A 56,056-nucleotide genomic window follows, 5' to 3' on the forward strand; every position below is an offset into this window, starting at 1 on the left:
CCCTTTCGTGTCCGAGATCGTCGCCAAACGCTCGAACACAAGTAGAATCAACACCGTGCGCCATGTCCACCAAATTTAAACCGGACAGCAGTGCCTTCGAGCCGGGATCCAGCCACGGCGCGTCTGCGCCGTGAAAGAAGCCTTTCGCGATCAAGGACTTGATCGCACTGGATCCCGGCTCGGAGGCCGGGATGACGGGAATTTGGAGTTGCCCGCAGGGACAGCACCTTTGTCAGCAGCCTTGCCGTCAGTCCGTGAGTTTTTCCAGGCGTTCGAAGCACGCGTCCAGCGCCCGCTTCAGCTCTTCACGCACGACTTCCGTTTCTTCCAGGATCTGGCGCGCCTTGAGGAAATCCAGCACGCGATAACGGTTGACCGGCGGCCGCAGGAAGATGTCGGGTGCGCCAAGTTGCAGCTTCAGCGCAATGTTGGACTGCATCATTAGTTGTGACGCGCCGAACAGGCTGTCGATGCGCTTGGGGATCGCTCCCTCCTCGCCTTCCGGTGCGCCCACCACATCGACACCGATGATCACATCGGCGGAACCGCGCAGGGTTTCGTAGGGCACGGGGTTGAAGATGCCGCCATCCACCGTCAGGCGGCCGTTCAGCCGGACCGGCATGAAGAGCGCGGGGATGGCAGCCGAGGCTGCCAGCGCCTCGATCAGGTTGCCGCTGTCGCAGAGAATTTCCCGCTGGCCGAAATAGTCTGTTGCGAACACCTTCAGTGGGATCTGCAACTCGCCAAAATCATCGGGAATGCCATCCGGCAGGAAGGCCTTGAGGATGCGCTCCAGGTTGAACTGGCCCAAGCGAAATCCGCCGACGGAATCACGCATGCTGGTGGGGCCGAGCGCCCAGAGCCGGTTGGCTATGGTGACCCGCTTGCCGATCGTCTCCAGCGTATGCTCGCGGATCTCCCTACCGCTGAGGCCTGCCGCCATGCCGGCGCCCATGATCGCGCCGATTGACGAGCCTGATATGGCGACCGGCCGGATGCCGAGTTCGTCCAGGGTCTCGATGACATGGATATGGGCGAGGCCTCGCGCGCCGCCCGCGCCAAGCGCAAGCGCAACGGTCGGACCTTGGGTCACCGGAAGCCGCGAGGCGGCAGCGGCGGTCTCCAACTCGGCGGGCTCAGCCATCAATGCCTCCAGATATCCGTATCAGGGTTTGTATTCGAAGAAATGAATGCGGGTGTCGCCGAAGGTCCGGTCCTCGATGAAGCGGAAGCACGGATCGAGCGCCGGCGCCACATCCGCGCGTTCTTCGAGGATGATGAGCGCGCCCGGCACGATCCAGCCGCCCTCATGGGCGGAGACGAGGGCCTTTTCTCCCAGCCCCTTGCCATAGGGCGGATCGGCGAAGACGAGGTGGAACGGCTCGACATTGCCATGGCCGCCAAGCGACGTGGCATCGCGCCTGAGGATGCGGGCGCGGCCATGCAGGCCCAGGGCATCGATGTTTTCCCACAGCAGGCTGCGGCCTTCGACACTGTTTTCGACAAACAGCGCGGAGCGGCAGCCACGCGACAGCGCCTCCATGCCGACAGCGCCCGTGCCCGCGAAAAGATCGAGGACCCGGGTGCCATCCAGCACGTCGGGATGGGCATGGCTCAGGATATTGAACAGGCTTTCGCGCGTCCGGTCGATGGTCGGCCGGATCGCGTTGCTCTTGGGCGTGGCCAGAACGCGGCCACGAAACTCACCGCCGACGATCCGCACCGCGTGTCATGCCTCCCGGTCTGCCGGAACCACCGCGCGGGCCGTTCCCATCCGGTCTGTCGCCACGGGGCTTGCCGCCAGCGGGTTTTCCGCCGGAAGGCTTGCCGCCGAAGGATTTGCCGGCGGGCTTGTCGCCATAGGAGCGCTCGCCTGCCGATTTCGAGCCAAAGGATTTGCCGCCAGAGGGCTTTCCCCCATAGGGCTTTTCACCACGGGGCTTGTCACCGAACGGCTTTGGCCCACGGGGTTTGTCACCGAAGGAGCGCTCGCCGCGTGGCTTGTCGCCAAATGCACGATCCCCACGAGGCTTGTCGCCAAAGGCGCGTTCCGATCTCGGACCATCGGCACGCGCGGGCCTGTCACCGCGTGACGCTCCCTCGCCCCTTTGCGGACGATCACCGCGCGGCGCGCCCTCGCCCCTTGGCGGACGATCGCCGAAGCCGCGCTTGCCGCCGCGGTCATTGTCACGGGCGCTGCGGTCCGGACCCTCGGCGCGGATCCACTCGCCTTCCTCGTCGCGCATGCGGCTGACCATCACGCGCGGGCCGGCATCGGGCCGCTCGGCTCCGGGGCCGCCGCGGCGATCCTGGTCCAGCCTGCCCTTGGACTTCAAGGCAACACCGTCCTTGTCGCGGCCATAGCGCTTGGTCTGCGGCGCGCCTTCCGGACGCGGACGCGGCGTGCGCTTCTGTCCGCCCTCGGCATCCTTGGCGCCGGCCTGCTTCTCGGCAACCGGACGGGCACCCGGCGCCATCCAGACATTGGCCGTGCGAGACTGGCCTAAAGGGGCCTTGCGCTTCGGACGATCCTCTTCGGTCCGTTCGAACTTGTCGCCGCGCTTGAAAGCGGGTTTCGCCCCACGCTCGCCGCTGTCGCGACGCGTATCCAGGCGGCCCAGGGCGCGTTCGCGCTTGTCTTCCGGCTTGTCGCGCTTGCCCCAGGCCGGCTTTTCCGCCGCCTTGGGCGCGCTCGGCTTCTCAGCCTCGCCATCTTCCGTAACGGTTGCGCCATAGATCGGCGCATCGAAATTGGCCTTGGCTTCTTCGATCAGGCGCGGACCGAGCTGGTCGCGCAACATGCGGCCGCGCACCTCGACCACCTTGCCCTCGGGAAGATCGCCGAGCTGGAACGGACCATAGGAAATACGGATCAGGCGGTTGACCTCAAGGCCCAGCGCGCCGAGTACGTTCTTGATCTCGCGGTTCTTGCCTTCGCGCAAGCCCATGGTGATCCAGACATTGTGACCCTGGCTGCGGTCCAGCGTGGCGTCGATGGAGCCATAGAGCACGCCATCGACGGCGATGCCGTCCTTCAGCTTGTCCAATGCTGCCTGATCCACCTCGCCATGGGCGCGCACGCGGTAGCGTCGCAGCCAGCCGGTGGTCGGCAGTTCGAGAACGCGCGACAGGCCACCATCATTGGTCAGAAGCAGCAAGCCCTCGGTGTTGATGTCGAGGCGGCCGATCGACATGACGCGCGGCAGCTCTTCCGGCAGGTTGTCGAAGACGGTGGGACGGCCTTCCGGATCGGCATTGGTGGTCACCAGGCCGGCCGGCTTGTGATAGAGCCAGAGCCTGGTGCGCTCGATGCCGCGGATCGGCACGCCGTCCACCTCGATCTTGTCGGCGAGCGTGGCGTTCACGACCGGCGTGTCGAGCACCTTGCCGTTCAGGGCAACGCGGCCCTCAAGGATCATGCGCTCGATATCGCGGCGCGAGGCCACGCCGGCGCGGGCCATGATCTTGGAGATCCGCTCGGGCTTGGCGCCGTCTGTCGATTCGGCAGCCGTGATAGCGCGGCCCTTGGCCGGCTTGGGCGCCGCCGTGGCTGCTGGTTTAGCGAACTTGCGCGCGGGCTTACCATCGCGCTCGGGTGGCTTGCCGCCGGGACGCCGGGGCTTGTCTTTGGATGTCATTTGATATTTGCCTTGCTTTGCCGTGTCCTATCAGGTCGAGACGCCGGGGTTAAGAGGGAAAATTAGCGGATGGCGGAGACAAATCGCTTCATGGCGGCCGCATTGGCCGAGGCGCGCGACGCCGGGGCCCGTGGCGAGGTGCCAATCGGGGCGGTCGTGGTGCTGGATGGCGCAATTGTTGGACGCGGCGGCAACCGCACGCGGGAGAAGAACGACGTGACCGCCCATGCCGAAATCGAGGCGATCCGGGCTGCCGCCTCATCGCTCGGACAGGAGCGGCTTGTCGGCGCCGACCTCTATGTGACGCTGGAACCCTGCACCATGTGCGCCGCGGCCATTTCCTTCGCCCGCATCCGCCGGCTCTATTATGGCGCTGACGACCCCAAGGGCGGCGGGGTGGACCATGGCGCCCGCTTCTACAGCCAGCCGACTTGCCATCACCAGCCCGACGTCTATTCCGGTATTGCCGAGACCGAGGCCGCCGATCTGCTCAAGACCTTCTTTCAGCAGAAGCGCGAGGTCTAAAGGCTCTATTCGGAGCGGTATCGCAGGTCCGGTGCACCTTCCACGGCGATGCGATTGCGTCCGTCGTTCTTGGCGCGGTAGAGATTGGCATCGGCGATGCGAAACAGGTCCGTTGCATCGAAGGGGGAGCGGCGCAGGGCAATGCCGATGCTGACGCTGAGCGGCACGGCCAGCCCCTGATGGGTGAGGCCCGCCTCAAACACCGCCAGCCGCAATTTCTCCGCAATATCGAGGGCACTGACGCTATCGGCACCGGGCAGCACGATGGCGAATTCTTCTCCGCCGATGCGGCCCCAGATGCCGCGGTTGCCCAGGCAGACGGCCATGGCGCGGCCGATCAGCCGCAGGGCCTCGTCACCCACGAGATGGCCAAAGCGGTCGTTGACGCGCTTGAAGTGATCGGCATCGACCAGCAGCAGGGCACAGGTGCCGCTCTCCGCGTGGCTGTGCTGAGCCAGCACGCCAAGCAGGGCCTCGCGGTTCAGCCCGCCGGTCAACGCATCGGTGCGCGCCCTTTCGCTCAGCGCGGTGTGCAGGTCGGCCAGTTCCCGATGCGCCCGGTCGAGCGCCCTATGCGTGGAGGCCAGTTCATCGCGGGCACGGGCGATCTGCTCCTGCTGGTGAAACTGCCAGGTCGAGGCCGGACCGGCGATGACCAGGGGGCAGAGAACGCTCATCCAGAAACCGGGGCCATCGGGATGACCACCGAGGATGGGTACCAGCAGCAGCACGATCGAGACTGAAATGACGACTGATGCAACGGTGGCGATGAGTGACTTGATGGCGGTTTTTCGACTGATACTTGACATCATGGAACGCTATTTGAGCCGAAGGTATCGCGACCTGACGACAGCAAGGTCTACCGCGGCTCATTCGGAAAAAACTTAGGGGGGACAATAAGGGTCAGCCCGCGGCGAACGCCTTCAGGGCTTCGCCCGTCATGCGATACCGGATCCACTCGGTCTGGGGTTCGGCGCCGATGGCGTCATAGACCCGAATGGCCGGCTCGTTCCAATCGAGCACGCTCCATTCGAAACGGCCGCAGCCCTCTTCCACGGCAATGCGGGCGAGATGGCGCAGGAGCAGCTTTCCGGCTCCCGATCCGCGATGGGCGGGATCGACATAGAGGTCTTCGAGATATAGGCCCTTACGGCCCTGCCAGGTCGAATAATTGTAGAACCAGATAGCGAAGCCGGCGGCATCGCCGTCATGCTCCAGGATCACCGCGCGGGTCACGGAGCCTTCGCCAAAGATCGACCGGGTCAGGCTTTCAACCGTCGCCTCGACCTCATGGCCAGCCTTTTCAAAGATCGCGAGGTCGGTGATGAAACGGAGGATGGTGCCGGCATCATCGGGCCGGGCATCGCGAATGGTAAAGGTCATGGCATGCCTTGAGACGAGCAAATTATGCCGGAACCGATACCGCTTTCACGCGCTGGAGGGAAGTGGCTGCCATAGGCTTGACCGCCGTCTCCAAAGACAAAGGCCGCGCCTAGCGGCACGGCCCATATTGCTGACAAACCCGTCGCCGGGCCGGTTAGTACCTCCACAGCCGCAAAGTGAACCGTCATGCCGGCCCCCGAGCCGGCATCTAGCGCGATCAAGTCCTTGATCGCAAAAGACTATTCTCACGGCACAGACGCGCCGTGGCTGGATGCCGGATCAAGTCCGGCATGACGAGAGAATGCGGTGCTCGAGGTGAGTAAAACTTGGTCTGCAGAATTAGGCCGCGCCTTGCGGCACGGCCTTTGTTTGATCAGAATATCTTCCACCAGTCATTGCCCTGCTTGGCGGCGGCGGCTTCCTTCTTGCGCCGCTTTTCCTTCTGGGCTTCCGGCTCGCCGAGATCGTCCAGATTGCCTGTCGTGCTCTGGCGATATTCGCTCGGCGGATCGGTCAGGAAGCGGCGCTGGTCGAGATAGGCACCCTGCTGGATCTTGCGGGCCTCGCGGAAGGCTTCCCACTTCTGGCTTTCCGTCATCGTGCCCGAGGTGCCGTAACCGGCCAGCAGCGGCGAGCGATAGCCAGGATTGTTCTGGTTGGCCTCGGCTTCTGCCACGAGGCGCTGGCGCGTTTCCTCAGGCGATTCCAGCCACTGGCCGTTTTCCTTGCTCGCTACGGACTGCTGCGGCTGGACAAGGGTGTTGCGTGCCTGTTCGGGCGGCAGGACGAGCGCCGGGCGGGGATTGTATTTGGCGCCCTTGTTCTTGTTCGGATCCTGGCCAATGGCCACGGCCGAACCAAGGTCGTCTGCAAGCTGCTCCATGGCCGTCTTGTCGGTACCGTAAGTCGGTCCGCCAACGCAGCCACTGAGACCAAGGCATGCCAACAGCAAGCCCGAAACGCCAGCACCTACCCGAAACGCATCTGCCCGTCTCATGAAATCCCTTCCAGCCATACCGGCATACTCCCTGCCGCACGCTTATACATTTTGCCTGGAACAAAAATCCGGCCATTTTCAGGCACATTTACCGGATGACCCACGAAAGCGCAAATCATCCGGTAAGTTTTCGTTAAATGGTCACACCCAATTCTCGCAGGGCCTGAGCATCCCGGGCCGAAACCTCGGGATAGTCAGGATCCGAACCCACATCCCTAGTGATCTTCCAGGAGCGGGCGCACTTGGTACCTTCAGCCAATTTCGGCTCCACCGCGACCTTGGTGCCATCATCAAGGCGGAAGGCTTCTGCCGGACCATCACCCGACACGACCTGGATGTCCGAGGTGATGCAGATCTCGGCGAAATCCAGGCCATCAAGGGCGGCCATCAGCGCCGGGTCGGCGACATGCACGACCGGAGCGGCCTCCAGCGAGGAGCCGATCCGCTTCTCCTTGCGCTCGATTTCCAAGGCACCGGTGACGGCACGGCGGACCGTGCGGACCGCCTTCCACTTCTCGGCCACGGTCTCGTTTGACCATTCCGCCGGAACGTTCGGGAACTGCTCCAGGTGGACCGAGGTGGCCTTGGGGTCGCGTGACAGCCAGGCCTCTTCCGTGGTGAAGGGCATCATTGGCGCAAACCACAGGACCAGGCAGTCGAACAGCTTGCGGATGACGAACAGGGCCGAACGGCGCTTCTGGCTCGACGGAGCGTCGCAATAGAGCGTGTCCTTGCGGATGTCGAAATAGAAGGCCGACAGCTCGACATTGGCGAAATCCGACAAGGCGCGGACGATGCGCTTGAAGTCGAATTCGTCATAGGCCTTGCGGACCAGTTGGTCGAGTTCGGCCAGACGATGCAGCATCAGCTTTTCCAGCTCCGGCAGATCGGCATAGGCAATCTCGTCGCCATGGTCATGGGCGAGCGTGCCGAGCATCCAGCGGATGGTGTTGCGGATCTTGCGGTAGGCGTCGATATTGGTCTGGATGATCGTCTTACCGAGGCGCTGGTCCTCGGCATAGTCGGTCGACATGACCCAGAGGCGCAGGATATCGGCGCCCGATTCCTTCATCACATCCTGCGGCGTCACGGTGTTGCCGAGGGATTTCGACATCTTGCGGCCGTCTTCCGCCATGGTGAAACCATGGGTGATGACGGCGTTATAGGGCGCGCGGCCACGGGTGGCGCAGCTTTCGAGCAGCGACGAGTGGAACCAGCCGCGATGCTGGTCGGAACCCTCAAGATAGACATCGGCCGGCCACTTCAGGTCAGGGCGATCTTCCAGCGTGAAGGTGTGCGTGCTGCCCGAGTCGAACCAGACGTCGAGGATGTCGGTGACCATCTGCCACTTGTCGCCGTCATGCTCATTGCCGAGGAAACGCTCTTTGGCACCTTCGGCGAACCATGCATCCGCCCCTTCCTTTTCGAAGGCTTCGAGGATGCGGGCATTGACCTTCTCGTCCTTCAGCACATTGCCCTCGGCATCGGCAAAGACGCAGATCGGCACGCCCCAGGCGCGCTGGCGCGAGAGAACCCAATCCGGGCGCTGCTCGATCATGGCGCGCAGGCGGTTCTGGCCGCCAGCGGGGACGAAACGGGTCTGGTCGATGGCCGAGAGCGCGCGGCTACGCAGCGTGGTGCCGTCATCCAGGGTCTTGTCCATATAGACGAACCACTGCGGCGTGTTGCGGAAGATGACCGGCTTCTTGGAGCGCCAGGAATGCGGATATTCGTGCTTGATACGGCCGCGGGCGAAGAGGTTGTTGGCCTTGATCAGCGCGTCCATGACACGCTTGTTGGCATCGCCCTTCTTGCCGTTGTCGTCGAGCACACGCGCGGCACCACCCTCGGACGAGGGGCCGAAACCGGGGGCGTCTTCGGTGTAGAAGCCGGCATCATCAACCGGGAACGGGATTTTCGCCTCGATGCCGCGAGCTTCAAGCGTACGGACATTGGCCATCCAGGCCTCGAAGTCTTCGCGACCGTGGGACGGGGCGGTGTGGACGAAGCCAGTACCGGCATCGTCGGTGACGTGGTCGCCATCGAGCAGGGGGACATCGAAGGTGTAGCCGAGGTCGGCGAGTGGGTGGGCGCAGGTGATGGCTGCGAGTTCAGTGCCGGTCACGTCACGGACGAGCTTGAAGGTCACCTTGGCCTTGGTCGCGGCATCTTCGGCAAGGCGCTTGGCGAAGATAAGCTTTTCGCCTGGCTGCGGGCCGAAGTCGTTGACGGCTTCGGTGACTTCATAGAGACCGTACTCGATCTTCGACGAATAGGAGATCGCGCGGTTGCCCGGGATGGTCCAGGGCGTGGTGGTCCAGATGACGACGGAGGCGCGTTCTTTTGGTCCAAGAAGAGATGCAGCCAAACGCTCGGCAAACGCGACATCCGACAATCCCTCCGCCTCAGACTTACTCGGTCTCTCAACCTTCACAACCGGGAACTTCACCCAGATCGTGTCGCTCTCGACCTCGTGATATTCCACTTCGGCTTCCGCCAGCGCGGTGCGCTCCACCACGCTCCACATGATCGGCTTGGAGCCGCGATAGAGCTGGCCTGATATGGCGATCTTCAGCAGCTCGCCGGCGATGCGGGCTTCCGAATGATAGGCCATGGTGGTGTAAGGATTGTCGAAATCGCCTTCGATGCCGAGACGGCGGAACTCTTCCGACTGGATGTTGATCCAGCCCTGAGCGAAGTCGCGGCATTCGCGACGGAATTCGTTGACCGGGACCTCGTTCTTGTCCTTGCCCTTCTCGCGATATTTTTCCTCGATCTTCCACTCGATCGGCAGGCCGTGGCAGTCCCAGCCGGGCACATAATTGGAGTCATAGCCGCGCATCTGGAACGAGCGGGTGATGACGTCCTTCAGCACCTTGTTCAGCGCATGGCCGATATGGATGTTGCCGTTGGCATAGGGCGGGCCGTCATGCAGCACGAATTTTTCGCGGCCGGCGGCCGAGGCGCGGAGCTGCTTGTAGAGGCCCATCTGCTTCCACTTCGCCGCCATTTCCGGCTCCTTCTGCGGCAGGCCTGCGCGCATCGGGAATTCGGTCTCGGGAAGATAGAGGGTCTTGGAATAGTCGAACTTTTCAGGGGTATCGGTCATGGATCAGCCATCGGATGGGGCGACCGCAGCGGTCGCGGACTTATGTCTTGAAGTGGCGGCAGACGGGCGTGGATTTTAAAACCCAACGCCAAAAACCCGGACCTTCCCGCAGCTTCTCAAGCCACCGGGAGGGCCGGGCCAATAATTCGAATGATCCGAGCCGCCGAAAAATACGTCATAGCGCCGCGTTCTTTAGGGGTTTTTTGCTTGGAAAGGAAGGGGCAAGATGGGTGAGATGGACAGACACAGAGGAGATGCGTAAAATCCGTGCTCTTCAGGCAATCGGGCATAGAACGGACGTGGCATGACGCACAAGGCGCATATCCAGATAGACCTTGATGCCAAGCTGGCTGACGACTTCGCGGCAGCCGTCACCTCTGCGCAGACCTCGCAGACCGAGGTCCTGCAAGCGATGGTTCAGGATTATGTGGAGCGGCAGAAGGTCGATGCCGACTATCGCAGCTTCCTGGAGGCCAAGGTCTCGCGCGGCCGCAGCGATGCGGCGGCAGGCGACGTCGTCTCCATTGAAGATGCCGAGCAGATCTTTGCAGCCCGTCGGAAACAGGCCATCAAGGCCAGCGGGGCATGATCGTCCGATGGACGCGGCAGGCCATCAATGACCGTGCGTTGATCTTCGACTACCTGGCTCCAAAAAATCCATCCGCTGCCCTGGCAATCGATCGCAGCTTCGAGCACTCGGCCACCCAGCTTAAGCAGTTTCCGCATTCCGGCAGGATCGGCCTGGTCGCGGGCACGCGCGAACTCCTGCCGCATCCGAGCTATCGGCTGGTCTATGAGATAGAAGACGGACAGGTCACCATCCTCGCCATCGTCCACACATCGCGACTATGGCCGCCTGCTGAGGATGAGTAGCGTCAATCGCTATTAGCTTTGACGAAGGTCCGCAGCGCGTCGTTGATGCGGTCCTGCCAGCCGGGGCCGTCCTTCTGGAAATGCTCCAGCACCGTGCTATCGATCTTCAGCGACACCATCTCCTTGACCTCGGGCGGTGCGCGCCGCTCGACGGCGGGTGATGCCTGTTTCTTGGCAGGCTTAAACAGGGCTTCGGCGGCTTCCATGGGATTTACGGGGCGGCGCGGCGGGCTGGCCATGAGCGTGTTTTCCTGATGCGTTTCGGGTCAGTCGGCGTCAATCATGCGCCTCTCAAAAGGCGATCTTCTGGTCCAGGTCACCGATCGGCGACACGCCCTGCAACAGGGCACGCGCCTCCTCCTCGTCGCGCTTCATCTGCACGACAAGGGCGTCCAGCCCGTCGAACTTCAGTTCGTCGCGCAGGTGGCCGAAGAAGGAGACCGAGCAGATCTCGCCATAGAGATCGCCGGAGAAATCGAAGACGAATGTTTCCAGCAGGGCCGCGCCATTCTCGGTGACGGTCGGGCGGTAGCCGAAGCTTGCCACACCATCGCGCAGGCTGCCATCGGCGCGGCGCAGGCGCACGGCGTAGATGCCGGGCTTCAGCTCGGCTTCCGGCGCGAGCGCCATGTTGGCTGTGGGATAACCAAGCGTGCGGCCGAGTTGTTTGCCCTTGATCACCTCCGCCTCGACCGTGAAGCGATAGCCTAGCAGTCCGGCGGCTTCCACCACGGCGCCCTGCGAGAGCAGCCCGCGGATGCGGCTGGACGAGACCACTTCGGCGCCTTCATCTCGGAAGGCATCGACCAGGGTTACGCCGAAACCGCGCGCCTTTCCGGCCTGCATCAGGAAAGCCGGGCCGCCTTCCCTGCCCTTGCCGAAATGAAAGTCGAAACCGGTCACCACTTCGCTGGCACCCAGCCAGTCGATCAGGATCGACTCGATGAATTCCTGCGCCGAGCGACCGGCAAAATCGCGATCGAAGGGATATTCGATGACGGACTGAAAGCCCATGGCCTGCAGCAGCCGGGCGCGCATGGGCGCGGGCGTCAGGCGGAAGACGGGCTTTTGCGGATTGAACACGGTGCGCGGATGCGGCTCAAAGGTCAGCACCAGGGCCGGCACGCCACGCGCCTCGGCCAGCTCCAGCGCCCGGTTCAGCACCGACTGGTGACCGCGATGCACGCCGTCGAAATTGCCAATGGCGATGACGCCGCCCCGGAGATTGTCCGGCAGCGGATTCTTCTTTTCGTTGCGATGGAAAACGGTCATGCGGTGTCTCCACGGAACGAACTGGGAAGCGACAAGCGGCGCTGGGCGGCGTGGATACCCCCCTCTGGTCTGCCGACCATCTCCCCCTCAAGGGGGGAGATCGATATGCCGCGCTCTCCGACATTCACAAGAAAACTCAGAAGATCGCTACTGGCGCATGACGTCGATGGCTCAAGCCGATCTCCCCCCTTGAGGGGGAGATGGTCGGCAGACCAGAGGGGGGTATCCAGATCGCTGGACAGGCATTCTTTACGTGCCGAACCGACTTGCCGCATGTTCATCATCCAGCACCTCACCCCAACCGGGGCATCCAGAATTTCGGCGCGGCACCCTCGCGTTTCAGCCAGGCATGCAGGATCGCCTCGTCGGGCTTGCCGTTGACGGTGTATTCGCCGGCATGGATGCCGCCGGAGATGTAGAGCAGATCAAGGCCGGCATCGATAGCGCCGCGGACATCCGTCGGCATGCCGTCGCCGATGGCCAGCACGCGGGTCTTGTCGACCGGGCCGCCGCGCACTTCGGCTGCCGCGGCAAGGCCAGCGACATAGATTGGCGCATGGGGCTTACCGGCGATACGTGTCTCGCCGCCCAGTTGCTCATAATAGGCGGCGACGGCACCGGCACAGGGAATCATCCGGTGGCCGCGCTCGACGATCAGGTCCGGATTGGCGCAGATCAGCGGGACCGAACGCCTCTGGAACGCCACGAGCATGTCGTGGTAATCCTCCGGCATCTCCGTCTCGTCATCGAAAAACCCGGTGCAGACGATGGCATCCGCCTCGCCTGCCGCAACCGTCTGCACGTCGATACCATCCAGCAGCGACAGATCGCGGTCCGGGCCAAGGAAGAAGATCTTGCGCGGGCCTTCCGCGATCAGGGCGCGTGTGACATCGCCCGAGGTGACGATCCGGTCGTAGGAGCTGTCGGCTACGCCGATGGCGCGCAGCTGGACGATGACGCCCGGCGACGGACGGGGCGAATTGGTGATGAACACCACGGTTGAGCCTGCCGCACGGGCCGCCGTCAGCGCCTCCGATGCCTGCGGAAAGGCATCGATGCCGTTGTGCATCACCCCCCAGACGTCGCAAAGGATCACGTCATAGGACTTGCTGACATCGGTCAGATGGGCAATGCGTTCGGCCATGTGCTGTTCCTGCCTTGGGTCTGTCATCGGTGACATGGCAAAGGAACACCGCGAAGGCAAGGTGTTTCCATCGCAGGGCGGCATTTTGCGCCGCGCGGCTCACACCAGCCGCGCCATGAACAGCATCATGCCGGTTGCGGCGGAAAGCGCAAGCAGCTTCTCCACGCCGAGCCTGAAGCGGAACAGCAGGACGGCGGCGACAATGAAAATCGCGAGCGAGAGGAGGTCGATGCTGGCCCAATCAGGCCAGGAGATGTCAAGGCCGGGGAGCGGGCTTACCGTCTCCACGCGTTTGAAAAGCACATGCAGGCCAAACCAGAGCGTGAGGTTGAAGATGACTCCGACGACGGCGGCGGTGATGGCCGAGAGGGCGGCCGAGAGCCAGCGATTGCCCCGCAGCCGCTCGATATAGGGCGCACCGGCAAAGATCCAGATGAAGCTCGGAACGAAGGTTGCCCAGGCTGTCAGTAATCCCCCGAGGAGACCGGCGACAACCGGATCAAGCCCGCCGGCATCGCGGTAGGCTGCCATGAAACCGACAAAGGAAAGGACCAGCACCAGCGGCCCGGGCGTGGTTTCGGCCAGCGCCAGTCCGTCCAGCATCTCGCCCGGCTGCAGCCATTGATACTGCTCGACGACGACCTGGGCAACATAGGCCAGCACCGCATAGGCGCCGCCGAAGGTGACCAGCGCCATCTTGGAGAAGAAGGCAAAGGGAGCGGCCAAGCCTTCCGGGCTGCCCAATGCCATGAGGATGAGCAAGGGGGCCTGCCAGACCAGGATCCAAAACACCAGTGCTGCCACGGAGCGCAGAAGATTGACCCTCGGTGCTGGCGCATCGGTGTCCGCATTGGCCGTGGGCGCGTCGCCCTTAAGCCTGATCATGGCAAGCCCGGCAAGACCGGCGCTGAGCACCACGAGGGGAAACGGCAGCGACAGGAAGAAGAGGGCAACGAAGGCAAGCAGCGCGATGATGCGGTGGAAGCGGGTCTTGAGGGCGCGGCTGGCAAGCCTGATGACGGCCTGCACGACGATGGCCAAAACGCCGGCCTTCAAACCGAAAAACAGGCCGGTCAGCCAATCCGTCTGCTGAAACAGGGCATAGGCAGCCGAGAGGCCAAGGATGACTAGCAGACCCGGCAAGACAAAGAGCAGGCCGGCAATGATGCCGCCCCGCACGCCAAACATCAGCCAGCCTATATAGGTGGCGAGTTGCTGTGCCTCGGGACCGGGCAGCAGCATGCAATAGTTCAGCGCGTGCAGGAACCGGTCATCGCGGATCCAGCGCTTTTCATCGACGCAGATGCGGTGCATCAGCGAAATCTGCGCCGCCGGCCCGCCGAAGCTCAGAACACCGATGCGGGCAAAGGCGGAGAAGAACTCTCCGAAGCTCGGCTGTGGATGGGCGATTTCATGCGCTGGCGTCACCGGCTGCTCCCTGGCTGCGGTCGATAGGCAGATAGAAAGCCCGCGTCATAATCAAGGCAAAAGCCTTGCCCCGGCGCCTGATTTGCCCAGCTGATCCTCGGGATTGCGCAGGGGACAGCTGTCCAGCGACAGGCAACCGCAGCCGATGCAGCTGTCGAGCTGGTCGCGCAGCGCCTGCATCGAGGCAATGCGCGCGTCGAGATCCTCGCGCCAGGAGGCGGAAAGCCGGCGCCAATCGGCGCTGGTCGGCGGCCGGTCCGCCGGCAGGTTCGACAGAGCCTCGGCGATGCGGCCAAGCGGCAGGCCGAGCCGCTGGGCGGTCTTGATCAGCGCCACCCGCCGCAGCACGCCGCGCGGGTAGCGCCGTTGGTTTCCAGAACTGCGCCAGCTCTGGATCAGCCCTTCCCGCTCGTAGAAATGCAGCGCGGAGACCGCCACTCCGGCGCGCTCCGCAACTTCGCCGACGGTGAGCGACGGCGGCAGCTTTCGGCGATCGTCAGCCACGCAAAATCTCCTTGACCTCAAGTTTTGTTGAGGTTCTACCTTGGCCAGCGTCCATGGGCAATCAGCAAAAAGGAAGATGTCATGAGCGCGACAGTTCTAGAATTCGGCGGCAGCGCCTCCGATACATTGGCTAAAACCAAAGACAAAAGCGTAATCCGGGTAGACCTGTTCGATTGCCCTGCCGAGCACGCCCAGGCCTTCGAAGACCAGCTCTCGATCATCCATGGCTATTTCGACACGCTTGAGGGTTGCCTCTACAATCGCGTCGCGGCTCGGGCCGGCGAAAGTGAAGATATGGTTAAATTCGTCACGATGGTCGAATGGCGCGACCGCCAGGCGCTTGCGGAGGCTAAGACGGCTGTTAGCACCTTCTACGCGCAGACCGGATTCAACGCGTCGGAATTCATGGCGAGCCGCGGCATCAAAGGCGATTTCGGGACCTATCTACCTATGGGCGACTGAGAGCTTGCCAACGGTTCCAGCCACCCAGTTGAGCAGCAAGGCACCCTCGCCTGACACGTTCCCTGGTCGAACCGTCATATCGCTGCCGCAAAAGGCGGCGATATTTTTTAGGCTCGCGCTTGACTCCCCAGGCCACCACTCCTAAATCCAGGCCGCTAGCACTCCCGAAGAGCGAGTGCTAACAGTTTCCATGCGGAGCCTCTCCAGGTCCGCGAATGTCATTTGATCGAGGGATTAGACAATGGCAAGCACCAATTTCCGTCCGCTTCATGACCGCGTTGTAGTCAAGCGCGTTGAGTCCGAAGAAAAGACCAAGGGCGGCATCATCATTCCGGACACCGCGAAGGAAAAGCCTGCTGAAGGCGAAGTTATCGCTGTTGGCCCCGGCGCCCGTGACGAAAGCGGCAAGCAGGTTGCCCTCGACGTCAAGGTTGGCGACCGCGTTCTGTTCGGCAAGTGGTCGGGCACCGAAGTCAAGCTCGATGGCGTGGATCTCCTGATCATGAAGGAATCCGACATCATGGGCATCATCGGCTGATTGGCCGGTTCACCCTTTCCCACTCAACAATTCACCAATGGGCTAAGCCCCGGGAGTTTTGAAAATGGCAGCTAAAGAAGTCAAGTTCGGCCGTATCGCGCGCGAAAAGATGCTGCGCGGCGTCGACATCCTCGCTGACGCAGTGAAGGTCACCCTCGGCCCGAAGGGTCGTAACGTCGTTATCGACAAGTCCTTCGGCGCTCCGCGCATCACCAAGGACGGCGTTTCTGTCGCCAAGGAAATCGAACTGGAAGACAAGTTCGAGAACATGGGCGCCCAGATGGTCCGCGAAGTTGCTTCGAAGACCAACGATATCGCTGGTGACGGCACGACCACGGCAACCGTTCTCGCCCAGGCTATCGTTCGCGAAGGCCAGAAGGCTGTTGCGGCCGGCATGAACCCGATGGACCTGAAGCGCGGTATCGATCTGGCCGTCGCTGAAGTCGTCAAGGACCTCCAGGCCAAGGCCAAGAAGATCTCGACCTCGGAAGAAGTTGCTCAGGTCGGCACGATCTCCGCAAACGGCGACACGCAGGTTGGCAAGGACATTGCCGAAGCCATGCAGAAGGTCGGCAACGAAGGCGTCATCACGGTTGAAGAAGCCAAGACCGCCGAAACCGAACTCGAAGTCGTCGAAGGCATGCAGTTCGACCGCGGCTATCTCAGCCCCTACTTCGTCACCAACCCGGAAAAGATGGTTGCTGACCTCGAAGACGCCTTCATCCTGCTGCACGAAAAGAAGCTCTCGAACCTCCAGGCCATGCTGCCGGTTCTCGAAGCTGTCGTTCAGACCGGCAAGCCGCTCGTCATCATCGCTGAAGACGTCGAAGGCGAAGCTCTCGCAACGCTCGTCGTCAACAAGCTGCGTGGCGGCCTGAAGATTGCTGCCGTCAAGGCTCCGGGCTTCGGCGATCGCCGCAAGGCCATGCTGGAAGACATCGCCATCCTGACCGGTGGTACCGTCATCTCCGAAGACCTCGGCATCAAGCTCGAGAATGTTACCCTCGACATGCTCGGCCGTTCCAAGAAGGTTTCGATCTCCAAGGAAAACACCACGATCGTTGACGGTGCCGGCGCCAAGTCCGACATCGAAGGTCGCGTTGGCCAGATCAAGGCTCAGATCGAAGAAACCACCTCTGACTACGACCGCGAAAAGCTGCAGGAACGTCTTGCCAAGCTCGCTGGCGGCGTTGCCGTGATCCGCGTTGGCGGCTCGACGGAAATCGAAGTCAAGGAACGCAAGGACCGCATCGACGACGCTCTGAACGCGACGCGCGCTGCTGTTCAGGAAGGCATCGTTCCCGGTGGTGGTATCGCCCTGCTGCGTTCGTCGACCAAGATCACCGTCAAGGGCGCAAACGACGACCAGGAAGCTGGTATCAACATCGTTCGCAAGGCTCTGCAGTCGCTGGTTCGCCAGATCGCCGACAACGCCGGTGACGAAGCTTCGATCATCGTTGGCAAGGTTCTCGACAAGAACGACGACAACTACGGCTACAACGCCCAGACCGGCGAGTTTGGCGACATGATCGCCATGGGTATCGTCGACCCGGTCAAGGTTGTTCGCACCGCTCTGCAGAACGCTGCCTCGGTCGCGTCGCTGCTGATCACCACCGAAGCCATGATCGCCGAACTTCCGAAGAAGGACGGCCCTGCTATGCCTGACATGGGCGGCATGGGTGGCATGGGCGGCATGATGTAATCATCCGGTCATCAGACCAGTGAGTTTAAGGGCGGCCTTGTGCCGCCCTTTTTCGTATGCGCGAGACGCGCCGGCTTTGCCGAGGTGTACACGTCTGGCGCGCTGCACTGCACAATCATGATGACGTGGTTCGACGCGTTTGTAAATTAGCTATCCCTAACTTTATCGCGCTGAAACGCAACCATCGGTAACATCTATATATTCATGCATATTGTCTAATGCACTGCAGCCCGACACATATGTCGCGAAGAAGTACCGAACTATCGTGGTGCGATTTCCAAAATTATCTTCCCATCTCTTTAAACTTAAAATCAGTAGTCCATTATTTTAAACATAAACAACTTGGCTTCTTACTTCGGCTTTTTGAACCCTCAAAATTAATGTTTCTCTCTTTCACGAACTTCCGTGCATTTTGCATTGCAATGAGATCAGCTCACCAACAGCCCCTGATGCAGGGCCCGGAAAACATGAACCGTCCCAGAAAAATACATTGCCGAACCGGAAAAAAAATTTATAACGCCTGTCACGTGTCGCTTCGTTGCTGGGTGACTGGAGGCATAACGGCACGCAAAACACGTTTCCAAGTGACATTCAGGCCTTATTGAGGGCAACAAGATTGTAACCTATGCGCGAAATCTGGTGCATGCCTTTGCGCGCGGAGTTACCTAGGCCGCCTGAAATTGGTCCAATTGTATTGTCTAGCTGAGCGGGTAGCGCCGCGGAATTGAGATAGAGAGCGAAGGGCGGCAACACCTGAGATCCTGATCAATTGCGAGGCGGTATCACCAAACAATGATAAAGATAGAACAGAAATTCCGGCTGAAATTTACTGGCCTCGGGGAACACATTGTTTAAGATCGCCAGAGCGGATGCGTCCGCACCCTTTTATCTCGACCTAGGCGATGCCGAGGGTGTCGATATGCAGATGCTGTCGCAGCTCTGCATTTCGGAGAACTGGATCGGTGACCTGTCCAATGGCGTGATCCGCCTTGGAGAGCGGGCCGCCGCGCTGCATGGACTTGATAACAGCGAATGCGGCCTGCTCAGCATGATGCGCTGCTACGACCCGCATGATCGCGCCCAGATCCTTGAGCTGTTCGAGCAAGCGGCCACCTCGTCCTGCTCCTTCTGCTTTTCCACCACGATCGTCAGCCGGACTGCGCAACGCCAGCCGGTATTCTGCATTGGCGAGTCCAACGGACTTGAGCAGCGCCATTCGGGCAGCATGGTCGGTATATTCGTGTTTCCACGCTTCCAGTTGGCCACCGGCTCCCATCTCGGCGCGCAGAACTGACACGGCGCGCCAGCGGTCTTCCCCGTAAATCCTCAGCAGCAGGTGAGCGCATCGCATGCGACTTTCCCACTGTCTTCATTTTTCGAACGATTTGTAAAAGATCGTCTATCTATTCAGAACGACAGAAAAGAGGCATCTAGGCGGGGAGATTTCCACACAGGATCGCAAACGATCCCCACCCCATTCAGGAGCCTTCGATGTCCTCGACCAACAATGCCATTATTCTGGTGGCCCGCATTCTTCTCTCCTTCATGTTCATCATGTCCGGCTTTGACAAGCTGGTAAATCCGGCTGGCACGGCCGGCATGATCGCCGGCGCCGGCTTGCCGGCGGCCGATCTGCTGGCCTATGCGGCTGGCCTGTTTGAACTCGTCACCGGCCTTGCCGTCCTCGTCGGCTTCCAGACCAAGATCGCCGGCTGGCTGCTTGCCGTATTCTGTGTCTTCACCGGCATCGTGTTCCACGGCTCGGCCATCAATGTTCCGGACTTCCCGGCTGCTGCCAATGGCTGGCTGACCGTCCTGAACCAGATCATGATGATGAAGAACATCACGCTGGCCGGCGCCTATATCCTGCTCGCCACCTTTGGCCCCGGCGCCTACTCCCTGGACGCCCGCCGCGGCGCCTATGCAGCAGCCTAATCCAAGACCCGTCCCTGCCCCATCGGGGTAAAGAAAACCCGCCGCACCTTAAATCGGGCGCGGCGGGTTTTCCGTTTGAGATCAGCGATATCAGCGACGGCGCGCGAGCCAGACCGTTGCCCCGCCGCAATCCGGATCGTCGGCCAGATGGTCCACCAGGTCGAAACCGCTGGCTGCCAAAAGGTCTTGGTATTCCTGCGGATCGAGACTGGCGTGATAAAGCGGCTCGAACTCGAATTCTCCCACCACCACGCCGGCGGTCGGGCCTGAGGTGAACATCAACATGGCATCCTTGGCTGCGTGAGCTGCAAAGCGTGGAAACATATCCCGCTGGTCTTCAGGCGTCAGATGGAAAAAGCTGTGCCAGGCCAAGATGCCGTGAAAGCGTCGGCCAAAAGCCACTTCCCGCATGTCGCCGACGCGCCAGTCATAGCCAGGAAAGCGATCCCGGCACAAGGCGGTCAAGCTGGGGGCACTGTCGATCCCGGTCAGCCGATAACGACCGTCTATCAGGTAGGCGGCCATAGGCTCGCCAGCGCCGCAACCAAGATCGAGCACGGTCCCGTCCCGTGGCAGTCCTGCCGTGAACCGGTCAAGCCATGTTTTTTCGAACAATTGCCGACCGCGGATGCGGTCAAAGGCCGTGGCATGCCGCTCGTACAGCCCCCGGATCGCATCGGCCCCGCTCATATCGGTCACAAGGCCGAGCGGATGGCTTCAATAATCTTCTCGACCAGCGGATTGCCTTCATGCTCCGGCTTGCGGGCCCGCACGAGGCAGGCTTCGGAGCGCAGGATCACGCCATCGGACAGGATCTTCAGGTGGTTTGCCCTGAGCGTGGAACCGGTGGAGGTGATATCGACGATGATATCCGCCTGGCCAGCGGCCGGCGCGCCTTCCGTGGCGCCCAGGCTTTCGACGATGCGATAAAGCTGGATGCCGTGTTGGCGCGAGAAGAACTGCTGGGTCAGCCGCCAGTATTTGGTGGCGATGGCGAGGCGCCGGCCATGGCGGGCGCGGAAATCGGCAGCGACGTCGCCGAGGTCTTCCATGCTATCGACATCGAGCCAGATTTCCGGCACGGCGACGACGACATCCGCATGGCCGAAGCCGAGCCGCGCGCAGATCTCCACCCGCTTGTCAGCCTCCGCAAGCCCCTCACGGATCAGGTCTTCGCCCGTGACACCGAAATCGACATTGCCGATGCCGATCTCGCGGGAGATTTCCGAGGCCGACAAGAAAGCGATTTCAATGCCCTCCATCCCCTCGACGCGGCCACGATAGGACCGGTCGTTGCCGACGGCGACGATCTTCATGCCGGCCTTTTCGAAGATGGCCTGGCAATCGTCCTTCATCCGGCCCTTGGAGGGCAATCCGATGGTGATGGTCATGCGCCCTGCCCTCCGGATGGCTGCCGCGCCGCCTCGATGCGATCCAGCCACAGCGAGAAGCCGACCGCCGGGATATGGCTTTCGGCGCCGAGCAGCGTCAGCAGCCGGTCAAAGCGCCCACCGCCTGCTAGCACCGAGCGTGGCCCTACTTCCGAGATCTCGAAGACGAGCCCGGTGTAATAATCGAGTGGACGGCCGAAGGCGGCGCGATAGGTGATGCGGTCCAGATCGAGCCCGATATTGGCAAGGGCCGCAACCCGCTCGTCAAACCGCGACACGGCCGCGCCGAGCTTGAGGCCCGCCGCATCGGCGAAGCCCGCCAGCGCAGCAGATGCCTCCGACAGCGGCAGTTCCAGCGACAGGAACTCGCGTAGCAGCAGCAGTGCCGCGCCATCGAGCCGCGTCTCGGCCAGTGTCAGCTTTTCCTTCAGCCGGGTGGCGATCTCCACCGGCGAGCGGCTGGCATTGGTGGAATAGCCAGTCGCTTCCATGATGGCGTCGATGCGGGCAATCAGCGCCACCTCGGTGCCATGGGAGACGAGATCGACGATCTCGGGATCGAGGCCCGGTACAGGATTGGGGCTCGCCAAGCGTTTCAGCAGGTGCTCGATCTGCTCGCTGTTGCCGAAGGCCTGGATCAGCCGCTTCTGCCAGCCCGCCGGCAGGCCAAGCGCCTTCACAACGGCCTCGAACACGCCCTGGTCGCCAAGCGTGACGGTCAACATGCGGCCGGGCAACAGGCGCGTCAGCACGCCATGGGCATCACCGATGGCACGCGCGTCGGCCCCGGCAATGCCGGTATCACCGAGATCCTCGATGCCAGCCTGGTAAAACTCGTTGGCGCCCTCGCGGCGTTGCCGGAAGACCTCGCCGAGATAGGCATAGCGCTTAGGCGTTCCGGTCGTCGTCTCGATATGCCTGATGCAGACGGGAATTGTGAATTCCGGGCGCAGGCACAGGCTCTCGCCCGTCTCGCTTTCGGTGAGAAAGATGCGGCGGCGCAGGTCTTCGCCGGCCATGTCGAGGAACGGCTCGGCCGGCTGGATGACCGGCGTATCGACGCGGGTGGTCTTGCGCGCCGCAAACTCCTCCAGCACATCGCCGGCAAAATCGGGCATGTTGATCAGCGGCATGGGGTGGGTCCTGGGATTGTGCGCGATCGCCCCTCATCCGCCTGCCGGCACCTTCTCCCCGCAAGCGGGGAGAAGGGATATGCCGCCCGCCCGTGACCAGCAGCAGGCGTTGCGGATTCCACGTCCCCTCTCCCCGCTTGCGGGGAGAGGGTTAGGGTGAGGGGCAATCTTACCTCAGACGTTGTCATTCGGATTACCGATCTGATAAAGATCATATGCCACCGATCAGTCTCCCCGCGCCCGGCGACGGTCTTCCGCCTGGGCGGCCAGGATTTCCTTGACCTTGGCGACCAATTCGCCCTCGGCCACGACATCCTGCGCCACACGGGCTTCGCGCCATTCGGTATTATCCGTGATCTCGCCGGCGAGGCGCTTGCCCTCGATCAGGTCCTTGATCTGCACCACGCCTTGAGCGCGCTCGTCGCCGCCCTGGATGATGGCGATGGGCGAGCCGCGGCGGTCGGCATATTTCAGCTGGTTGCCGAACTTCTTCCAGTTGCCCTGGTACATCTCCGCGCGGATGCCGGCATTGCGCAGATCCTGGGTGAAGCGCTGGTAGCGGCCCATGGCTTCGACATCGCCATCCATGACGGTGACGAGAACGGGTGCCAGCATCTCGTCGGCACCGAGCTTGCCGAGGTTCTTCAGCGCCGTCATCAGGCGGGAGACGCCGATGGAGAAGCCCGTGGCCGGCACCGGCTGGCCCATGAAGCGCGAGACGAGGCCATCATACCGCCCGCCGCCGCCGACCGAACCGAACACGACCTTTTCGCCCTTTTCATTGGTGACGTCGAAGGTGAGTTCGGCTTCGTAGACCGGGCCGGTGTAGTATTCGAGGCCTCGGACGACGGAGGGGTCGATAAAAATGCGTCCATCGTCATATCCGGCGGCAACAACGAGCCCCCAGATCGTTTCAAGCTCTTTAATCCCTTCCATCTCAGGATAATGGAAATTCATAAAGTATAGGTACGTTTCTACTTTATGCTTGATCCACTGCGCGTCCGATATCTCTCTACCTTCAACATGTGCCAGCTGAACCTCGGCCCCGACTCTTTGCGAAGATGCTCGATCAGCATTCAAAAATGCATCAATCGCTTCAATCTGCTCGGCAGTGAGCCCTGCCCCTTTCGTAAAGTCACCCGACTCGTCTTTGCGACCCGCACCGAGCAAAAGCTTGACCCCTTCCGGACCAAACTTATCGAGCTTGTCGATAGCCCGCAGCACATTGAGCCGCCGCCCGGCATTCTCCTCGCCGCCAAGCCCGATGGCTTCCATCACGCCATCCAGAACCTTGCGATTATTCACCCGGATCACATAATCGCCGCGCTTTATGCCCAGGGCTTCCAGCACGTCGGCCATCATCATGCACATCTCGGCATCGGCCTGCACGCCGGGGGCGCCGACCGAGTCCGCGTCGAACTGCATGAACTGGCGGAAGCGGCCGGGACCCGGCTTCTCGTTGCGGAAGACATAGCCGGCGCGATAGGTGCGGTAGGGCAGCTGGATCTCGTTGAAATTTTCCGCGACGTGACGAGCGAGCGGCGCTGTCAGGTCGTAGCGCAGGCTCATCCACTGGTCGTCGTCATCCTGCAGCGAGAACACGCCCTCGTTCGGCCGGTCGCTATCCGGCAGGAACTTGCCGAGTGCATCGGTATATTCGAACAGCGGCGTCTCGATCGGGTCGAAACCATAGCGCTCATAGACCGCGCGGATCTTCTCGACCATCTCATTGGTGGCGTGGATATCGGCGGCCGTGCGATCACCGAAGCCGCGCGGCAGGCGGGCTCTGAGTTTCTGCGGCTTCTTGGACTTCTCGCTCATGATCGGCACCGGATTTCTTGTCAATTTCAAGTGCCGGTGTCTTAGAGGATCAAGGTTTTGGCGGCAAGGGCGAAGGCGAAGACGCAAGGCACCGTCTCTGGAAAACAGGGAGGCGAGATGGTATATTCCGCGCCACAACCAGGGGCCACACCGATGAACAAGCGCGTCACGCTCGAGATGCCGGAAGAAATGCATCGCCTGGTGCTGCAATATGCCGAGGAATCCGGGACGGATCCCAATGCCTATATGCTTGATATCATCGAAGAACGATTGGAAGACGCCTATTTTCTGAGACGAGCTCAGGAGGTGCTTGAAGCACGCGCGCGCGGCGAAAGCCGGACCTATACCTGGGAGGAGATGGAGCGCGAACTTGGCCTGGACGATTGAGTTCGACGACAAGGCTATAAAACAGCTTAAAAAGCTTGGCGATACAGAGTCGCGGCGCATCCGGAATTTCCTTCACACGCGCATCAAGCCCCTCGATTACGCACGCCAACACGGTCGCCCTCTGCGGGGACAGGAATTCAACCATCTCTGGCGTTACCAGGTGGGCGACTACAGGATCATCTGTGATATCCAGGACCAGAAACTTGTCGTGCTGGTCATTTAGATCGGCCATCGCATCACGGTTTACCGGTAATCCATGATCCTTGAAGCCCTGAACTATGCCGCCACATGGCCACTGACGTCAGCGGCGAACCGGCCGCATATCCGCTATTCCGTCAATCTCTGGTCCCGCGCCGGGCGATGCGCCGCCGCCTGGCGGGAGCATGAAGAGATGAGCCGGCGGGCGATGCTTGCGGCGATGGCGGGTCTCCAGCAAAAACGCACCGCCGTGGTGCTGGGCTCGGGCCTGCTGCGCGACGTGCCAATCCTGGAGCTGACACTGCAATTCGATACGGTCGTTCTGGTCGATCTGGTGCATCTGGCCAGTGTGCGGACATGGCTTGCAATAAAGGGCCTGCGCAATGTCAGGCTGATCGAGCGGGATCTTTCGGGGCTCAGCGACATCGCGGAAGGCCGCGATCCCGATCCGCTCGGCTTCCTGCGCCAGGTGCCCTATCTCGATCTCGTCATCTCGGCCAATCTCCTGTCGCAGATCGGGCGGGGGGCAAAGCGGCGGATCGATGAGATGCCGCAGGGCGCCATGCCCGATGATGCCCTGCCCCGGCTGATGCAGGCCCATCTGGACGGCTTGGCAAACCTGCCCGCCAAGGCCTGCCTGGTCACCGATATCGCCTTCTCGGTGGTGGATCGAACGGGCCACGTTCATGAGACCGTGGACCTCATGCATGACGTAACACCGCCGCAGGCATCCTCAAGCTGGCAATGGCCCGTCGCGCCGCTCGGCGAGGAAAGCCGCGACTATCAGATCATCCACCAGGTCATTGCGGCATAGGCCAAGCCTTGCTTGCGCCAAAATTCTGACTACTTTGGAGCCATGCGCTCAGTGATCCGCCTGATGCTTGTCCTTGCCGCCCTGGCCTATGGCGCGATGCCATTCACCGGGATGGCCGGTCCCATGGCGGCCACCGGGCCAGCCCAGGCCGCCGCGACACAGGCCGATACCGGACATGATGGCCACGAAGCACATGCGGCTTCCGCCCCGCAGATGCATCATGAACCGGCACCCGACGGCGATTGCCCGCATCCCGGCAAGACCATGGCTTCAGGCCATTGTGCCGCCTGCCTGACGCTGCCTGCCGATATTCTGATCGCGGAGTCCGGACCACCGGCCCGTTCTACGCTTACGCCTCGACTTATGGCGACTTTGACCTCGCGCGCCGCGCCGCCGCTTGATCCCCCTCCCCGCGTCTGATCCTCGCAACGATTCCACTTCATTCAACCCGCACAGGCCACCGGCCTGAAGGCATCACGTTGTTCTGAACAATCAGACCAAAGGGAAACAAGACAATGATCAAGACGATCTTCACCGTATCCGCACTTCTGCTGGCCACCACGGCAATTGCTCAGGATCATCAAGGCCATGGCAATCATGGCGGCATGACCGCCGCTGAACCCAAGGGGGACCAGGAGCCTTCCAGCAAGGCCTTTGCCGAGGCCAATGCCAAGATGCATAGGGATATGGATATCGAGCTTAGCGGCAATTCCGATGTCGATTTCGTGCGTGGCATGATCCCGCACCACCAGGGGGCGATCGACATGGCCCGCATCCAGTTGCAATACGGCAAGAACCCTGAAATCCGGAAGCTGGCCGAAGAGGTGATCAAGGCGCAGGAAGCCGAGATCGCCATGATGAAGGCCTGGCTTGAGAAAAACGGCCAGTGAGTTCAATACCTGAGCGCCATTGAGGCGACTATCGGGGCGGCATCGTGTCATCGCGATGCCGCCTGCGTCACACCCTTATGATGGTTGCGATGGCGTGGATTTCTCGCGCGCCAGCCGCTCCATGGCGATCGCAGCCTTGCTCGGATGGCGCTCCTTGTGGCGCAGCACGGAAAACGGCCGCGATGGCAGGGCTATGTTGGCGCGCACCAGCTGCCCCTCGTGCAACAGGGTTTCCGCAGCACTTTCCGAAACAGCCGCTGCGCAGCCGCCGGCGCGCACCGCCGACAGCACCGCTTCGTTGGATGGCAGTTCCAGCACGATTTTCAGGGCCTGCGGATCGATACTATGCGTGACCAGCGCTGCCTCGAACGCGGCGCGGGTGCCAGAGCCTGCTTCCCGCATGATCCAGCCCGTGGCCGTCACAAGGTCGGCCGGCGGCACCGGTTTTCCTGCCGCCCAGGAGTGATCCGGCGAGACAACCACGACGATGGCATCCCGGGCGATTTCCGAAACCGACAGGGCCGGCTCATCGATTGGCCCCTCGATAAACCCGATATCGGCCAGCCCCTCCATAACCGCCTTGGCCACCGTGGTGGTGTTGCCGATGGTGAGCTTCAGGTCGATGCCCGGATATTGCGCATGGAAGGCCATCAGCACAGGGGGCAGCCAATAGGAGGCAACAGTCTGGCTGGCATGGACGGAGAGCGCACCGCGCGTGAGCCCACCCATTTCCGCCAGCATCAGTTCCGCTGCGCGAACGCGCGCCAGCACGGCCTTAGCCTCCGGCAGGAAGGCGCGGCCCTCCGGCGTCAACTCGATCCGGCGGCCGATGCGGTGGAAGAGTTCCACCTGGTAGAAAGCTTCGAGATTTCGGATCGCCGCACTGACGGCGGACGGCGTGAGCGCGATGGCGTCGGCGGCACGGGTCAGGTGCTCGCGCTCCGCCACGGCAACAAAAATCTGCAATTGCTCGAAGGTCAAGGAATGGCTTTCGCATTTCGTTCGGATTTGGCGAACGAAACATACTTTATTATGCGATGGAAGACGATATTCGCCCGTGCGATTTTTGAGGCATCAAATAATTTGGATGCCCTGACATGCCCGCCACCCCAACCTCGTCACGCCTGTTGCGCCTGCTGCCCGGCCTTGGCCTCAGCTTTGGCGTCACGCTGCTGGCCGTGGCGGTCGAACAGGTGGAACAGGCGTTTTTGGGCGGCGGCTGGCTTGGCAGCCTCGTGTTGGCCATCATCATCGGTGCAGGCATCCGCTCCAGCGTCCGGCTGGGGCCAGCACTCCTTCCCGGCATCGATTTTTCCGCCCGCACGCTGCTGGAAGTCGCAGTCGTGCTTCTTGGCGCATCGATCAGCGTTGCGGCCATCCGCGAGGCTGGCGCCACCCTGGTGATCGGCATCGCCGCCATCGTCGCGACCTCGCTTGGCTTCAGCTATCTCATCTGCAGGGCGCTCGGCCTGTCCGCCCGGCTTGCGACCCTGGTTGCCTGCGGCAATTCGATCTGCGGCAACTCCGCGATCGCTGCAACGGCGCCAGTCATCGGCGCGAATGCCGACGAGATTGCCTCCTCGATCGCCTTTACCGCCATTCTCGGCGTCGGCGCGGTGCTGCTGATGCCGCTGCTGCCGGAACTGCTGGGGTTGAGCGCCCTGCAATATGGCGCGTTTGCCGGCTTGACCGTCTATGCCGTGCCGCAGGTGCTGGCGGCCACGGCGCCGGCCGGCCTCGTCAGCATGCAGACCGGCACGCTGGTCAAACTGGTCCGGGTGATGATGCTGGGGCCGGTGATCTTTTCGCTCGGTCTGGCCAAGGGTGCCGGCTGCCGCAAGATATCTCTGCACCAGTTGGTGCCGTGGTTCATTGTCGGTTTCGCGCTGATGATGGCTCTGCGCTCGGCCAATCTCATTCCCGGTGCTGCATTGGAGCCGATTGCCGCCGCATCGCACTGGCTGACCATTATTGCCATGGCGGCACTGGGCCTCTCTGTCGATATCCGCCAGGCGGCGCGTGCCGGCGGTCGGGTGATCGCATCGGCCGTTCTGTCGCTCGCCATGCTCTGTCTCATCAGCCTGGCGCTGGTGCAGGTCGTCCATCTCGGTTGAACCGCCCTTGCATCGCCACAGGCCGGCGCTAAACTCCGCCGCATCCAACAGACGGACGGCATGCGCATGACCCAATCGCCCCTTTCGATCATCGGCTTCGATGCCGACGACACGCTTTGGCAAAACGAGCAGTTCTACCGGCTGACGGAAGAGCATTTTCGCAGCCTGCTGGCGGACTATGCCGAAGGCGCCGATATCTCCAAACGGCTGCTGGAGGCGGAAAAACGGAACCTCGCGCATTACGGCTTCGGCATCAAAGGCTTCACCTTGTCGATGATCGAGACGGCGCTGGAGATCACCGAGGGGCGGGTGCCGAGCAAGGTCATTGGCGAAATCCTCGCCATCGGCCGCGATCTCCTCAGCCATCCCGTGGAATGCCTGCCGCATGCGCGACAGACGCTGGAGGCGCTGGCGGGACATTATTTCCTTGTGCTGATCACCAAGGGCGATCTTTTCGACCAGGAGCGCAAGCTCGCCCAATCAGGCCTTGGCGATTATTTCGATGCGGTCGAGATCGTGTCCGACAAGAGCGCCACCACCTATCGCCGCATCTTCGGCAAGCATGCCGAGGGGCCGGAGCGGGCGATGATGATCGGCAATTCGCTGAAATCCGACATCGTGCCGGCGCTGGCCGTCGGCGCCTGGGGTGTCTTCGTGCCGCATGAACTCACCTGGATCTTCGAGCATGTGGAAAAGCCGGTCGAGGTGCCGCGTTTTCGCGAGATCGCGGATCTCGGTGGCCTGCTTCCGCTGATCGAGACGCTGGAGCAATAGGGACGACATGCGCACGTTCGATGAGATCTTTGAGCTCGCCGTGGCGCGCAAGGGGCACGACGCGCTGGAGGCGGAACTGCAGTTTCCCAAGCCTCGCGACGAGATCGCCGCGACGCCTGACGACCGGTTCCTGTCGCTGATGACCAAATGCATCTTCCAGTCCGGCTTCAACTGGAAGGTCGTGGAGGCGATGTGGCCGGGGTTCGAGGCCGCCTTCGACGGGTTCGATATCAGCCGCTGCGCCATGCTGCATGACGAGGATTTCGAGCGGCTGGTCTCCGACACCCGCATTGTCCGCCATGGGCCGAAAATCCGGGCCGTCCAGGAAAACGCGGCCTTCCTCTCCAGCATTATCGAGGAACACGGCAGTGCCGGCGCCTTCTTTGCGGGCTGGCCTGTGGAGAATTACATCGGCCTGCTCGACCTCCTGCAGAAGAAGGGCTCGCGGCTCGGCGGTAATACCGGTCAGTATTTCCTGCGTTTTGCCGGCCTCGAAAGCTTCATCCTCTCGGGCAGCGTGGTGAACCGGCTGATCGCCGAGGGCGTGGTGGCAAAGGCCCCCACATCCGCCAACGACAAGGCCGCGGTGCAGGCGGCATTCAATGCTTGGCGGGCACAATCGGGGCGCTCGCTCACGGAAATCAGCCGGGTGCTGGCGATGAGCATTGATTGAGGGACCCAGCGACCTCCTAGTCGAATCCGTGCGCCACAATGGAATTGGCTGAACTGGAGGAAAGGGACTGGACCGCTCACTTGGTTTGTTTTTCCTGCCTATCGGCTCAAAAACTGCCTTCTTGCTGCAGTCTTGCGTTGTTCTATTCTGCTTGGGCAATAACGGACATGATGGGAAGGCAGAATGAAATCAACGCTCATCGCCATGGTGGCTTCTTTGGTTCTTGCGGGCGCGGCATTTGCGCAAGAAAAAGTAGTCGGGGTGGAAAACCCGGACCAGTTGTTTACCAGCACAGATCCGGTGCTACACCACAACAAGCAGGTGACCTATAAAATCATCACCGTGTTGCTGGAGGCCAATCAGTGGGATCAGGCAGACAAATATCTCACGGAACGGTATATCCAGCATAATCCCAATGCCGCTTCTGGCCGCCAAGGCGTGGTGGATTATTTCACCAAGGTGTTGAAGGTTAAGCCCTCACCCATCCCTGAAAAGATGAAAACCGAGATTGTCTCGGTGGTCGCCGAGGGTGACATTGTCACAGTAGCCTTCCCGCGTGAGGTGACAGATCCAAAAGATCCCTCCAAGACCTACACCACCACATGGTTTGACAGTTGGCGTTTCAAGGACGGCAAGGCTGACGAGCATTGGGATTCGGCATTAAAGCCTTAAGAGTACCACGGCGCACTGCACTCTTTCGCCTTTGCGACGGATGACTTGCGTTGGCGTTACGTCGGCCTGACAAACCCAGCCCTCAGCCCCTCCACCTCGCCCCGGCACATGCATCCCTCGAGATGGTCATTGACGCGTTCGAGGGATGCACGAAATCATCGTGGCCCATGATCACGGCGACAAAAGCCTGGCGACGGGAAAGGGCATTGCGATCCCAAGAAATATTGCTGCGATACTCACCGACACTGTAACAACTTTAGGACCCCGAGCCGGAAAAGCGAGGGCTACAACGGTGTTGATGATGACCAGCAGAAGCAATTCGTCCAATATAATCAAAGGACTTGATTGCGAAAAATACGTAATTCCAAAAGTGAGCTCAAGATAGGAGGCGCATTCCTGTCCGTCAGCATAGTTCTCACCTTGGCTGAAAAAATAGCCACAGCCATTCGCCATCATCAGTATGGCATAGGTGCAGTTCGTCATAAAAAAGATGAGGGCCTTTGTTGCTGGGTGCACACTATGTCCTCTGTCGCTCACCGTGGTTTTGCCGCTACAGCAGGTCGCGTTGACTTGGATTCAAGCGCCCTGCTGTAGACTTTTGTTTTCGCATATCTTTGTCCCAAAACCGCTGCGCACTTTTGGGAGACATGCGCTAGAATTCGTCTTCAAGAAGGCCTGACAAACCCTGCCCTCAACCGTTCCACCTCGGCCCGGCACATGCATCCCTCGATATGGTCGTTGACCAGGCCCATGGCCTGCATGAAGGCATAGACTGTCGTGGGGCCGACGAAGGTCCAGCCGCGTTTCTTCAAGTCCTTGGAGAGCCGCACTGAGGTCGGCGAGGTGGGATTGGCCCTCAGCGTGGCATAGTCCATGGTAGCCGGACGCTCGGAGGCTGGCGGTTCGAAGCTCCAGAAATAGCGGGCGAGCGAGCCGAACTCCGCCTTGAGGTCAACAGCGCGGCGGGCGTTGTTGATGGTCGAGACGATCTTGCCGCGATGGCGGATGATGCCGGCATCGGCCAGACAGCGAGCAATGTCGTCATCGTCAAACAGCGCGACGCGGGCAAAATCGAAGCCGGCAAAGGCCGCGCGAAAATTCTCGCGCTTGCGCAGGATGGTGAGCCAGGACAGGCCCGATTGGAACCCTTCCAGGCAGATCTTCTCGAACAGCCTGATATCATCGGTGACAAGCCGGCCCCATTCCTCGTCATGATAGCGCCGGTAGTCCTCCAGCCCGCCATGCCAGGCGCAGCGCTGCAGTCCGTCATCCCCCGTGATCAGGCCGGTTTTTTCCATGTGGCGTGATTCTCCTATACACCAAACCGGCGTTTACCATTTGTTCACCAGTCTTCCAAACCCGGCGCTAACCCTGACAAAAGGTTTATGGGTCAGCGGGCCTTTTAATGAACGGGCATTTACCAATTTTCCGCCGCCGTGGTGCCACGATTGCGCCAATCGGGGCCTCACCCCTTCCCTCGGTCAAGATGTAACGAGTTCGTCCGATGTTGAAAAAATCCCTGCTGTTCGCCGCCGGTCTGTTGCTGGCATTCGACCAATCCGCCCTCGCCAATGATCGCTACCAGAACAGGCCGCCCGTGATGGTCAGCCCCAGCCTCAGCGCGCCTTGGGTGATTCAGTTGCAAGGGTCGGGCCGCCGCGTCGTGACCTATCCCACACGCCAGATGCCGGCGCCGCGCCAGCAGGCCCAGCCGTATTACCGCGGGCTTCCCGTGCAAGCCGGCGCCCAGCGCCGCCGGACCTTGCTGGGTGGCGACATGCCCGCCCAGGTACAGCGCGCCTCGGTTCCGCGCGCCGCGCCCATGAAGACCCAGATCGACCCGATGTACCTGCCGCAGGTGGTCAACTACGAGACCAAGGAAAAGCCGGGCACGATCGTCATCGATACCAACAATCGCTTCCTCTATCTGGTCCAGGCCAATGGTACCGCGCGCCGCTATGGCGTGGGCGTCGGCAAGCCGGGCTTCGAATGGGCCGGCACGCACAAGATCACCCGCAAGGCGGAATGGCCTGACTGGACTCCGCCGCAGGAGATGATCGCCCGCGAGGCCGCCAAGGGGCATTACCTGCCCGCTCGCATGGATGGCGGCCCGGAAAATCCGCTCGGCGCGCGCGCCATGTATCTCGGCTCCACGCTCTATCGCATCCACGGCACCAACGCGCCCTGGACCATTGGCAACGGCGTCTCGTCCGGCTGCATCCGCATGCGCAACGAGGATGTGACCGACCTCTACGAGCGGGTTGGCGTCGGCACCAAGGTGATCGTGATCTGATCATCCCGTGACATGATACGGCAGGCCCAACCGGCGAAGTCTCTTCAACTTTGCAGGAGCGTCGGGCTTGCCGCTTGAAACACCCCCAAACTTGGCTAGAATTTTCTCGGGCAATATTTGAGAGGGACCTTTCCACATGCGTAAATACCTGAACGCGGCGGTCGCCGTCGTCCTGGGAGCCACCAGCCTGCTGCATCCCGTGAGTGCTTCCGCCTTCAACGGTGCGGCCGAACTGGGCAACCAGCGCTCATCCGACGTATCGCTCGTCGTGCAGCGGAAGGAGCCCGACGAGAAGTTCAAGCGCCGTGTGGTACGGCTGATCACCAACGAGGCTCCCGGCACCATCATCATCGATACCAACAACAAGTTCCTCTACTATGTCGAGGGCAAGGATCGTGCGACCCGCTACGGCGTGGGCGTCGGCCGCGACGGCTTCGGCTGGTCGGGCGTCGTCAAGATCGGCCGCAAGGCGGAATGGCCGGAATGGCGCCCGCCGGCTGAGATGCGCGCACGCGAAGCCCGCAAGGGCCACATCCTGCCGGTCGTGCAGCCCGGCGGCATCGACAACCCGCTCGGCGCGCGCGCCATGTATCTCTACAAGGGCGGCCGTGACACGATCTTCCGCATTCACGGCACCAACCAGCCCTGGACGATCGGCCTCAACATGTCCTCCGGCTGCATCCGCATGATGAACAAGGATGTCGAGCACCTCTATCAGCGCGCGGACGTCGGCACGAAGGTGATCGTCGTTGGCCCCGGCAATCGCCAGGGCGAAGTGAGTTTCGAAGATCGCGGGATCGACTACCTGCGCACGATCTTCGGCGGCTGACCGCGCGGATTGCCCAAAGTCTCACGTCTCGAATGCGCGCGCGTAACGGGCGCGCATTCCCGCGATACCGCAATGACGGATGCCGCTTGATGCATTTTTGACACTGGCCTGTTTTTTTAAGACAGATACCTCGTGGAACAGCCGGTGTCGTGGCAGTATCCGGCCATAAATTTTGACTTTCGGTAAGGACAAACGGCCATGATGGGCTTAGATAGTCCTGCATCGAATCAACACAAAAACCACGCACGGGAATCATTCGCATTTCCGCTGGATCGCAGAGACCGGGACTTTTCATGAACAGCAAACTGATTTCCCAACTTTCCGCCTGTCTCTTGTCGGGCGCAGCATTCATGGCCGCGTCCAGCGCCAATGCGGAAGACTTCAACATCTCGGTCTATGGCGGCTACCAGACGGCGCCGCATTCGACCGTGGATGTCACGGGTCCGACCGCGCCGACCTCGTTCACCGCAGGCTGGGACGGCAAGTCGTTCTCCGCACCGCCTTACTATGGCGTTCGTGGCGTCTGGTGGCTGGAGAATTTCGGCAAGCCCAATCTCGGCGTCTCGATCGATTTCTCCCATGCCAAGGTCTATGCCGACACGGATACGCTGAGAAAGACCGGCTGGTCGCATTTCGAGTTTTCTGACGGCCTGAACCTGCTGACCCTGAATGGTCTCTATCGCTTCCCGATCGAAAACACCCGCTTCACCCCCTATGTGGGCGCCGGTGTCGGCTTGAACATTCCGCATGTCGAAGTGACCCGCGGCGCGTTCAAGACCTTCGAATACCAGGTTGGCGGCGCGACGCTGCAGGCCCAGGCCGGCGTGGACGTCAAGATCACCGACCGCTGGTCGATGTTCGCCGAATACAAGGGCAACTATTCCTGGGTTGATGTCGATATCGACCGCGGCGACAAGCTGAAGACCAACGTCTTGACCAATGCCATCAATGTCGGCGTGACGTTGAAGTTCTAAGATTTTGCCCGGGAGCCTCAGGGCGGTCCCGGCAATAGTTTTCCAGAGTATCGAAAGGCGCGCGGGGCCACTCGGGCGCCTTATCTGTATGCGCAACTCACGGTGCCGGCATATTCAGCCGATTTACGCTCGGGATCCTTGGCGCCCTGCCCCCATTCGGCCGAAAGGGCGTAACGTCCCTTGAAGCTCGCTGCATTGGCATCGGGCACATCGGCTTCCAGCACCAGATCGAAGCGTTCGATCCCGCGCCAGGTTCGGCTGTGGCTGCCGATCGCCATCTGCAGGCGCGCGTCCCCGAACCGGGCCTCCCGCAACATGCCGGAGGAAAAGGTGACTTTCTTCAGGAGTTCCGGGCCGTTCTCTTCCTTCACCGCCATCACGCCGCGGAGCCGGGTGAGCTTTTCGCCTGATGATGTGCCACGGGCGCCTTCGATGACCATCCGAAGGGACGCATCGTCGGCCGCGCAGTGAAGCACGGCGGCAGAGGCCTGAAAACCGCATGAGATCGCGACTGTAAAAGCCAGCATTATCGCTCTGCATGCCATGGGGCGTCTCCTCGCGCGCCAATCGCGCGAGAAACATCATGCCTCACTAATATTAGATCTTCGCTAATTTCGCCGGGCGTTCGCCGCCATAGGCCCAGTCGAGCAGTTCGATCGTGTGCAGGATCGGCACCGCTATGCCGGAGCCGATCTGCGTCATGCAGCCGATATTGCCGGTAGCGATCACATCAGGCCGTGTCGCTTCGAGATTCTTCACCTTGCGGGCCTTGAGCCTAGCCGAAATCTCCGGCTGCATGATGTTGTAGGTGCCCGCCGATCCGCAGCAGAGATGACCTTCCGCCGGATCGCGCACGGTGAAGCCGGCATTCTTCAGCAGCAGCTTCGGCTGCATCGTGATCTTCTGGCCATGCTGCATGGAACAGGCGGAATGGTAGGTCACCGTGAGGTTCTTGCGCTCCTGCGCCGGCAGATCAAGCGTGGCGAGATATTCCGTCACGTCTTTTGCCAAGGTCGAGACACGGGCGGCCTTTTCTGTGTAGGCGGGGTCGAGCCGCAGCATATGGCCGTAATCCTTGATGGTCGTGCCGCAGCCGGAGGCGGTGATGATGATCGCATCGAGGCCGCCGGCCTCGATCTCCCGCGTCCAGACATCGACATTGCGGCGGGCGGAGGCCAGCGCCTGCTCTTCCCGGCCCATGTGATGCACCAGCGCGCCGCAGCAGCCTTCGCCCTGCGGCACCGAGACCTCGACGCCGAGCCGCGTCAGCAGGCGGATGGTGGCGGCATTGATGCCGGGATCGAGCACCGGTTGGGCACAGCCGGTCAGGATCGCGACACGCCCGCGCCGCGCGGATTGCGGTTCGTGCTTGCCCGGCGCACTGAATTTCGACGGCGCCGGCGTGGCAGCGGGTGCAAGATCCAGCATGGCGCCGAACGGCTTCAAGGCCGGAACGCGCTTCATCAGGCCGCTCAGCGGTTTGCCAAGCCGGGCGAGCGACAGCGCCAGCCGGAACCGCTCAGGATATGGCAGCACCATGGCCAGGATTTGCCGCGTCAGCCGGTTCATGAACGGCCGCTTGTAGGTCTTCTCGATATGGATGCGGGCGTGGTCGACCAGATGCATGTAGTCGACGCCGGAGGGGCAGGTGGTCGTGCAGGCGAGGCAGGACAGGCAACGATCGATATGGGTGACGATCTGCTTGTCCGCCGGGCGTCCATTTTCCAGCATGTCCTTGATCAGATAGATCCGGCCCCTGGGGCTATCGAGCTCGTTGCCAAGGGTGACATAGGTCGGACAGGTCGCAGTGCAGAAGCCGCAATGCACGCATTTGCGCAGGATCTGCTCCGCCTCGGCGACGTGGGGATCGGCCAGTTGTTCCAGGGTGAAATTGGTTTGCATCCGGGTTCAGGCCTCTTCCTGGAAACGAAAGGTGATGGAGTAGCTAAACAAGGACAGGCCCGGCACTGCCTTCGCTGCCGAGCGGGTGCGCCGGTCGAATTCGTGTGCCACGATAATGCCGCGCAGCCGGGCACCCGGCTCTTCGTCCATCAGGTCGCCCATGTAGCCAAGCGTCTGGCCGACAACGCGAGCGTCCGTCTTTCCAGCCTTCAACTCCACCACCACAAGATTGCCGGCGGCATCGCGGCACAGAATATCTATGAAGCCGGACAAGACGCCGCGCTCCAAGCCATCATCCACGATGGTCAGGCCCGGCTCCAGCAGCGCAATGTTCTGTCGCAGTGCCGCTTGCATATCGCGCTCAAGCGACAGGCGTTGTTTATCGCCCGGTTCCTGTTCCGGCAGCATGGGCGCGATGCGGTGATCCTCGATCGTCCCCGCGAAGGGGCCGTCCTGGCTCGCCTGTAGAAATCCGACATAACGCACGACGGCGTTTTTATAGGATTGCAGGTTGTTGCGGATATTGCCGTCAAAAATGAGTTTCGATGGGTTCGGTTTATCAAGCCGCTCATCGGCCGTCGAATAGGTCAGTTCCGAAATCAGAGCTTCATAGCCGCCATTGGCAACGATCTCATCGATCGCGCCATAGCTTTGCTCTACTTTGGCAACACGATGAAGCTGCGCCGTTATGGTGTTTTCCTGATAATCGGCATTCTGAAGCCAAGCCCTGTAATCACTGCGCATTGGAAATTACCATCCGGCCGGGGTTGAAGACGCCGTTCGGATCGAATTTGGCCTTCACCGCCTGCTGCAGCAGGGCGACGGCCGGTGCCAGAGGTTCGAAGGCCGGCACAGCGCGGCGTAGGCTTTCGGGGGCGCGGACCAGTGTCGCGTGGCCGCCGCCTGTTGCCTTGATGTAGCGGCGCAGCGTTACATCCTCCGCATCGGCCTCCATGCGCATCCAGACGAGGCCGCCCTGCCAGTCGTAGAAGGCGTCGATGCCCGCTTCCAGCCGGAGCGCCGCCACCAGCTTGTGCCCCTCGCTCGGCGCGACCGAAACGCGCCAAAGCGGTCGCACCGTGCCATCGGCATAGGGTTTGACATCCCTGATCTCCCGCCAGAGGGTGGTCGTCTCGTCGGCATCGAGATGCGCGACGGGGCCTCTGTCGCGCATGGCCGCGGCCAGCTTTTCGGCACGCACGCGAACCGAGGCCTCCAGCCCTTCAAGCCGCAGCACCGTCGCCGGTCCATCCGGCAGATGGCCTTCAAGGAAGCGGCCACGCACGGATTCCGGCAGATGGGCAGCGCCCGACACCTCGACCGGCAGGGCCATGGCCGCGGCCATTGCTGCGGCAGCCTCGGCATCATCAAGACCCGAGAGGACGATGGTGGCGGCCGTCTTCGGTCGCGGCAGCACCTTGAAGGTGATTTCGGTGAGGAATGCGAGCGTGCCGTGGGACCCAGCCAGCACCTTCACCAGGTCAAGGCCGGTGACATTCTTCATCACCCGCCCGCCCGCCTTGACGATCTCGCCACGGCCGTTGACGAAGCGCAGGCCGAGCAGATGGTCGCGCGCGGCACCTGAGGTGAAGCGGCGCGGTCCGGAGGCATTGGTCGCGAAGACGCCGCCGATGGTCGGCTCGCCCTCGGTGCCCATCACAGGGCGATGATCGATCGGCTCGAAGGCCATCATCTGGCCGGTTTCCGCCAGCGCCGCGTCGACAACGGCGACCGGCGTGCCCGCCCAGGCGGTCATGACCATTTCCGCCGGGTTATAGGAAGTGATGCCGGAGAGGCCGGTGGAGCTCAGCGTTTCCGAGGCGTCGACCGGGTTGCCAATCTCGCCACGCGTGTTGCCACCGGAAATTTTCAGCTGTTGGCCACGGGAGGCGAACTCGCGGATGATGTCGGCGGCTTGGGATTCGGTGGCGGGGGTCAGCATGGGGTGGTGCTCCTCGCCCGTGTTTCGGTGAGGGGCGTTGTTGAAGCATTGCTGATCTTCCTGGTGTGGACACCTGCCTCTGCGTGCACAGCGTGGATACCCCCCTCTGGTCTGCCGACCATCTCCCCCTCAAGGGGGGAGATCGGCTGGGCGCACCCGCTCGTTTTCTCGAAACCAGAGACAAGTGGTGGACGCGTCAAAGCATGAGACCGGACGGAGAGAGGCAACGCCTCGGCAATACGCCAAATATGAAGCGAGCGGCATCGGCTTGCCGATCTCCCTCCTTGTGGGGGGTGAGGCATGGTCGGCAAAGCCGAGCAATCGATCCAGTGAATCGATTGCAATGCCGAACGCCGGCAGACCGGAGGGGGGTATGCTAGGTGCCCGCAATAACTCATCACGCCGCCGTCCTCCCCTCCAGCGGAAACACCTTGGACGGGTTCAGTGTCCATTTGGGGTCGAAGGCGGCGCGCACTGCCATTTGCTGGGCCAGATCAACCTCGGCATATTGATGCCGCATCAGGTCGCGTTTTTCGATGCCGACACCGTGTTCGCCGGTCAGGCAGCCGCCGGCATCGACGCAGAGCTTGAGGATATCCATGCCGGCGGCTTCGGCGCGGGCGGCGTCCTCGGGGTCGTTGATGTTGTAGAGGATCAGCGGATGCATGTTGCCGTCGCCGGCATGGAAGACATTGGCGCAGCGCAGGCCGTAGCGGGCGATGATCTCGGCGGTCTTCTTCAGCACATAGGACAGCTGGCTAAGCGGCACCGTGCCATCCATGCAGATATAGTCGGCGATGCGGCCCGTCGCGCCGAAGGCGGATTTGCGGCCCTTCCAGATCAGCGCCGCCTCGGTGGCGGACTGGCTTTCGCGCACGGTCTTCACGCCATGGCGTCGGGCGATCTCGACGATCGAGGCCAGCATGGCCTCCATCTCCGCCTCCGATCCCTCGACCTCGACGATCAGCAGCGCCTCGACATCGAGCGGATAACCGGCATGTGCGAAGGCCTCGCAGATCTCGATGGCCGGCTTGTCCATGAATTCGATGGCGACGGGCACGATGCCGGCGCCGATGATGTCGGCCACGCAGGCGCCCGCCTCTTCCGAACTGTCAAAACCGAATAATACGGGCCGCGCACCCTCAGGCTTGGCCAGCAGGCGGACTGTTGCCTCGGTAACCACGCCCAATTGGCCTTCCGAGCCGCATACGAGACCGAGCAGATCTAGCCCCTCAGCGTCCAGCGCCTTGCCGCCGATTTCGATGATCGTGCCGTCGACCAGCACAAGTTTCACGCCCAGCAGGTTGTTGGTGGTGACGCCGTATTTCAGACAGTGGGCGCCGCCGGAATTCATGCCGATATTGCCGCCAATGGTACAGGCGAGCTGGGAGCTTGGATCGGGCGCATAGAAAAAGCCATCGGCACCAACAGCATCTGAAATGGACAGGTTCGTCACGCCAGCCTGCACCGTTGCGGTGCGGTTGGCATAGTCGATGTCGAGAATGCGGGTCATGGCGGAGAGGCCGAGGACCACCGCATCCTCCTGCGGAATGGCGCCGCCTGACAGAGAGGTGCCCGCCCCGCGCGGCACGACCGGAATGCCGTATTTGTGGCAATATTTGAGGACGGCGGCGACCTGCGCCGTGGTTTCCGGCAGGGCAACCGCCAGGGGCCGGCGGCGATAGGCAATGAAGCCATCGGTCTCGAAGGGCACGAGTTCGAACGGTTCATGAACCAACCGCTCCGGCGGCAGAAGCTCTGCCAGATCCTCAACGATCTCGCGGCGACGCACGAGGATCGCCGCATCCGGCTGCATGAATTCTATCGCGTCTGCCATGATGCCCCTCCCGTCGTTCCGCTCTACCGGAATACACCCAGCCTGCAATCGCTTCAACTGGTATTAAATGTTTACCACTTTCCCGATGCGATGGCAAATGCTATGGACTTATGACAAAATCGGAAACAATCGGCATGACCAATCTCGGCGATCTCGAAGTCTTTGTCCGCGTCATCTCGGCGGGCAGCATGTCAACGGCGGCGCGGTCGCTGGGGCTTTCGCCGGCTGTGGTGTCCAAGCGCATCAAGCGGCTGGAGGAGAGCCTCGGCACGCGCCTGCTGCAAAGAACCACGCGACAGATTTCGCTGACGGAAGCTGGGCAAGGTTATCACGAGCGGGTGCTGGCCGTCCTGGCCGGACTGGAAGAGGCAGAGGCCTTCGCGTCCGGTCGCTCGTCGGAAGTCAGCGGCACCCTAAAGATCTCCGCGCCGACCTCCTTCGGCCGCATGCATATCGCGCCGCATCTCAAGGGCTTCATGGGGGCACATCCGGATCTTGCGGTCCATCTGGTGCTGTCGGACGAGTTTACTGATATTGTCGGCGGTGGTTATGACCTGGCGATCCGGATTGCGGAATTGACCGATTCCAGCCTCGTTGCCCGGCGGCTCGCCCCGGTGCGCCGTGTGCTCTGCGCATCACCCGACTACATCGCTCGCCATGGCCAACCTGACAGCATTGAAGACCTGAAAAACCATGTCTGCCTGCCGGCGCATAATTACGACGCCTGGCGGCTGGAAGGTCCTCAGGGGCCGCTGACAGTCCGGCCCGATGGCATGCTGATTACCAATTCCAGCGAAGTAATCCGCGAGGCGGTGATCGCGGGGCTCGGGATCGCGCTGCGCTCGACCTGGGATATCGGGCCAGAACTGCGCGATGGTCGGCTGGTGCAGGTCTTGCCGCGATACGAGGGATCGAAGAACGTCTCGGTCTCGGCGGTCTATCCTAGCCGCCAGTTCCTGCCGGCCAAGGTCAGGTTGTTCATCGACTACCTGGCATCGCTTTACGGGCCGGCGCCCTATTGGGATCGATAGGGGCTATGGGGGCTCAGCGCCACCTAATCCCCCGTCTTGTTGCCCAGATACACCCGCGGCGGGGCGCCGAGCATGCGTTTGAACATGGTGGTGAAGGCGGCAATGCTGTCATAGCCGAGATCGAGCGCGACAGTGGTGACCGGCTCGCCGGATGCCAGGCGCGGCAGGGCGGCAAACAGGCAGGCCTGCTGGCGCCAGGTGGAGAGGCTGAGGCCCGTCTCCCGCCGGAAGACGCGGGTGAAGGTGCGCCGGCTCATGGAGAGCTCGCCGGCCCAGCGCTCGATCGGCAGCTCCGCACTTGGCGCGGCCACGAAGCGCTGGCACAGGGTGGCCAGCCGCTGATCGCTGGGAAATGGCAGAGCCAGCTTGCGTTCCGGCAGTGTTGAGATCACGTCGAGCAGCAGGGGAATGATCAGTTCCATCCGCCCGGGAACATCATCGGCCGGCTGCGGATCGGCGGAGGCCTCGATCAGCGCACGGGCAAGATCGGTGACGCTGACCGCCGTCACCCGCGAGGGAAGTTCCGAGCGAGCCCCCGGCGCCACGACGAAGGAAAGCATGGTGACGTCCACCAACATCTCCACGGAATGCTGGACATGCGGCGGTATCCACAAGGCATGATCGGGCGGCACCATCCACCGCCCCTGCGCCGAGGAGACCATGGCGACGCCATCGCGAGCATAGAGAAGCTGGGCACCCTCATGGGTGTGGACCGGAATCCGGTGGCCTGCCTGATATCGCTGCGCGCGCGACTCGACCGTGCCACTGACGATCATGCCGGGGCGGTCGTAAACATTGTTGACGACCACGACATTGCGGACTTTCCCAACCATCGGCTTTGGCCCACTCGCGAAAGAAATGGACCAAAACACGAAAGCGGCAAATTCACAATCGTCATATTTATCGGGGCGTCCACCGAGGAGTTGCAGACGTGACCGATAACGCAATGCGCATTGAACCCCAGAAGGCCGAGACAACGGTCTTCGGCATCATCATGGCGATCAGCTTCTGCCATATGCTGAACGACACCATGCAGTCGCTGATCCCGGCACTCTATCCGATGATCAAGGACAGCTATGCGCTTGACTTCACGCAGATCGGACTGCTCGGGCTGGTGTTCCAGGTCACGGCATCGCTGCTGCAGCCGCTGGTCGGCATCTACACCGACAAGCGGCCCCTGCCCTATTCGCTGGCGGTCGGCATGGCCTGCACGCTGACCGGCCTGCTGCTGCTCGCCTATGCCCATAGCTACTGGATGCTGCTGGTCGGGGCCGGCACCATCGGCCTGGGCTCTTCGATCTTCCATCCGGAATCCTCGCGCGTCGCGCGGCTGGCCTCGGGCGGGCGGCATGGCCTGGCACAATCGCTGTTCCAGGTGGGCGGCAATTTCGGCACGGCCATCGGCCCGCTGCTTGCTGCCTTCATCGTGCTGCCGCGCGGCCAGACGACCGTCGCCTGGTTTTCGGGTATTGCGCTGCTCGGCATGATGATCCTCTGGCGTGTCGGCATCTGGTACAGCCAGAACAGGGTTTCGGCGACCAGGCGCGTCAATGCCGGCGCCGTGACGCTGCCGCGCAACCGGGTCATCGCCTCGATCGCGGTGCTGGCCTTGCTTGTTCTGTCCAAGCATCTCTACATGACCAGCCTGTCCAGCTATTACACCTTCTACATGATCGAGCGCTTTGCCGTGTCCGTGCAGCAGGCGCAGGTGCTGCTGTTCGTGTTCCTCGGCGCGGTCGCCGTTGGCACTGTCGCGGGCGGGCCGATGTCGGACTGGTTCGGCACCAAGTTCGTGATCTGGTTCTCGATCCTCGGCGCCCTGCCGTTTACGCTGGCGCTGCCCTATGTCGGCTACGAACTGACCATCGTGCTGACGGTGTTCATCGGCCTGATCCTGGCCTCGGCCTTCTCGGCCATCGTGGTGTTCGCGCAGGAACTGGTGCCGGGACGCGTGGGAATGATCGCCGGGCTTTTCTTCGGCTTCGCCTTCGGCGTCGGCGGCATCGGCGCGGCGGTGCTCGGCGTCGTCGCGGACCACAAGGGCATTACCTATGTCTACAACATCTGCTCCTACCTGCCGCTGCTTGGCCTGCTGACGGTGCTGCTGCCCGACATCGGCAAGGGGCGCCGGCACAAGCTGAAGGGTTGACGTCACCAATTGCGGCCCGCCCTTACGGCGGGTCGCATCGATCGGTTCAGCGCAGCTCGGCCGGAACGATCGACCAGAAGGAATGTTTCTTGGCGTGGTTCTTTTGCAGGTCGGCCATGAAGGCCTCATGGTTCTTGATACCGGCATCGGCGGGCAGCTTGGGCGCAAGATTTGACAGCGCGACGATGTATCCCGCGGCATAGACATAGGCATCCGATATGCCGCGTTTCAGGATGTCAGCCACGAGTACGCGGTAGAGAATGGTCGCCGCAACGGGCTGTGTTTCTTCGAGAGCCTCCGCGGCAGGCAACAGCAGCCCGTAATGGCGTCCCTCCCATTTGGCGGCATGCCGCGCGACATGCTTGGCCGCCAGATCATGGCGCGGCCAGTCCATGAAGAATTCCAGCGCGCCGTAGATGTCGTCCGACCCCTGGACGACGGCAAGCGCCTTGTCCATCTCGTCGAACTCGGCGAAATCGTCCAGCTTGGACAAATACACTTTGAGCACGACCACATCGAGGGTTTCGGTGAACTCGCGCCACCGCAAGTCCTGCGCGTCGCCCCGCCGCTTCAGGCGCTCCAGGATATCGGCCTCCAGCAGACGGCGCTCGCGCGCCTCGTATTCCGGACCGACGCCAGCCATGATGCCGTGCACTGACAATAGCCGCATGCCCGGCAGCGGCATGCGGATCCATTCCAGCGCTTCCTGATATCGACCGGCGTCATGGAGCATGCGCGCGGCCACCATCGTGTCACGCCGGTTATCAGGCTTCGCCTTTTCCAGGGCCAGGAAGCCATCCACATCGCCCTGACTGCGGGCCAGCAGTTGCAGCAGATCGACCGCACCCAGCTTGCCCGGCTCGCGGGCTGCCGCCTCGGTTAGCAGCGACTTCCAGGCATTGCCACCCTCGGCGGATAACCCCTGGATCAACTGCCGGGGGAAGCCCGTATGCTCGCCATAGCGATCGCGCAGCCGGAGCTTTTCGAAGAAGGGCACGAGCTTGACCTGGTCCTCCGGCCCGAGGCCGTGGATCAAGGGCAAGGCCGCGGCTTCGGCATCGTCGAACACCTTCCAAAGACGCGCGCTATCGGCAATCAGCCTGGCGGAGATACTGAACCGCAGGCCAAGGAAACGCAGGATACGCTCTGCAGCCCCTGTGGCATCGACGGCGGCGAATTCGGAGAGGATGTTGCGTACCAGGCCGGAATATTCGACGGTCAGATCCTTGGCACGCGATGCGGAAATGCGGGTCTTCGACTGCTCGATCTGGTCCAGCCGCTTGTCGATGAGGCGTGCCATCTCCTCGCCGCCGCCGCCACCGGCCAGTGCCGTTTGCAGGCGCGCCTTGAGCGCCTTGTTGGCGCCGGCCTCTTCCAGCAGGATCTCTACCAACTTATCGATGCCAAGGCCAACAAGGCCGTCCTTATCCAGCTTTGCCCGCTTCTGTCTCGCCATTCGTCGCTGCCTGCCGCCTCTTATGTGCTGGCTTTATCGACCAGCCGAACCGGCACGGCAAGGATTTTTAGCCGGATCAGTCCGCCTCGCCGTGGCTGCGACGGATGCGACGGACCACCCACCAGACACCGAAGACGACGATGGGCACCGAGGCGCCGGTCAGCACAGACGGATCGACAGGCAGGACATCGTGGCTGACGGCCTTGGTGAGATAGCCGACGAGGCCGACGATGTAGTAGGAGATGGCGGCGACCGAGAGCCCTTCCACGGTCTGCTGCAGGCGCAGTTGCAGCTCGGCACGACGGTTCATGGCCGTGAGCAGGTCGGAATTCTGCCGCTCCAGTTCGACATCGATCCAGCTGCGCACCAGGCCGGTGGCGCGGGACAGCTTGCGCGACAGGTTGGCCTGGCGCTCCTCGATCGATTGGCAGGTGCGCATGGCCGGCGCTAGGCGCCGTTCCAGGAATGCGCCCAGCGTTTCAAAGCCTGGCACAGGCACCTCGTCCAGGGTGCGGATGCGTTCGCGCACGATGCCGTCATAGGCGCGGCTGGCGCCGAAACGGTAGAGGCTGAGCGCGGCATTGGCCTCAAGCCCGGCGGCGAGTTCGGTGATTTCCCCCAGCATCTCGTCGGCCTCGTCGCGGGCATGGGCCTTCATGCGCTGGGTTACTGCCGTCAAGCCATCCTCGATGCGCCGTATCTCCGGAGACAGGGTCTGGGCGAGCGGAAGGCCCAGCATGGCGAGCGTTCGATAGGTCTCGATGTCGAGAAGCCGCTGCACCAGCGCACCGCGTCCCCCCTCCGACAGCCCGCGATCAATCAGCAGGATCGGGGTTAGGCCATCGCCATCCTGATGGAAATCCGTCAGCATCTGCGCATGGCCGTTCTTCAGCGCACTGTGGCAGAGGCTGGCGGGATCGAATTGCGCGATGGCGGCTTCTGTCGCCGTGCCCTCAGGTCGGATCTCCAGGCGGATGCCCGAAATCAGCGGTCCCGGCGCCTTGAAGCCATCGCCAAAGGGATGCACAGGAATTTCGCCGCCGAACGTCTCCGGCAGCGGGCCATCCCAGAACCAGGTGGAAAACTCGGTATGCCGCTCCCAGCGCAGGGTACCCTGCCCCCAGGGCATGGCATGATGGCGGGCGTTGCGATCAGGCGGGGAGACGCCCCGGGCCCGCGACATCTCCGATATGGCCGTGTGATGGACGATGGAGCCGCCGTCCATCATGAAGGCCAGTTGGATGATCACCCGCGAGGATTTGACCAGCGCATAGGGCCGGGCGTGGATTTCGCCAAGCGCTGCCGCACGCTCCGCAGCGACCGGAAAACTGAAACTCCCCTTGCCCATCGATCAGCCCCCTGTTCGCTGTTTAACAGTTCTAACAAAAGTCAGGCCCGAGCGGCAGGGGCTGATTGCCGCATTCTTTGCGCTCATGCGCTGGTTCCCAGAACTGGCCAAGAGAATTGACCAGTTGTCGCGGGACTTGCTAAGCTTTGCGCAGATGGAGGCCCGCGTGGAAGACAGGGAAGACGGCGTTTTCGCCCAGATCAACCATTTCAAGACCTCCGACGAGGTGGTGCGCCAGATCGAATTGCTGATCCTGGAGGGCGTGTTGCGCGATGGCGACCGGCTGCCGGGCGAACGGGATCTCGCTCAGGAATTCGACGTATCACGGCCGATCCTGCGGGAAGCGCTGAAGGAGCTTGAGGCCCGCGGTCTCGTGACCAGCCATCATGGCGGCGGCACGTTTGTCGCCGATATCGTCGGCCAGGTCTTCTCCAAGCCGCTGACCGACCTCATTTCCCGCCATGCGACGGCGACCCGCGACTACCTGGAATATCGCCGTGAGCTGGAAGGACTGACGGCTGAACTGGCGGCATCGAGAGCCACCGAGGCCGACAAGTCGCTCTTGGCGCGGATCATCGCGGACATGCGAACCGCCCATGACACGGCCGATGCTGAGGCGGAACTGGCAGCCGATGTCGCCTTTCACAGCGCGGTCGGGGAAGCGGCCCACAACATCGTGCTGCTGCACACGATGCGCGCTTGTTATCGGCTGTTGTCGGAGGGTATTTTCTTCAACCGCAAGGCCGTTTTCGCCCTGGCCAATGCGCGGGAGAGGCTGCTCGAACAGCATGTCGACATCTTCGAGGCGATTAAGGCAGGCGATCCGAACAAGGCCAAGGCCGCGGCGCAGGCTCATATCGATTTCGTCATGGAGGCCGTGCGCGACGCGGATCGCGCCGTCGGCTGGAACCGGGTTTCGCGCATGCGGTCGATGCTGCGCGACAAGCCGCAAGGCACCAGCCGGAAAGGCTGAGCCACACAACCTTTCGACGTAGGATTCATTGTCGCCGTGGGCCGTCAACGCGCCCGCCGACCAATACGCCTGTATTGGGGCCAACAGTCATAAGAATTTTATTCCTTATACGGAACAAAATACCGATTTCATCGTTTATTTAGTTGCGATTTTCGGACGTTTTTTCTATGATAGGAATATTATGGCTATTATCAATGATTTAAGCATGATGCCTCGCATCGCCTTGGTGTCGACCCACGGCTATGTGGCGGCACAACCCCCGCTAGGCGCGGCCGACACTGGTGGTCAGGTCGTCTATGTTCTGGAACTTGCCAAGAAGCTCGCTCAGCTCGGCCACCTCGTGGACATCTACACCCGGCGCTTCGAGGACCAGCCCGAAATCGACATCGTCGACGATCATGTCCGGGTGGTGCGCATTCCCTGCGGCGGTCCGGACTTCATCCCGAAGGAATATCTTCATCGGCACCTGACGGAATGGAGCGAAAAGGCGCTGCGCTTCATCGGCCGCGAGAACCTCACCTACCAGTTCGTCAACAGCCACTATTGGGATGCAGGCGTGGCCGGCCAGCGGCTTTCGGAAGCCCTGTCCGTCCCGCATATCCACACGCCCCATTCCCTCGGCATCTGGAAGAAGCGCCAGATGGAGACTGATTATCCCGACCGGAAGGAGCGGTTCGAGAAGGAATTCAACTTCAAGGAACGGATCCAGCATGAGCTGATCATCTATCGCAGCTGCCAGCTGGTGGTGGCCACGACGCCGATTCAGCTGGACATGCTGATGGCCGATTACGGCCTCAAGGGCAACCGTGTCCACATGATCCCGCCGGGCTATGACGACAACCGTTTCTTTCCCGTCTCGAGCGCGTCACGGGAGATGATCCGTCATCGTCTCGGTTTTGAAGGCCAGGTCGTGCTGGCGCTTGGACGGCTGGCCACCAACAAGGGCTACGACCTGCTGGTGGACGCCTTCTCCGTTCTGGCGAGCCGGGTGCCGGATGCGCGGTTGCGGCTGGCGTTGGGCGGCGAAAACCTCGACCAGCAGGAAGCCGCCATCCTTCGGCAGCTTCATGAACAGGTCGAGCAGCTTGGCCTCAAGGATCGCGTCGACTTTACCGGTTTCGTGGCAGACGAAGACCTGCCGGATTATTACCGGGCGGCCGATCTCTTCGCGCTGTCCAGCCGCTACGAGCCCTTCGGCATGACGGCAATCGAGGCCATGGCGAGCGGCACGCCGACCGTGATCACCATTCACGGTGGCCTGTTCCGTGCGGTCAGTTATGGCCGCCACGCGCTATACGGCGATCCCTTCGACAAGGAAGACTTCGGCATCACCATGATGAAGCCGTTCAAGCACCCCAGGCTGAACGACCGGCTATCGCGCATGGGCGCCCACAAGGCGCGCAGCCTGTTCACCTGGACCGGCATCGCCCAGCAGTTGATCGCCCTGGTCGAAGGGCGTCCGAGCCAGCTGGCACTTGACGACGGCGAATGGAGCGAACCATGGAACGACGGGGATTGACCGGCGTCAGGCTGTTTTCGTCCGATCTCGACGGCACGCTGGCCGGAGATCGCGATGCATCGCGGCGGTTTGCAGACTGGTGGGACAATCTTCCCCTCAGTGGGCGCCCTCTGCTCGTCTATAACAGCGGCAGGCTGCTGGAAGACATGGCCGAGTTTGTCCCGGCCCAGGGCCTGCCGGAGCCGGACTATCTGATCGGCGGTGTGGGCACCATGCTGTCGGGCGGAGAGCGAGGCCTTGCGGATCACTTCCAGCAAGTATTGGGATCGAGCTTCGATCGCAACCGGATTGCCGATACGCTCGGAGCGATCGAAAATGCCGTGCTGCAGCCGGACAAGTATCAGCACTCGCACAAATCGAGCTGGTACCTGCACGACGCGTCCGAGGAGCAGATCCGCGACATCGAAGAGCGGCTGGCGAGCCAGGGTCTGGGCGTGAAGCTGATCTATTCGAGCCAGCGCGACCTCGACGTGCTGCCGCAAGCGGCGGACAAGGGCGAGGCGCTGCGCTGGCTTTGCGAGCGCCTGGGCATCGGGCTGCAGGAGGTTGTCGTGGCCGGTGATACCGGCAATGATGCCAGCATGTTCAGCCTGCCGGAGATACGCGGCATCCTGCCGTCAAACGCCCGCGACGAACTCACGCTTCTGGCCAGGCAAAACCCCCGGATCTATCGCGCTCACCAGCCGATTGCCGCTGGCGTGGTGGAAGGTCTGATTCACTTCGGCCTCGGCGGATAGGCCGCCGAAGCGGGTCGCAACACCGCCCTTGAACGATCATTTGTGGGATTAATCCGTTTTACCTGAAAAACCGGCTGCCATAGGCGGGGAGATGGCGCGTCGAGCCATTGACAAAGGGCAGCAAAACTCATTTTTCTAGCAATCTGCACAGCTGTGCAAAATTTAGCCACATGCGAGATCCATCACACGTGGCGCCTGCGACTCATGTTATTTTAGCGAATTATACTTATATTGGGACCACCAGGAAGGAACGTGACCACCTTGACACTTTTGGATCGGATAGCAGAGGAAATGCAATTGATGCTGCGGCGGCCGTCGCGGCAGCAATATGCTGCGCTGTGCTATCGTCTGCGCAAGCCTGACAATGATCTGGAAGTCCTGCTTTTAACCAGCCGTGATACGGGCCGTTGGGTGATCCCCAAGGGCTGGCCGATGTCCGGCAAGGATTGCTACGAGGTGGCCGAACGCGAAGCCTTCGAGGAAGCCGGCGTCAAGGGCAAGGTGCGCAAGAAGCCTCTGGGGCACTTCACCTATCTGAAATCCCTGGATGGCGGGCTGAAGATCCCGTGCCGGGTGCAGGTGCATGCCATGGAAGTGCGCAACGAGGTCAAGGACTTCAAGGAAAAAGGCATGCGCAAGTCCGAGTGGGTGACCTGCGAAGAGGCCGCCACCCGAGTGAACGAGCCGGAGCTGAAAGCCCTGATCCGCGGCTTCAAGGAGCAAATGCTTCAAGGGAAGTTCAGCGCAAGCGCCTGATGCCACCGGGCGTGACGCAATCGTCATCAAAAACGTCTATCTTGGGATTGCGGCCTCGCCCGCATACCGCTAGGCGGTCTGAACGTCCCTGTACCGCTATTGGCCCATGTAGGAGCTGACCCAAACCGGAACAGAGCGATTGCCGCACTCGTACTGATCCGGATCTGCCGCTGCCGATGTCGAAGCCCCCCACAAAACTCGTGAAACCGACACTCGACAAGGATCTCGACAAGATCACCCTCGTCGAAGCGGCGACGCATCAGGTGGCGCGGAGCTTCGTTTCAACGGCCACGGCGCTGCTGTTCCTGGCGACTGCCATGACGCTGGCCGCGGCTTATGCGATCGATCGGCCCGGCACGGGGATGATAGTCGTCGCGGCGGCCTTTGCCGGCTATATGGCCATGAATATCGGCGCCAACGATGTCACCAACAATGTCGGCGCTGCCGTTGGGGCGCGGGCAATCTCCATGACCACGGCGCTGGTTATCGCGGCGATCTTCGAGATTGCCGGAGCGATGATTGCAGGTGGCGAGGTTGTCTCGACCATTGCCGACGGCATACTGGATCCGGCGCTGGTGCCAAATGCCGATGCGCTGTCCTATGCGATGATGGCAGCGCTCTTGTCTGCGGCGCTTTGGGTGAACTTCGCAACCTGGATCGGTGCGCCGGTCTCGACCACCCACACCATTGTCGGCGGCGTGCTGGGGGCAGGCGTCGCCGCGGCAGGATTCGGCGCCATCCATTGGCAGTCGATGATCGGGATTACCGCCAGCTGGATGCTGTCGCCGCTGCTGGGCGGGGTGGTCGCTGCCGCCCTGCTCGCCTTCCTGAAGGAATTCGTCATCTATCGCGAGGACAAGATTTCGGCGGCAAGGCGCTGGGTGCCGGTCCTGGTCGGCCTTATGGCAGGCGCGTTTACCAGCTACCTGTTGCTGGTGGGACTTGGCCGCCTGGTCATGCTGTCCTACTCCCTGTGTCTCGGCATCGGCATCGCGGTTGGTCTGATCACCTGGGCGGCGGCCGTTCCCTTCGTTCGTCACCAGTCCAGAGGGCTCGACAACCGAAACCAGTCGCTGCGCAAGCTTTTCCAGTTGCCCCTGATCGGCTCGGCGGCGCTGTTGTCCTTTGCCCACGGGGCCAATGATGTCTCCAATGCCATCGGTCCGCTGGCCGCCATCGTCAATGCGACCCAGGACAATGTGATTGCGGGGGAGGCGCCCCTGCCCATCTGGATCCTGCTGATCGGCGCCTTCGGGATCTCGGTCGGGCTGCTGCTGTTCGGCCCTCGCCTGATCCGGCTGGTGGGCGAGCAGATCACCAAGCTCAATCCGATGCGGGCCTTTTGCGTGGCGCTTTCCGCCGCCTTGACAGTCCTTGCCGCATCCTGGCTCGGGCTTCCCGTCAGCTCCACCCATATTGCCGTCGGAGCCGTCTTCGGGGTCGGCTTCTTCCGCGAATGGTATACCCGCCACTCCAAGCGGCGCATCGACTATATGCGGATGAAAGCCGATCACTGGGAAATCGAGGAACCGCAGGAACGCAACATGGATGAAGCGCGCCGCCGCTACCTGGTGCGCCGGTCGCATTTCATGACCATCATCGGAGCCTGGGTGATTACCGTGCCGGCATCGGCGCTGCTATCGGCCGCGGTCTATGCGGTGATGGCCGTGATTTTCATGTGACGCGGGACGGACAGGAGGCACGATATGCGCGCGAACTACAAGATGCAGCGGCTGGTGGTCGATGGCACTCTCGCAGCCGGCGGGACCTGCGAAACGACGCCCGACCAGTTCAACTACCTGGCCAATGTGCTGCGGCTGGCGGAGGGCAGCGAGATCCTTGTGTTCAACGGACGTGATGGGGAATGGCGGGCGCGCCTGACCTTCCCGACGCGCAAACGCATTTTGCTCGAACTCGTTGAGCAGGTCAGGCCGCAGCCGGAGCCCCTCGACTTTCATTTTCTCTTCGCCCCACTCAAGGTCGGACGGCTCGATTATCTCGTGCAAAAGGCTGTGGAAATGGGCGCCGGCATCCTACAGCCTGTCATGACGCAACATGTCCAGGGCAAGATCACCAGCCCCGAGCGGTTGCAGGCCAATGCCGTGGAAGCGGCGGAGCAATGCGGCATCCTGGCCATACCCCAGGTCAGGCCCACCGCGCGTCTCCGGGATGTGCTCGAAATCTGGCCCGCCGAACGCCGACTGATTTTCTGCGACGAGGACAGTTCAACGCAAAACCCGATCCCCGCGCTTTCCGCCATCAAGGAGCGGCGTCTCGCCGTGCTGGTGGGACCCGAGGGCGGCTTTTCCGAGGAGGAGCGGTTGCTGCTGCGGGGACTGCCTTTCGTGACCCCCATTCCGCTCGGTCCGCACATCCTGCGGGCAGACACGGCAGCGGTCGCCGCCATGGCGGTTATCCAGGCAACGGTGGGCGACTGGACCTGAGCGAAAGGCGACTTACATCGTCATCTGTGCAAATGGTTTCGGCTTCCGGTTTTTTGAGTCTGGCTTGAAAGAAATTCACTTGCGCCCCAGCTAAATCCGGTTCAATCACCCTGCCCAGATGCGTCCGGCATCACCAGTTAAACAAGGCTTCCCGCATGGCTCGCGACACCACCGACCATACTCCGCTGACCGGTAAAACGGAGCTGATCGATTACCTTGCCGCCGGCTCCAAGCCGCGCGAAGCGTTCCGCATCGGCACCGAGCACGAGAAGTTCGCCTTCTTCCGGGCCGACAATTCCCCGGTTCCCTATTTCGGGGATGCCAGCATCTCGGCACTTCTGAAGGGCATGCAGGGCAAGCTTGGCTGGGACCCGATCATGGATGGCGAGAACATCATCGGCCTGGCGGAAGCCCATGGACAGGGCGCCATTTCGATCGAGCCGGGCGGGCAGTTCGAACTGTCCGGCGCGCCCGTGGAAACGCTGCACGAGACGTGTCGTGAGTCCAACCAGCATCTTGCCACCCTGCGCGAGGTGGCGGAGCCGATGGGCATCCGGTTCCTCGGCATCGGCGGCAGCCCGAAATGGACGCTGGCAGAGACGCCGCGTATGCCCAAGTCGCGCTATGACATCATGACGCGCTACATGCCCAAGGTCGGCTCCAAGGGGCTCGACATGATGTATCGCACCTGCACGATCCAGGTTAACCTGGACTTCTCCTCGGAAGAGGACATGCGCCGGAAGATGCGGGTCGGCATGAAACTGCAGCCGCTGGCGACCGCCTTGTTTGCCTCCTCGCCCTTTACCGAGAACAAGCCGAACGGCCTGCTGTCCTGGCGCGGCGATATCTGGCGCGACACCGACAATGCCCGCGCAGGCGCCCTGCCCTTCACCTTCAATGCCGATTTTGGCTTTGCCGATTATGTCGAATGGGCACTTGATGTGCCGATGTATTTCGTGGTGCGCGATGGGCGTTATCATGACTGCACCCACATCACCTTCCGCCAGTTCATGAATGGCGGGCTGAAGGGCGAGATCGCGGCATGGGAGCCAACGCTGGGCGACTGGACCAACCACCTCTCGACCCTGTTCCCCGATGTGCGGCTGAAGCGCTTTCTGGAAATGCGCGGCGCCGATGGCGGACCGTGGCGTCGCATCTGCGCGCTGCCAGCCTTCTGGGTCGGCCTGCTCTATGATGACAGCGCGCTTGACGCAGCGGACGAACTGACCTCCGGCTGGAGCCATAGCGACGTGAACGCGCTGAGGGATGCGGTGCCGGCCCAGGGCCTGAAAGCTGCGATCGCCGGCAAGCCGCTTATGGACATGGCGAAGGAAGTGGTGGCAATTTCGCGGTCCGGCTTAAAGGCGCGCGCACGTCTCAATCGCGAAGGCCAGGACGAGACCATCTTCCTCTCGACGCTGGACGAAGTGCTCGCGAAGAAGTCGACGCTGGCGGACGATCTGTTGTCGCTCTTCCATGGCAGATGGAACGGATCCGTCGACCCCGTGTTCGACGAGTACCAGTATTGAGGCCTGACAAGGCTCAGCAGCCCGGTTCCAAATAGTTGTGCTCCCTTGCAACGCGCCGCTAAAAAGCGGTTTGCGTTGCATTTTTTCGGGCTATAGTGGCTGCAACCTGCGTTGCGAGCCACGGGAAGGGATGCCGATGTTGCCACTTTTTGAGATGATGCTGCGCGCGCAGAATGGTGCGGCCATGGATGCCATGGCCAAACAGTTCAACCTGGCGCAGGAACAGGTGACCCAGGCGATGGCGGCGTTGATGCCGGCCTTCTCATCCGGCCTGAAGCGCACGACGGCCAACCCTTACGACTTTTCGGCACTGATGGGCGCCATGTCCTCCGGCAACTATGCCAAGTATTTCGAGGACATGACCAAGGCCTTCACGCCACAAGGCATGGCAGACGGCAATCAGGCGCTGGAACAGTTGTTCGGCTCCAAGGAGGTGTCGCGCGCCGTGGCGGCGCAGGCCGCGCAGATGACCGGCATCGGCCAGGATATCCTGAAGAAGATGCTGCCTGCCATGGCCGACACGATCATGGGCGGATTGTTCAAGCAGACGACCGGACAGATGCCGGAGGCGGCCAATCCCTTTGCCGGCACGCCCATGGGGCCGATGGTGCAGCAATGGCTTGAGAATACGGGCTTCGCACCCAAGCCACGCCCGCAGCAACCGGCGAATATCTTTGACAATCCCTTCACCCAGGCCATGCAGCAGATGATGACCGGGCAGGCACCGCAGCAGCCGCAGGCGGCGGCGGGCAACCCCTTCCTCGACAATCCCTATGCCAAGGCCTTCCAGGAGATGTTGGCCGGATTCGGCGCTGCGGCAACGGCGACCCCTGCCGCACAGCAGCCTGCCCAAGCCGCCAAGCCTGCGCCGGCGGACAAGCCGGAGGCGACCGCTTCATCCGCGCAGACCGCCTCCCTGATGGAAATGATGAACTCGATGTTCGACAGCGGACTGGAAGTTCAGAAATCCTACCAGAAGAATATGGAAGCTATCCTCGATGGCTATCTCAAGTCGGCGCCATCAGCCGCAAGCACCGGAAGTGCTGTGGGCGACAAGTAGGACGACGCAACGCCCCCTCGCCGCCCTCAATACCGGCACCCTCAAAACTCTTCCCAGCTGTCCTTTTTCTGATTGGACGAGGCCGGCGCTGGTGTCATGGACTGCAGGCCCGATGCCAACTTACCGAGGAGCGCCTTGGCGGGCGAAGCCACAGGGCGGGCCGTCTGCGAGACCGGCGCTATGCGTGCTGGCCTTGAGGCCGGTGCAGGAGCAGCAGCCTGTCCGCCCGTGAAACTGCGCAAGCTCGGCCGCTCCGACGGCGGCGCATTCCGAAGGACGGGTGCGCCGGTACTGGCATCAATGGTAAATTGCGAGACGAGGTCGGCCAGATTGCGCGCATCCTGGGTCAGGCCGCGCATGCCGGCATTGGTCTGGTCGGCGGCACGGGCGTTCTGCTGGGTATTTTCCTCCATGCGCGCCACCGAAGCGCTGATTTCGTTCAGGCCGACAGACTGCTGGCGGGTGGCGCTGGCGATCGAATGGATGTGATCGTTGATCTCCACCACCTGCCCGGCGATCGAGGATAGCACGGAGCCGGTCTGCTTGACGAGGTTGACACCGCCGGCGACCTCCTCGCCCGACTTGGTGATCAGCGCCTTGATGTCCTTTGCGGCATTGGCGGATCGTTGGGCCAGTTCGCGCACTTCCTGCGCCACCACGGCAAAACCCTTGCCGGCTTCGCCCGCACGGGCCGCCTCGACACCGGCATTCAATGCCAGGAGGTTCGTCTGGAAGGCGATCTCATCGATGACGTTGATGATCTTGGAAATTTCGGCAGAGGCGTTTTCGATGCGCTCCATGGCGCCGACTGCGTTGGAAACGATGCCGCCCGAGCGATCGGAATCGTTGCGGGCTTCGGCTGCGAGCTTGGAGGCCGTCTGAGCCCTCTGGGAGGAGAGA

58 protein-coding genes (1 of these 58 cut by a window edge) are annotated in these 56,056 nt (G+C 62.0%); 30 read left to right on the forward strand and 28 right to left on the reverse strand.

Annotation, left to right across the window (positions count from 1 at the left end):
- Positions 1-247: 247 nt before the first annotated feature.
- Genes B9A97_RS25350 through B9A97_RS25360 form a run of 3 tightly spaced genes read right to left on the reverse strand, consistent with a single transcriptional unit; the run spans position 248 to position 3,638 of the window.
- Positions 248-1,144, reverse strand: coding sequence for a patatin-like phospholipase family protein (locus B9A97_RS25350; RefSeq protein ID WP_084368618.1), 897 nt, complete (start codon positions 1,142-1,144; stop codon positions 248-250).
- A gap of 21 nt (positions 1,145-1,165) precedes the next feature.
- The gene (gene rsmD, locus B9A97_RS25355) at positions 1,166-1,723 is read right to left on the reverse strand and encodes a 16S rRNA (guanine(966)-N(2))-methyltransferase RsmD (protein ID WP_084368619.1); all 558 of its coding nucleotides are present in this window, start codon (positions 1,721-1,723) and stop codon (positions 1,166-1,168) included.
- A complete protein-coding gene (locus B9A97_RS25360) occupies positions 1,704-3,638 on the reverse strand; it encodes a pseudouridine synthase (RefSeq protein ID WP_084368620.1) in 1,935 nt (644 codons plus the stop codon). Before B9A97_RS25360 ends, rsmD begins: the two co-directional genes overlap by 20 nt.
- Before the next feature lie 69 nt (positions 3,639-3,707).
- Between B9A97_RS25360 and B9A97_RS25365 the strand changes: the two genes are divergently transcribed.
- Positions 3,708-4,163, forward strand: coding sequence for a nucleoside deaminase (locus B9A97_RS25365; RefSeq protein ID WP_084368621.1), 456 nt, complete (start codon positions 3,708-3,710; stop codon positions 4,161-4,163).
- A 5-nt stretch (positions 4,164-4,168) separates the two neighbouring features.
- Here B9A97_RS25365 and B9A97_RS25370 read toward each other — a convergent pair whose 3' ends face one another.
- The 4 genes from B9A97_RS25370 to ileS form a co-directional block, all read right to left on the reverse strand.
- Positions 4,169-4,975 (reverse strand): GGDEF domain-containing protein, encoded by an 807-nt coding sequence (locus B9A97_RS25370; RefSeq protein ID WP_084368622.1) that lies wholly within the window; start codon positions 4,973-4,975, stop codon positions 4,169-4,171.
- A 91-nt stretch (positions 4,976-5,066) separates the two neighbouring features.
- Entirely contained in the window at positions 5,067-5,546 is a 480-nt protein-coding gene (locus B9A97_RS25375; RefSeq protein ID WP_084368623.1) for a GNAT family N-acetyltransferase, read from the reverse strand.
- Between the two features lie 373 nt (positions 5,547-5,919).
- Positions 5,920-6,543 carry a hypothetical protein gene (locus B9A97_RS25380; RefSeq protein WP_084368624.1) on the reverse strand — a complete coding sequence of 208 codons (624 nt, stop codon included), beginning with the start codon at positions 6,541-6,543 and terminating at the stop codon, positions 5,920-5,922.
- 133 nt (positions 6,544-6,676) lie between these two features.
- Entirely contained in the window at positions 6,677-9,652 is a 2,976-nt protein-coding gene (ileS, locus tag B9A97_RS25385; protein ID WP_084368625.1) for an isoleucine--tRNA ligase, read from the reverse strand.
- 304 nt (positions 9,653-9,956) lie between these two features.
- On the opposite strand from ileS, the gene B9A97_RS25390 reads away from it, so the two are divergent.
- Together B9A97_RS25390 and B9A97_RS25395 are read left to right on the forward strand one after the other, a co-directional pair.
- On the forward strand, positions 9,957-10,241 hold the full coding sequence (locus B9A97_RS25390) for a hypothetical protein (protein ID WP_084368626.1): 285 nt from the start codon (positions 9,957-9,959) through the stop codon (positions 10,239-10,241).
- Complete coding sequence (locus tag B9A97_RS25395; RefSeq protein ID WP_084368627.1) at positions 10,238-10,525, forward strand: type II toxin-antitoxin system RelE/ParE family toxin; 288 nt, start codon at positions 10,238-10,240, stop codon at positions 10,523-10,525. Before B9A97_RS25390 ends, B9A97_RS25395 begins: the two co-directional genes overlap by 4 nt.
- Positions 10,526-10,527: 2 nt before the next feature.
- On the opposite strand, the gene B9A97_RS25400 is transcribed toward B9A97_RS25395, so the two are convergent.
- The 5 genes from B9A97_RS25400 to soxR all read right to left on the reverse strand — a co-directional run bounded on the left by B9A97_RS25400 (position 10,528) and on the right by soxR (position 14,873).
- Positions 10,528-10,764 (reverse strand): BrnA antitoxin family protein, encoded by a 237-nt coding sequence (locus B9A97_RS25400; RefSeq protein WP_084368628.1) that lies wholly within the window; start codon positions 10,762-10,764, stop codon positions 10,528-10,530.
- A 52-nt stretch (positions 10,765-10,816) separates the two neighbouring features.
- A complete protein-coding gene (locus B9A97_RS25405) occupies positions 10,817-11,797 on the reverse strand; it encodes a bifunctional riboflavin kinase/FAD synthetase (RefSeq protein ID WP_084368629.1) in 981 nt (326 codons plus the stop codon).
- 292 nt (positions 11,798-12,089) lie between these two features.
- Entirely contained in the window at positions 12,090-12,941 is an 852-nt protein-coding gene (locus B9A97_RS25415) for a TIGR01459 family HAD-type hydrolase (protein ID WP_084368631.1), read from the reverse strand.
- A 99-nt stretch (positions 12,942-13,040) separates the two neighbouring features.
- On the reverse strand, positions 13,041-14,369 hold the full coding sequence (gene chrA / locus B9A97_RS25420) for a chromate efflux transporter (protein ID WP_244564358.1): 1,329 nt from the start codon (positions 14,367-14,369) through the stop codon (positions 13,041-13,043).
- A 51-nt stretch (positions 14,370-14,420) separates the two neighbouring features.
- Positions 14,421-14,873, reverse strand: a complete 453-nt coding sequence (gene soxR, locus B9A97_RS25425; RefSeq protein WP_179145398.1) for a redox-sensitive transcriptional activator SoxR — start codon at positions 14,871-14,873, stop codon at positions 14,421-14,423.
- An 81-nt stretch (positions 14,874-14,954) separates the two neighbouring features.
- Here soxR and B9A97_RS25430 point away from each other — a divergent pair, with 81 nt between their 5' ends.
- The 5 genes from B9A97_RS25430 to B9A97_RS25450 all read left to right on the forward strand — a co-directional run bounded on the left by B9A97_RS25430 (position 14,955) and on the right by B9A97_RS25450 (position 19,510).
- A complete protein-coding gene (locus B9A97_RS25430) occupies positions 14,955-15,335 on the forward strand; it encodes an antibiotic biosynthesis monooxygenase (RefSeq protein ID WP_084368633.1) in 381 nt (126 codons plus the stop codon).
- 241 nt (positions 15,336-15,576) lie between these two features.
- Complete coding sequence (groES, locus tag B9A97_RS25435) at positions 15,577-15,873, forward strand: co-chaperone GroES (protein WP_084368634.1); 297 nt, start codon at positions 15,577-15,579, stop codon at positions 15,871-15,873.
- Between the two features lie 64 nt (positions 15,874-15,937).
- Positions 15,938-17,575 carry a chaperonin GroEL gene (gene groL, locus B9A97_RS25440; RefSeq protein ID WP_084368635.1) on the forward strand — a complete coding sequence of 546 codons (1,638 nt, stop codon included), beginning with the start codon at positions 15,938-15,940 and terminating at the stop codon, positions 17,573-17,575.
- A gap of 847 nt (positions 17,576-18,422) precedes the next feature.
- Positions 18,423-18,869 carry a hypothetical protein gene (locus B9A97_RS25445; protein WP_084368636.1) on the forward strand — a complete coding sequence of 149 codons (447 nt, stop codon included), beginning with the start codon at positions 18,423-18,425 and terminating at the stop codon, positions 18,867-18,869.
- Positions 18,870-19,066: 197 nt separating this feature from the next.
- Positions 19,067-19,510, forward strand: a complete 444-nt coding sequence (locus tag B9A97_RS25450) for a DoxX family protein (protein ID WP_084368637.1) — start codon at positions 19,067-19,069, stop codon at positions 19,508-19,510.
- Between the two features lie 90 nt (positions 19,511-19,600).
- On the opposite strand, the gene B9A97_RS25455 is transcribed toward B9A97_RS25450, so the two are convergent.
- The 4 genes from B9A97_RS25455 to hisS all read right to left on the reverse strand — a co-directional run bounded on the left by B9A97_RS25455 (position 19,601) and on the right by hisS (position 23,855).
- Complete coding sequence (locus B9A97_RS25455; RefSeq protein WP_084368638.1) at positions 19,601-20,200, reverse strand: class I SAM-dependent methyltransferase; 600 nt, start codon at positions 20,198-20,200, stop codon at positions 19,601-19,603.
- Positions 20,201-20,205: 5 nt separating this feature from the next.
- The gene (hisG, locus tag B9A97_RS25460) at positions 20,206-20,901 is read right to left on the reverse strand and encodes an ATP phosphoribosyltransferase (protein WP_084368639.1); all 696 of its coding nucleotides are present in this window, start codon (positions 20,899-20,901) and stop codon (positions 20,206-20,208) included.
- Entirely contained in the window at positions 20,898-22,034 is a 1,137-nt protein-coding gene (locus tag B9A97_RS25465; protein ID WP_084368640.1) for an ATP phosphoribosyltransferase regulatory subunit, read from the reverse strand. The genes hisG and B9A97_RS25465 overlap by 4 nt, the downstream gene beginning before the upstream one ends.
- Positions 22,035-22,259: 225 nt before the next feature.
- Complete coding sequence (gene hisS, locus B9A97_RS25475) at positions 22,260-23,855, reverse strand: histidine--tRNA ligase (protein WP_084368641.1); 1,596 nt, start codon at positions 23,853-23,855, stop codon at positions 22,260-22,262.
- A 153-nt stretch (positions 23,856-24,008) separates the two neighbouring features.
- Here hisS and B9A97_RS25480 point away from each other — a divergent pair, with 153 nt between their 5' ends.
- The 5 genes from B9A97_RS25480 to B9A97_RS25500 all read left to right on the forward strand — a co-directional run bounded on the left by B9A97_RS25480 (position 24,009) and on the right by B9A97_RS25500 (position 26,144).
- On the forward strand, positions 24,009-24,242 hold the full coding sequence (locus tag B9A97_RS25480) for a type II toxin-antitoxin system RelB family antitoxin (protein ID WP_143530714.1): 234 nt from the start codon (positions 24,009-24,011) through the stop codon (positions 24,240-24,242).
- Positions 24,226-24,465 (forward strand): type II toxin-antitoxin system RelE family toxin, encoded by a 240-nt coding sequence (locus tag B9A97_RS25485; RefSeq protein ID WP_084368643.1) that lies wholly within the window; start codon positions 24,226-24,228, stop codon positions 24,463-24,465. The genes B9A97_RS25480 and B9A97_RS25485 overlap by 17 nt, the downstream gene beginning before the upstream one ends.
- A gap of 33 nt (positions 24,466-24,498) precedes the next feature.
- The gene (locus B9A97_RS25490) at positions 24,499-25,254 is read left to right on the forward strand and encodes a hypothetical protein (RefSeq protein ID WP_084368644.1); all 756 of its coding nucleotides are present in this window, start codon (positions 24,499-24,501) and stop codon (positions 25,252-25,254) included.
- A gap of 42 nt (positions 25,255-25,296) precedes the next feature.
- Entirely contained in the window at positions 25,297-25,674 is a 378-nt protein-coding gene (locus tag B9A97_RS25495) for a hypothetical protein (protein ID WP_084368645.1), read from the forward strand.
- Between the two features lie 95 nt (positions 25,675-25,769).
- Positions 25,770-26,144 (forward strand): CopM family metallochaperone, encoded by a 375-nt coding sequence (locus B9A97_RS25500; RefSeq protein WP_084368646.1) that lies wholly within the window; start codon positions 25,770-25,772, stop codon positions 26,142-26,144.
- A gap of 75 nt (positions 26,145-26,219) precedes the next feature.
- Here the strand turns inward: B9A97_RS25500 and B9A97_RS25505 are convergent, their stop codons facing one another.
- Complete coding sequence (locus tag B9A97_RS25505; protein ID WP_084368647.1) at positions 26,220-27,125, reverse strand: LysR family transcriptional regulator; 906 nt, start codon at positions 27,123-27,125, stop codon at positions 26,220-26,222.
- Between the two features lie 116 nt (positions 27,126-27,241).
- Between B9A97_RS25505 and B9A97_RS25510 the strand changes: the two genes are divergently transcribed.
- The 4 genes from B9A97_RS25510 (at position 27,242) to B9A97_RS25525 (ending at position 30,377) form a co-directional block, all read left to right on the forward strand.
- Complete coding sequence (locus B9A97_RS25510) at positions 27,242-28,258, forward strand: YeiH family protein (protein WP_084368648.1); 1,017 nt, start codon at positions 27,242-27,244, stop codon at positions 28,256-28,258.
- Between the two features lie 66 nt (positions 28,259-28,324).
- A complete protein-coding gene (locus B9A97_RS25515; RefSeq protein WP_084368681.1) occupies positions 28,325-29,032 on the forward strand; it encodes an HAD family hydrolase in 708 nt (235 codons plus the stop codon).
- A 7-nt stretch (positions 29,033-29,039) separates the two neighbouring features.
- Complete coding sequence (locus B9A97_RS25520; RefSeq protein WP_084368649.1) at positions 29,040-29,705, forward strand: DNA-3-methyladenine glycosylase I; 666 nt, start codon at positions 29,040-29,042, stop codon at positions 29,703-29,705.
- A gap of 183 nt (positions 29,706-29,888) precedes the next feature.
- Positions 29,889-30,377, forward strand: a complete 489-nt coding sequence (locus tag B9A97_RS25525; protein ID WP_084368650.1) for a nuclear transport factor 2 family protein — start codon at positions 29,889-29,891, stop codon at positions 30,375-30,377.
- 171 nt (positions 30,378-30,548) lie between these two features.
- Here the strand turns inward: B9A97_RS25525 and B9A97_RS25530 are convergent, their stop codons facing one another.
- Both B9A97_RS25530 and B9A97_RS25535 read right to left on the reverse strand, forming a co-directional pair.
- The gene (locus B9A97_RS25530; RefSeq protein ID WP_084368651.1) at positions 30,549-30,893 is read right to left on the reverse strand and encodes a hypothetical protein; all 345 of its coding nucleotides are present in this window, start codon (positions 30,891-30,893) and stop codon (positions 30,549-30,551) included.
- Between the two features lie 149 nt (positions 30,894-31,042).
- Positions 31,043-31,675: a DNA-3-methyladenine glycosylase I gene (locus B9A97_RS25535; RefSeq protein WP_084368652.1), complete on the reverse strand. Its 633-nt coding sequence runs from the start codon at positions 31,673-31,675 to the stop codon at positions 31,043-31,045.
- 206 nt (positions 31,676-31,881) lie between these two features.
- Between B9A97_RS25535 and B9A97_RS25540 the strand changes: the two genes are divergently transcribed.
- The 3 genes from B9A97_RS25540 to B9A97_RS25550 all read left to right on the forward strand — a co-directional run bounded on the left by B9A97_RS25540 (position 31,882) and on the right by B9A97_RS25550 (position 34,473).
- Positions 31,882-32,670: a L,D-transpeptidase gene (locus B9A97_RS25540; RefSeq protein WP_084368653.1), complete on the forward strand. Its 789-nt coding sequence runs from the start codon at positions 31,882-31,884 to the stop codon at positions 32,668-32,670.
- A 136-nt stretch (positions 32,671-32,806) separates the two neighbouring features.
- Complete coding sequence (locus tag B9A97_RS25545; protein ID WP_084368654.1) at positions 32,807-33,499, forward strand: L,D-transpeptidase; 693 nt, start codon at positions 32,807-32,809, stop codon at positions 33,497-33,499.
- Between the two features lie 293 nt (positions 33,500-33,792).
- Positions 33,793-34,473, forward strand: coding sequence for an outer membrane beta-barrel protein (locus B9A97_RS25550; protein ID WP_084368655.1), 681 nt, complete (start codon positions 33,793-33,795; stop codon positions 34,471-34,473).
- A gap of 80 nt (positions 34,474-34,553) precedes the next feature.
- On the opposite strand, the gene B9A97_RS25555 is transcribed toward B9A97_RS25550, so the two are convergent.
- The 5 genes from B9A97_RS25555 to B9A97_RS25575 all read right to left on the reverse strand — a co-directional run bounded on the left by B9A97_RS25555 (position 34,554) and on the right by B9A97_RS25575 (position 40,154).
- A complete protein-coding gene (locus B9A97_RS25555) occupies positions 34,554-35,000 on the reverse strand; it encodes a hypothetical protein (protein WP_084368656.1) in 447 nt (148 codons plus the stop codon).
- A 70-nt stretch (positions 35,001-35,070) separates the two neighbouring features.
- Positions 35,071-36,375, reverse strand: coding sequence for a glycolate oxidase subunit GlcF (gene glcF, locus B9A97_RS25560; protein ID WP_084368657.1), 1,305 nt, complete (start codon positions 36,373-36,375; stop codon positions 35,071-35,073).
- 6 nt (positions 36,376-36,381) lie between these two features.
- Complete coding sequence (locus B9A97_RS25565) at positions 36,382-37,119, reverse strand: endonuclease NucS domain-containing protein (protein WP_084368658.1); 738 nt, start codon at positions 37,117-37,119, stop codon at positions 36,382-36,384.
- Complete coding sequence (gene glcE / locus B9A97_RS25570; protein ID WP_084368659.1) at positions 37,109-38,317, reverse strand: glycolate oxidase subunit GlcE; 1,209 nt, start codon at positions 38,315-38,317, stop codon at positions 37,109-37,111. Before glcE ends, B9A97_RS25565 begins: the two co-directional genes overlap by 11 nt.
- 397 nt (positions 38,318-38,714) lie before the next feature.
- On the reverse strand, positions 38,715-40,154 hold the full coding sequence (locus B9A97_RS25575; RefSeq protein WP_084368660.1) for an FAD-linked oxidase C-terminal domain-containing protein: 1,440 nt from the start codon (positions 40,152-40,154) through the stop codon (positions 38,715-38,717).
- 134 nt (positions 40,155-40,288) lie between these two features.
- On the opposite strand from B9A97_RS25575, the gene B9A97_RS25580 reads away from it, so the two are divergent.
- Positions 40,289-41,185, forward strand: a complete 897-nt coding sequence (locus B9A97_RS25580; protein WP_084368682.1) for a LysR family transcriptional regulator — start codon at positions 40,289-40,291, stop codon at positions 41,183-41,185.
- 23 nt (positions 41,186-41,208) lie between these two features.
- Here B9A97_RS25580 and B9A97_RS25585 read toward each other — a convergent pair whose 3' ends face one another.
- Positions 41,209-41,961 (reverse strand): AraC family transcriptional regulator, encoded by a 753-nt coding sequence (locus B9A97_RS25585; protein WP_244564361.1) that lies wholly within the window; start codon positions 41,959-41,961, stop codon positions 41,209-41,211.
- 170 nt (positions 41,962-42,131) lie between these two features.
- Between B9A97_RS25585 and B9A97_RS25590 the strand changes: the two genes are divergently transcribed.
- A complete protein-coding gene (locus B9A97_RS25590) occupies positions 42,132-43,334 on the forward strand; it encodes an MFS transporter (protein WP_084368662.1) in 1,203 nt (400 codons plus the stop codon).
- 46 nt (positions 43,335-43,380) lie between these two features.
- Here B9A97_RS25590 and B9A97_RS25595 read toward each other — a convergent pair whose 3' ends face one another.
- Positions 43,381-44,790, reverse strand: a complete 1,410-nt coding sequence (locus tag B9A97_RS25595; protein WP_084368663.1) for a DUF6880 family protein — start codon at positions 44,788-44,790, stop codon at positions 43,381-43,383.
- 76 nt (positions 44,791-44,866) lie between these two features.
- Positions 44,867-46,138, reverse strand: a complete 1,272-nt coding sequence (locus tag B9A97_RS25600; protein WP_084368664.1) for a DUF3422 family protein — start codon at positions 46,136-46,138, stop codon at positions 44,867-44,869.
- Between the two features lie 166 nt (positions 46,139-46,304).
- Between B9A97_RS25600 and B9A97_RS25605 the strand changes: the two genes are divergently transcribed.
- The 8 genes from B9A97_RS25605 (at position 46,305) to B9A97_RS25640 (ending at position 55,156) form a co-directional block, all read left to right on the forward strand.
- Entirely contained in the window at positions 46,305-47,111 is an 807-nt protein-coding gene (locus B9A97_RS25605) for a FadR/GntR family transcriptional regulator (RefSeq protein WP_244564359.1), read from the forward strand.
- 181 nt (positions 47,112-47,292) lie between these two features.
- On the forward strand, positions 47,293-48,630 hold the full coding sequence (locus tag B9A97_RS25610; RefSeq protein ID WP_084368665.1) for a glycosyltransferase family 4 protein: 1,338 nt from the start codon (positions 47,293-47,295) through the stop codon (positions 48,628-48,630).
- Positions 48,612-49,367: an HAD-IIB family hydrolase gene (locus B9A97_RS25615; protein ID WP_084368666.1), complete on the forward strand. Its 756-nt coding sequence runs from the start codon at positions 48,612-48,614 to the stop codon at positions 49,365-49,367. The genes B9A97_RS25610 and B9A97_RS25615 overlap by 19 nt, the downstream gene beginning before the upstream one ends.
- A gap of 261 nt (positions 49,368-49,628) precedes the next feature.
- Positions 49,629-50,123 (forward strand): NUDIX hydrolase, encoded by a 495-nt coding sequence (locus B9A97_RS25620; RefSeq protein ID WP_179145399.1) that lies wholly within the window; start codon positions 49,629-49,631, stop codon positions 50,121-50,123.
- Positions 50,124-50,299: 176 nt separating this feature from the next.
- Complete coding sequence (locus tag B9A97_RS25625; protein ID WP_084368668.1) at positions 50,300-51,805, forward strand: inorganic phosphate transporter; 1,506 nt, start codon at positions 50,300-50,302, stop codon at positions 51,803-51,805.
- A 24-nt stretch (positions 51,806-51,829) separates the two neighbouring features.
- Complete coding sequence (locus tag B9A97_RS25630) at positions 51,830-52,567, forward strand: 16S rRNA (uracil(1498)-N(3))-methyltransferase (RefSeq protein WP_084368669.1); 738 nt, start codon at positions 51,830-51,832, stop codon at positions 52,565-52,567.
- 155 nt (positions 52,568-52,722) lie between these two features.
- Positions 52,723-54,096, forward strand: a complete 1,374-nt coding sequence (locus B9A97_RS25635; protein WP_084368670.1) for a glutamate--cysteine ligase — start codon at positions 52,723-52,725, stop codon at positions 54,094-54,096.
- Positions 54,097-54,232: 136 nt separating this feature from the next.
- Entirely contained in the window at positions 54,233-55,156 is a 924-nt protein-coding gene (locus tag B9A97_RS25640) for a DUF937 domain-containing protein (protein WP_084368671.1), read from the forward strand.
- Positions 55,157-55,197: 41 nt separating this feature from the next.
- Here B9A97_RS25640 and B9A97_RS25645 read toward each other — a convergent pair whose 3' ends face one another.
- Positions 55,198-56,056 carry the 3' end of a methyl-accepting chemotaxis protein gene (locus B9A97_RS25645; protein WP_084368672.1) on the reverse strand. Its footprint extends 1,625 nt past the window's final position, so the window shows 859 of its 2,484 coding nt (coding positions 1,626-2,484); its start codon lies beyond the right edge, outside the window; its stop codon occupies positions 55,198-55,200.

It is taken from the genome of Rhizobium sp. RU36D, from assembly GCF_900176345.1.
Classification (GTDB): domain Bacteria; phylum Pseudomonadota; class Alphaproteobacteria; order Rhizobiales; family Rhizobiaceae; genus Allorhizobium.

Bases quoted from the DNA above. Each gene is read 5' to 3' on its own strand.
- B9A97_RS25350 (WP_084368618.1), bottom strand. From the start codon at position 1,144: ATGGCTGAGCCCGCCGAGTTGGAGACCGCCGCTGCCGCCTCGCGGCTT.
- B9A97_RS25360 (WP_084368620.1), bottom strand. From the start codon at position 3,638: ATGACATCCAAAGACAAGCCCCGGCGTCCCGGCGGCAAGCCACCCGAG.
- B9A97_RS25365 (WP_084368621.1), top strand. From the start codon at position 3,708: ATGGCGGAGACAAATCGCTTCATGGCGGCCGCATTGGCCGAGGCGCGC.
- B9A97_RS25370 (WP_084368622.1), bottom strand. From the start codon at position 4,975: ATGATGTCAAGTATCAGTCGAAAAACCGCCATCAAGTCACTCATCGCC.
- B9A97_RS25375 (WP_084368623.1), bottom strand. From the start codon at position 5,546: ATGACCTTTACCATTCGCGATGCCCGGCCCGATGATGCCGGCACCATC.
- B9A97_RS25380 (WP_084368624.1), bottom strand. From the start codon at position 6,543: ATGAGACGGGCAGATGCGTTTCGGGTAGGTGCTGGCGTTTCGGGCTTG.
- ileS (WP_084368625.1), bottom strand. From the start codon at position 9,652: ATGACCGATACCCCTGAAAAGTTCGACTATTCCAAGACCCTCTATCTT.
- B9A97_RS25390 (WP_084368626.1), top strand. From the start codon at position 9,957: ATGACGCACAAGGCGCATATCCAGATAGACCTTGATGCCAAGCTGGCT.
- B9A97_RS25395 (WP_084368627.1), top strand. From the start codon at position 10,238: ATGATCGTCCGATGGACGCGGCAGGCCATCAATGACCGTGCGTTGATC.
- B9A97_RS25400 (WP_084368628.1), bottom strand. From the start codon at position 10,764: ATGGCCAGCCCGCCGCGCCGCCCCGTAAATCCCATGGAAGCCGCCGAA.
- B9A97_RS25405 (WP_084368629.1), bottom strand. From the start codon at position 11,797: ATGACCGTTTTCCATCGCAACGAAAAGAAGAATCCGCTGCCGGACAAT.
- B9A97_RS25415 (WP_084368631.1), bottom strand. From the start codon at position 12,941: ATGGCCGAACGCATTGCCCATCTGACCGATGTCAGCAAGTCCTATGAC.
- B9A97_RS25430 (WP_084368633.1), top strand. From the start codon at position 14,955: ATGAGCGCGACAGTTCTAGAATTCGGCGGCAGCGCCTCCGATACATTG.
- groES (WP_084368634.1), top strand. From the start codon at position 15,577: ATGGCAAGCACCAATTTCCGTCCGCTTCATGACCGCGTTGTAGTCAAG.
- groL (WP_084368635.1), top strand. From the start codon at position 15,938: ATGGCAGCTAAAGAAGTCAAGTTCGGCCGTATCGCGCGCGAAAAGATG.
- B9A97_RS25450 (WP_084368637.1), top strand. From the start codon at position 19,067: ATGTCCTCGACCAACAATGCCATTATTCTGGTGGCCCGCATTCTTCTC.
- B9A97_RS25455 (WP_084368638.1), bottom strand. From the start codon at position 20,200: ATGAGCGGGGCCGATGCGATCCGGGGGCTGTACGAGCGGCATGCCACG.
- hisG (WP_084368639.1), bottom strand. From the start codon at position 20,901: ATGACCATCACCATCGGATTGCCCTCCAAGGGCCGGATGAAGGACGAT.
- B9A97_RS25465 (WP_084368640.1), bottom strand. From the start codon at position 22,034: ATGCCGCTGATCAACATGCCCGATTTTGCCGGCGATGTGCTGGAGGAG.
- hisS (WP_084368641.1), bottom strand. From the start codon at position 23,855: ATGAGCGAGAAGTCCAAGAAGCCGCAGAAACTCAGAGCCCGCCTGCCG.
- B9A97_RS25480 (WP_143530714.1), top strand. From the start codon at position 24,009: ATGAACAAGCGCGTCACGCTCGAGATGCCGGAAGAAATGCATCGCCTG.
- B9A97_RS25490 (WP_084368644.1), top strand. From the start codon at position 24,499: ATGATCCTTGAAGCCCTGAACTATGCCGCCACATGGCCACTGACGTCA.
- B9A97_RS25495 (WP_084368645.1), top strand. From the start codon at position 25,297: ATGCGCTCAGTGATCCGCCTGATGCTTGTCCTTGCCGCCCTGGCCTAT.
- B9A97_RS25500 (WP_084368646.1), top strand. From the start codon at position 25,770: ATGATCAAGACGATCTTCACCGTATCCGCACTTCTGCTGGCCACCACG.
- B9A97_RS25510 (WP_084368648.1), top strand. From the start codon at position 27,242: ATGCCCGCCACCCCAACCTCGTCACGCCTGTTGCGCCTGCTGCCCGGC.
- B9A97_RS25515 (WP_084368681.1), top strand. From the start codon at position 28,325: ATGACCCAATCGCCCCTTTCGATCATCGGCTTCGATGCCGACGACACG.
- B9A97_RS25520 (WP_084368649.1), top strand. From the start codon at position 29,040: ATGCGCACGTTCGATGAGATCTTTGAGCTCGCCGTGGCGCGCAAGGGG.
- B9A97_RS25525 (WP_084368650.1), top strand. From the start codon at position 29,889: ATGAAATCAACGCTCATCGCCATGGTGGCTTCTTTGGTTCTTGCGGGC.
- B9A97_RS25535 (WP_084368652.1), bottom strand. From the start codon at position 31,675: ATGGAAAAAACCGGCCTGATCACGGGGGATGACGGACTGCAGCGCTGC.
- B9A97_RS25540 (WP_084368653.1), top strand. From the start codon at position 31,882: ATGTTGAAAAAATCCCTGCTGTTCGCCGCCGGTCTGTTGCTGGCATTC.
- B9A97_RS25545 (WP_084368654.1), top strand. From the start codon at position 32,807: ATGCGTAAATACCTGAACGCGGCGGTCGCCGTCGTCCTGGGAGCCACC.
- B9A97_RS25550 (WP_084368655.1), top strand. From the start codon at position 33,793: ATGAACAGCAAACTGATTTCCCAACTTTCCGCCTGTCTCTTGTCGGGC.
- B9A97_RS25555 (WP_084368656.1), bottom strand. From the start codon at position 35,000: ATGCTGGCTTTTACAGTCGCGATCTCATGCGGTTTTCAGGCCTCTGCC.
- glcF (WP_084368657.1), bottom strand. From the start codon at position 36,375: ATGCAAACCAATTTCACCCTGGAACAACTGGCCGATCCCCACGTCGCC.
- B9A97_RS25565 (WP_084368658.1), bottom strand. From the start codon at position 37,119: ATGCGCAGTGATTACAGGGCTTGGCTTCAGAATGCCGATTATCAGGAA.
- glcE (WP_084368659.1), bottom strand. From the start codon at position 38,317: ATGCTGACCCCCGCCACCGAATCCCAAGCCGCCGACATCATCCGCGAG.
- B9A97_RS25575 (WP_084368660.1), bottom strand. From the start codon at position 40,154: ATGGCAGACGCGATAGAATTCATGCAGCCGGATGCGGCGATCCTCGTG.
- B9A97_RS25580 (WP_084368682.1), top strand. From the start codon at position 40,289: ATGACCAATCTCGGCGATCTCGAAGTCTTTGTCCGCGTCATCTCGGCG.
- B9A97_RS25585 (WP_244564361.1), bottom strand. From the start codon at position 41,961: ATGATCGTCAGTGGCACGGTCGAGTCGCGCGCGCAGCGATATCAGGCA.
- B9A97_RS25590 (WP_084368662.1), top strand. From the start codon at position 42,132: ATGCGCATTGAACCCCAGAAGGCCGAGACAACGGTCTTCGGCATCATC.
- B9A97_RS25595 (WP_084368663.1), bottom strand. From the start codon at position 44,790: ATGGCGAGACAGAAGCGGGCAAAGCTGGATAAGGACGGCCTTGTTGGC.
- B9A97_RS25600 (WP_084368664.1), bottom strand. From the start codon at position 46,138: ATGGGCAAGGGGAGTTTCAGTTTTCCGGTCGCTGCGGAGCGTGCGGCA.
- B9A97_RS25610 (WP_084368665.1), top strand. From the start codon at position 47,293: ATGGCTATTATCAATGATTTAAGCATGATGCCTCGCATCGCCTTGGTG.
- B9A97_RS25615 (WP_084368666.1), top strand. From the start codon at position 48,612: ATGGAACGACGGGGATTGACCGGCGTCAGGCTGTTTTCGTCCGATCTC.
- B9A97_RS25625 (WP_084368668.1), top strand. From the start codon at position 50,300: ATGTCGAAGCCCCCCACAAAACTCGTGAAACCGACACTCGACAAGGAT.
- B9A97_RS25630 (WP_084368669.1), top strand. From the start codon at position 51,830: ATGCGCGCGAACTACAAGATGCAGCGGCTGGTGGTCGATGGCACTCTC.
- B9A97_RS25635 (WP_084368670.1), top strand. From the start codon at position 52,723: ATGGCTCGCGACACCACCGACCATACTCCGCTGACCGGTAAAACGGAG.
- B9A97_RS25640 (WP_084368671.1), top strand. From the start codon at position 54,233: ATGTTGCCACTTTTTGAGATGATGCTGCGCGCGCAGAATGGTGCGGCC.